Raw genomic sequence first — 57,497 nt, forward strand, 5'->3', positions numbered from 1 at the left:
GCAATCGGGCGCGGCCCTGCGGGATCGGGTCGATCAAGGGCAACCTCGGCCACACCGAGGGTGCCGCGGGCGTGGCCGGACTCATCAAAGCCGTCCTCAGCCTGCACCACGGTGTCGTCCCGCCGTCGAGGTTCGCCGACCAGGAGAATCCCCGCCTGCAGATGGAGCGGCACGGCCTACGCCTGCTCGACGACCTGATGCCGCTCGACCGACCCGCACACGGTGGGGTGAGCAGCTTCGGGCTCGGCGGTACGAATGTGCACATGGTGTTGGCGAGCGCCGCCGCAGCGCCCACGGCGTCGGCAACGTCCGAGGCATCCGGAGCGAGGGTGATCACCCTTTCGTCGGACAGCGAGGAGGGATTGCGACGCAACGCCATCCGCATGGCCGAGACGTTGACGTCGGTGACCGAGGACCACTTCGCCCCGTTCTGCTGGACGAGCAATCAGGTCAAGTCGTCGGGTCGGCACCGGCTCGCTGTCGTCGCCCATCACCGCGACGAGGCAATCGCGCAGTTGCACCCGAGTGACGACACAGGCGACGGCGTGACCCGGCGGCACGGACTCGCGCGGCCGGTGCGCGTCGGCTGGATGTTCACCGGCCAGGGGTCGCAATTCCCCGGGATGGGACGGACTCTGCACGAGACGAGCCCCGGGTTCCGGCGAGCACTCGAACTCGTCGACACCGCCATGGCCGCCCACCTCGGCCGATCGATCCGAGACCTCCTGCTCGACGAGCACGCCGATCTCGATCCCACCGCGCTCGCGCAACCGGCGATCTTCGCCATGGAGTACGCCATCGCCAAGACCCTCGCCGATCTCGGCATCCGACCGGCCTGGCTGATCGGGCACAGCATCGGCGAATTCGCGGCCGCGGCGGTGGCGGGTGTCTTCGATCTCGACGACGCCTGCAAGCTGGTCACCGCACGCGGACGCCTGATGCAACGGCTGCCGGCAGGTGGCGCGATGCTGGCCGTACGCGCCACCACCGAGCAGATCGCCGACCTGCTCGACGGCGAACCCGCCGTCGTGGTCGCCGCCGTCAACGGTCCGGGGGATCTCGTCCTCTCCGGCGACGCCGAGGCGCTGCACCGCATCGCCTCGGCGCTGCGCACCCGGTCGGTGGTCGCGAAGCCACTCACCGTGTCGCACGCGTTCCACAGTCCGCTGATGGCGCCGATGCTGGCCGAGTTCGACGCCATCGCCAGTACCTGCGCCTACCGCGCCGCCAGCCTGCCGATCTACTCGACCGTGCACGGCCGGCTTCTCGATCCCGAGGAGGTGATGGACGCCGAGTACTGGACCGAACACGTCCGCGCCACAGTCCGTTTCGGCGACGCCGTACACGCCGCGCTCGGCACCGACCCGACACACCTCATCGAAGTCGGCCCCCGCCGCGTCCTCGCCGCGGCGGTACGCAGGATCGATCCCGCGCTCGGCGCACGCTGTCTGTCGCCGAGTCCCGGCCCCGGCGCGACCGGTGACGACCTCGCCGCCACCGTCGCCGCGCTCTACCGCGACGGTCTCGACCCCGTGTGGAACGAACTCTACGAACCCGCACAGCGCGTCCGTCAGCGGCTGCCGGTGTACGAGTTCTCTGTCGCGCACCGGTTCTGGGTGGAGCCACCCGAAGTCGGCGAAATCCCCACATCGACACCCACACGACACTCCGCACCTACCGAGGGAACGACGATGGACTCACTGATCGCGCTCTTCCGTGAACAGAACGCGGTACTGGCAGGCCTGCTGGCGGCGCCCGGCGAAGCACGCGGCACACCCCTCGACACCGGCGCCGTGCGCCGCGATCACGACCCGGACGCCGCCGGGATCGTCCGCGCGGAAGTGGCCAGGGTGAGCGGATTTCCCGCCGACCGGCTGGAGGACAGCCGAACACTCGGCGACAGCCTGGGATTCGACTCGCTCATGCTCACCGACCTGTTCACCGGTCTGGCACGCAAGATCCCCGGCACGACCGTCGACCCGACCCTCGTCACGGGGACAACGACGCTGGGCGATGTCATCGCCCACTTCACCGGTCGACGCACCGATTCGCCTGCCGAGCCGACCACATCGGTGCCCGAAACCACCTCCGCCGCAGCCGAAGCCAGGCCGACCACCGTCGCCCCCGAATACCGGATCTCCGACTTCGCCGAGGTGCGCGCCATCACCGATCGGCTCGCGGGCGGCGAAGCGCTCGGCCTGGCCAACCCCTACTTCCTGATCAACGACGGCGTCACCCGAGACACCTCGTTCATCGGCGGCACACAGGTGGTCAACTTCTCCAGCTACAACTACCTGGGAATGTCGGGGCATCCCGCCGTCGTCGCCGCCGTTCAAGACGCCGTGGCCCGCTACGGCAGCTCGGTCTCGGCCAGCCGCCTGCTCTCCGGCGAGAAGCCGATCCATCGTGAACTCGAGGCCGAACTGTCCGCCCTGCTCGGTACCGAGGACGCGATCGCGCTGGTGGGCGGTCACTCGACGAACGTGACGATCATCGGCCATCTGGTCGGCCCCGAGGACCTGGTGATCCACGACAGCCTGGCGCACGACAGCATCCTGCAGGGCTGCCGGTTGTCCGGCGCGGCCCGCAGGCCGTTCCCGCACAACGATCACGCCGCTCTCGACGCGTTGCTGACCGAGATCCGGCACCAGTATCGCCGGGTCCTGATCCTCATCGAAGGCGTCTACAGCCAGGACGGTGACATCCCCGATCTGCCCGCGATCATCGAGATCAAGAAGAAGCACCGGGCCCTGCTGATGATCGACGAGGCGCACAGCATCGGGGTGCTCGGCGAGAACGGCGGTGGCATCGGCGAGTACTTCGATGTCGACCGCTGCGATGTCGAGCTGTGGTCCGGCACGATGTCGAAGGCGCTCGCGGGCTGCGGTGGCTATGTGGCAGGCAGCGCGGAGCTGGTCCAGTTCCTGAAATACACCACCCCGGGCTTCGTCTACAGCGTCGGCATGACACCGATGAACGCGGCCGCGTCCCTGGCCGCGATGCGGCTGATGCGGGCCGACCGAGCGCCGCTGGACCGCCTTCGGCACAACGCGGAACTGTTCCTGCGCCTTGCCCGCGAGGCGGGCATCGATACCGGCGACAGCCACAACACCCCGATCATCCCGTGCATCGTCGGTGACTCGATGAAGACGCTGAAACTGTCCACCGCGCTGTTGCATCGGGCGATCAACGTCAACCCGATCATCTACCCGGCCGTCCCGGAAGACCTGGCCCGGCTCCGCTTCTTCGTCACGGCCTGTCATACCGAAGACCAGATCCGCGAGACCGTCGCCGCCCTCGCCGAAGAACTCGCCCGGATTTCCGCCGACCACCTCGTCGACCACTAGCCCTGGCGGACCCGTCCGGTCACCCGCCCCAGTCGACTCGATCGGCCATGGCGAGGAGTTTGTCGCGGCGGTGCGGGCTGGTCTCGCCGATCCAGGAGATCAGGCCGTACACGTGGGCGCGGAAGTCGTTGTGCTCGTCGATGTTCTGCGCGCGGGCACCGGTGCGCGCGCAGTTGTGCAGCAGGGCGCGGACGGCGTCGTAGCGGTCACGGGGTGCGGCCGGGGAGTCGTTGACGACGAGCCCTGCCAGCACCTGTCGCTGATGGGCGCGGCGGACCAGCGTCTTGCCGGTGTGCACGGTGAAGCCCTCGTCCCGGGCGATTGCGGTGACCGTCCAGATCAGCCGGGCGGTGTCGAGGTCGGCGGTGCCCGAGAAGGCGAGGTCGTCGGCATAGCGGGTGTAGGTCAGACCGTGCCGCAGGGCGTAGCCGGTCAGGCGCCGGTCGAGACCGTGCGCGACGAGGTTGGCCAGGCGTGGCGAGGTCGGGGCGCCCTGCGGTAGATGCCGAGCGCTGAGCAAGGTGCGCTGGAAATAGTCGAGTCCACGCAGTTCGGCCACCGGTGACGCGGTGGTGCACAGTTCGGCGAGAACGCGGGCTACCGCCGTGGAATAACCGCAGGCCGTGAACACCGCGCGCACCCGCGCCACCGTGATCGTCGGGAAGAAATCGCGGAGATCCTGCCTGATCACGAGCGCGCAGCCGGCATGCGGAGCGGCGAAAGTTGCCGCGCTGCGCCCTTTCTCGAAACCGTGACACGCCGGATGAGCGGGGATACCCGCGAGAACCCGATGCAGGATCCGGCGCTGGATCTCGCGCAATCGCACCTTCGGCGCCTCGACGACCCGCACCCCGGTCGCCTTGGGCAATCGCCGATATCGGTAGTGCGACAACGGTTGTGACGTGTGGCGTAACCAACCGCCCCGATCGGCGAACCACTCGAGCTCGGTCGGGGTCACATTCAGCAGCAGGGCCAGTGCGGCGAGATCCGGGATCTCGGCCGCGCCGAATCGCATCGTCACGTCCACCGGATCGAGGGGGACAACGGTGGTCGGCAGCTTCGGCAGGTCGACCAGTACCCGGCGCAGCGTGTGCACCGGATCGACCGGTTCCACCGGCATGAGCTCGATCACGCGCCCCGCGATGTCCTGTGCCCGATCGGGCTCGACAACGTCGGCGAATGCCTCGGCCAGCGTCGACAGCTCCCAGTCGTCGTCGAGGAGCTCGAACGAGCGCGCCAGCCGTGCGGCCAGCTCGAGCCCGATCGCCCGGCTCATCGGGATGCGACGGTGACGGGACGACCAGAATCCTTCGTCCGCGGTGCTGCGAGGCACGCGAAGCGTGCGCCCGAGCTCTGGACGCTGAGCCCGACTGACACGACGTACCCAGGGGTTACCCCTGAGGTGGGTCCACCCGACCCGCTCTCGCCCCGCCACCGACGCACTGGGCCACTGTAGCGAGGGAGTCATCCTTTTCGGGTGAGCCGAGCCCGACGGTCGATATGTGACCATCGGCGGATGCCCGCCCGGACAGCCCGCCCACGCCGCCTGCGAGCCGGTCTGGCCCAGCTCGTCTTCATGCTCGCCGGGCTCTGCGCGGGCCTGGCTGCGCCGCGGATCTCCTGGGGACCCCGCGCGCCGAGCGCCCAGGTGACCGATACGCTGCTCTCGATCGGGATCGGCCTGCTCGGCGCGGTGGCCCTGATCTTCTCACTGCTCTTCCTGGTGGTGCAGTGGGTGATGACCACGTTCACACCGCGGTTGATGTTGTTCCGCGACGACCCCTTCGTCTGGCGGACCTTCGGGTTCGCCCTCGGGTTGGTCGTGTTCTGTGTGACCGCCGCCCTCGCCATCGGCAAGAGTCCCGAGGTATCGGCAGTCGTGCCGGTCCTCGCGATGCTGGCGCTGCTCGTGCTGATCGCACTGTTGCGCGCATTGCTGTTGCGGGCCTTCGCCGCCATTCAGTTGGTGCCGGCGCTCAGCACGATCGCCGATCACGGGCGGACGGTGCTCACCGCCCTCTACGTCGGACCCCGCCCCGACTCGCCACCGCTGCCGCCCGTGCGGACGACGGTTGTCTGGAAGCAGCCGCCCGCGGTGCTGCAACGGGTCGAGACGGCCGCACTGATCGATGCCGCGACGGCCGCGAATGTGACCATCGCCTTGCGCGCGAATCCCGGCGCCACACTGCATCACGGCAGTCACGTGGCAGATGTGCACGGCGGCGAATTGCCCGAGGATGCTGTGCTGGGCGGTCTCGTCGTCGGCACCGAGCGAACCTTCGAGCAGGATCCACTGCTCGCGTTCCGGCTGCTGGCCGATATCGCGCTGCGCGCGCTGTCCACCGCGGTGAACGATCCGGCGACAGCAGTACAGGCCATCGAGGAGTTGGAGGATCTTCTCGGATGGGTGGCCCAGGCACGTCTCGAACCGCTGCGGCTCACCGACGACGCCGGTGTCGACAGGCTCGTCGTTCATCTGCCGGGATGGGAGGAATTCCTCCGGACCGCTGTCGACGACATCGCCTTCGCCGCCCGCTCACCGATGGTCGTCACCGGTCTACGGGACTCCTTGCGTCGAGTGCGCGACCGGGCGACCCCCGAGCGCGTCGAATCGCTCGACAGCTGGCTGGTCCGGCTCGACGACCAGGTCGAGCTATGACCCGGGGCGAGCCCAGCGCGCCGTCTGCCACAGTCGCGCCCAGTCGAATGCCGCGGCGGGGGGACGAACTCCCGGTCTGGTTCTGGGTACTCGCACGCGCAGAGCCGCCGGTTGGATGGTGCACCGGACCGGTGTGTCGAGGAGCATGGATTCGCCGTCGATGCCGGCCGGGATCTGGGGAGCGTCGGCGTCGACGATCAACTCGATCGCCGTTTCCTGCGACAGACCGCGAAGCCGGGTGCGGCGCAGCAGCCCGACCGCTTCCCTCGTACTGGTGACGGACAGTGTGACCGCGCCGAGGACACCGCGATCGAGCCGGACGCGACGGCTCAGGCCCGCGAGATCATTGCTGCCGTAGGGATTGTTGCTCACCAGGACCGCCTGCGGTCCGTCCACCGCGAGTTCCCCGATCCGGGCGACCAGTTTCGGGCCGCGGTGTCCGTTGAGCAGATCGGGAAGCAGCGACAACACCGTCGCGGTTTTGTCGTCGCGGTATGCCGGGCTGCGCACGATCTCGGCGTAGACCCCGAACGAGGCGTTGTTGACGAAGGGCCGCCCGTTGACGGTACCGAGGTCGACGCGCAACTCCACACCGTCGCGAAGCGCGTCGAGTGAGCGGGTGGGATCGGCGCGATCGAGTCCGAGATCCATGGCGAAGTGATTGCGGGTGCCGGCGCTGATCACCAGGAACGGGAGATCGTGTTCGACCGCCACGGCCGCGACCAGGGCCTGGGTCCCGTCACCGCCCGCGACCCCGAGCAGATCGGCACCGTCCGCGACCGCCCGTTGGGCCAATGCGGTGACGTCGATTTCCTCTGGCCCTTCGAGTAGTGCGACCTGAGCGCCCTGTTCTTCGGCTTTGCGCACGAGGTCGAACTTCGACACCTTCCCGCCGCCGGAGCGCGGATTCATGATCAGGAACGGGCGCTGTGGTGCTGGGACGGAGTATTCGGGCATCGTCGCCTCCGTACCGCCGCGGCGCAGGGCGATGCGGGCGGCGCCGACGGTCACCAGCGCGAGCGCACCCGAAACCAGGACGACCCACAGCAGATTCGCCCGCACGAACGAGACCACCACGATGACCGGTGCGAGCAGCGCGACCCCCAGTGCCATCCACCGCAGGATTCCGAACCGGGTGATGAACGTGTACAGCGCCGCCACGGCGACCACGACGCCGCCGGTGCCGACGATCAGCAACGCCAGTGCGCCGAACAATCCGGCGGCGAGCACGGGGACCACCGCGGCCGCGGCGGCGGAGACGAACGCCAGCCGCGCCCACCAGCGTCGAGCGCGGCTACCGGTGGTGTCCGACGAGTTCATGGCGGCGGTTCACTTGGCGGTGGTCTTGCGCGCCCGGGGTCGGCGCGTGGCCTTGGCCGGCTTCGGTGCCGGTGCCGGTTTCGGTCTCGGTGCCGATTTCGGTGCCGGTTTCGCGTCGGAACCCGTCCCGGCGGCATCGTCGTGCCACTTGATCTCGATTTCGATTTCGGTCTCGTCGCCGTCGACTTCGATCTCGAATTCCCAGTGGACGCGGTCGGCGACGACGATCTCGATCGAGTCGTCACCGGTCTTCAGTTCCACTTCGGAGCCGTGGGCGATGGCCCGACCGATCATGATGAGCCGCTCGCCTACCTCTTTGCGGGAGAGCTCTGTTTTCCTCTTGATCTCCAACTTCGGCACGGCAACTCCTGACTGGATTCAGCGTGGACGTGCATCCACCGTAGCCGCGGCGGCGAGCCGGACGGATCACCCTTTTCGGATGAGCTGCGTCCGTCACGGCGCTTCCGAAAACGCAGCTCAGCCTGCCCGGTCGATCCGGGAGATGCAGTAGCCGTTCGCGGCGTGATCAAGGGTCAGGTCGACCGCTGACGTCGCACCGTCCGCACTGCTCACCGGCGCGTTGATGGTCACGACCGAGCCGGTCGAGCTGCGGACCGTGAGTGCCTTGTCCTCGAATCGCCGCACCCCGGACAGGGCGGTGCCCGGCTGGGCGCCGTTGCACAGCAATGGGTAGTCCGGTTCCACGTCGGCGGGGTTCACGGGGTCACCGACGACCCGGCTCAGATAGCGCTCGACGGTGTAGCGCGCTCGCTCTTCGGTGAGCCCGGTCGACGATCGGTCGCTGACGATCGGGCAGCCGTAGACGGACCGTAGCTCGCTGGGGCGCAGGCTGACCTGAAGCGCGTCGTTCTGCCAATACGGACCGAACTGGCCCAAGATGCCGGGCCGGCGCACAGCATCGATGATCCGCTCGACATCGCCGTACATCCCGGGAATCTCGGCAGGCGACTGGGTCCAGCACTTGCGGATCAGCGCACTCATATCACCGGCGAGGACATCGTCGAGCCAGGGACGCAGAACCGTGGCCGCCTTCGGACTGCCGGGGACCGCGCCGATCTGCGCGACCGGCGTGGTCATCGGCGCGTCCGACCCACTCCGATCCTTGGCGGTGAGCACAGCGAACGCGGTCACCCCGGCCACCACCGCCACGCCACCCACCCCGAGCAGGATTCTCCTCGTCAGCGATGTGCCGGGAACACTCGGCTGTGAGGGACGCGGTCGCTGCAGCACAGCGGTATCCCCGACCACCGGTATACCGGTGAGCGCGGCGATCGCCGCGTCGGCGAGCTCACCGCAGCTGGCGTACCGGTCGTCCGGGTTCTTCGCCATCGCCCGCGCGATCACCCCGTCCAGAGCAGGCGGCAGCCCCGGATGGCCTGCCGACGGACGCGGCGGCGGCTCGATCAGATGCGCGCTGATCAACGCGGCCGGACTCTCCCGCTGGAACGGCACGAACCCGGTGAGCAGCTCGTAGAGGGTGCCGCCGAGGGCGTACACGTCGGTGCGCACATCGAGCGGTTGCCCCTCGAGCTGTTCGGGCGCCGCGTACGCGAGCGTGCCGAGCACCGACCCCGCGGAGGTGAGACTCGTCGTCTCCCCCATGCTCCGAGCGATCCCGAAGTCGGTGACCATCACCTCGTCGGTGCCGTCGTCGGCACGCGCGATCAGCAGGTTCGCCGGTTTGATATCGCGATGCAGCAACCCCTGCCGATGCGCGTAGTCCAGTCCCTTCGCCGCCTCGGCGACGATGCGTACCGCCCGCTGGGGCGTGAGCACCGACAGCCCCTGGCGCAGCAGCTGCGCCGCGTCGAGCCCGTCCACGAACTCCATCGCGATCCACAACCGATCGCCGTCGACGCCCCGATCGAAGATCTGCACGACATTCGGGTGACGCAGCCGCGCGGCCAGATCGGCCTCACGCTCGAACCGGGCCCGAAACGTCGGCTCCACCGCGAGCCGGCCATCGAGCACCTTCACGGCGTCGCGGCGCGGCAGCCGAGGATGCTGGGCCAGATACACCGTCCCCATTCCCCCGCCACCGAGCCTGCGCTCGATGCGGTACCCCGCAAGGATCGCCTCCGGCCCGAACTCCATCACCACTCCTTCGCACGACCACCCACGTGACTGCGCTCAGGTTATCCGGCACGGGCCACCCCTGCCGCAACTCGGATTCGGCTGCACGGGTTCAGGTCTCCGCGCGCTCGCTCCATTTCGCCATCCAGCTCGCGTTCTCCAGCGAGATAGTGTTCTCGCAGTCCGCGACGAACTCCGCCCACCGAACCCGATCGGTGGGTGATCCGTCGGTGCGCCACCGATCGAGCCGCCGTCGCAGGCGATCCGCCGTGGCGAGGTAGGTCATCACCAGGAAGTCGTACCGCTTACCCGCGAGGTAGGCCAGCAACGATCCGCTCAGCGTGGTCATGACCGCGACCCACGGGGCGATCCGACCCGACGATTCCGCGCCGACGCCGGTGTTGATCGCGGCGACGATCGTGGCTGCGAGGCCGAGGCCGATGGCGGCGCGGCGCAGCCTGGTCGCCCGGGCGCCGTAGCAGCGGGCCGTCGGCAGGTAGTAGTCATCGATCTGGGCCCGTACCCGGTCGCGAACGTACTCGTCGGGCCGCATCGATCGCGGCGCCTGGACGGCGTCGTCGCCGGGCGCGAGCAGCGGCAGCAGGTCCTCGGCCGTCTGCTCGATGCGATCGATGTCGGCCTGCAACCGCTCGGCCTGATGCGCGTCGCCGATGGCGCGGAAGGTGAGAATTTTTTGCTTGATGCCTTCGGAGACCGCCCGCGCTCGGGTCCAGCGGCGGGTCGATTCCGCGGTGAGGTACTGGGCGGTGAGAAACGTCGCCACCGCCAGCGCCACCGCACCCGACAGCGCCACGATGCGCGTGAGGGTGCCTGCCGAGCGGAGGACGGTCGTGGTCGAGGCCGTGGCGATCGCACCCCAGCTGCCGAGGAACAGGACGGTGAGGCGCACGCGATCCAATCGGCGCTTCATCCGGGTGGCGGTCGTCGACCAGCGAGTTCGCCGCTGCCAGAGCGTGTTCAGGAAGTCGTCGTCGGTCATCGGCTACTCCTTCTCACCGTCGATCGGGAGTCCCGGGCACAGCTCGAGGTAGTCGATCTCCGAAGAGACCCAGGTCCGCCACATCTCCCGGCTCATGTTGTAGGTCATCTTGGCGCAGAGCTCCTCGGGCGAGGCGGTCGGCACGGGCCACATCCGGATGGTCTCGTCCACGCTCGCCGAAATGACCCCGGAACCGTCGGGCATGAAATCGACAGCGGTGACGAGAGCGCCGTGACCGACCAGGGCAGGGCCGATCTGGCGGTGTGTCCCCACATCCCACAGCCGCAGCACATTATCGGTGCCGACGGTGGCGAGCGTGCGGCCGTCCAGCGAGAATTGGACTCTGGTGGCGGGGCCGTCCTGCACCATGGGCGCGTCGATTTCCCGGCCGGTGTCGGTGTTCCAGATGCGAATCGTCTTGTCTTCGTATCCGACAGCGAGCAGGCGGCCGTCCGGGCTGAAGCTGGTGCTCTTGACCCACGCGTTCCCGACCATCGGCTCGCCGACCGGTCGGCCGGTGTCCGCGTCCCACAACCGCACCGCGTAGTCGGTGGCGCCGGTGGCGATGCGCCGTCCGGCGTTGTCGATCGAGACCATCTGCACGAAGCCGTCGTCGTGGCGCAGTTCCGGTCCGACCGGCCGCATACTCGCCATGTCGCGAATCTGGGCATTACCGTCGCTGGTGATGACCATCCTGTGCCGACCAGGATCGTGGGCGAACCCAGCCGTTTCGGGCGGCAGCGAGATCGGCGGGCCGACCGCGGCGCCCGACGCGGCATCCCAGAACTGAATATCGGTCCAGGTGAGGGATTCAGGGCTGAACCCCGCGGTCTCGAGCTGAGTGCCTTCCGCTGTGTACTCCGCGAGCTGGAAAAGGCCCTCTTCGCCGTGGATCAGAGGTCCGACCTGCGCACCGGTGCCGGTATCCCACTGCCGAACGGTGCCGTCCGCACCGCCGGAGACGATATGCCTGCCGTCCGGGCTCACGTCCGCGCCCAGCACCCTCGCGCCGTGGCGCATGGTTCGCCCGCCGTCCACATCCCACTCGCGGACGGTGGAATCCATACTGCCGGAGAGGATTCGACCCGAGTCGGGGTGCAGGGCGACACTGGACACGATCAGCTCGTGTCCCTCCAACGGCTCCCCGATGGGCCGACCCGTCGCGGCGTCCCACAGCCGGATCGTCTTGTCATCGCCCGCCGAAGCGATCTGAGTGCTGTCACCGCTGTAAACGACTTGTTCTACGGCCGCGGTGTGCCCGCGAAGCGGCTCCCCGATCGGCCGGCGAGTCCTGGTATCCCATTGCTGGAGATCGAATCCCGCGACCACCAGCCGATCACCGGTGCGGTCGAAAGCAAGGCTGTTCACCGCGCTGCCGGTGTGCGCAGTGAGCGGATCGCCTGCGGGCCGTCCGGACCGAGCGTCCCACAGCTGGACGGTGCCGCCGACGTCGCCCGAGGCGATCAGCCCACCCCCACCGAACGCCACCGAGGTCACTGGCATGGTGTGCCCGGTCATCTCGACGACCTGCTGGTGCGTATCGGCATCCCAGAGCCGGACGGACTTGTCCAAGCTCGCCGAGACGATGGTGCGGCCGTCCGGGCTGAACGCGACGCCGACGACCGATCCGGTGTGCCCGCGCATTTCGGCCCCGATCTGCTTCTGGGACTCCACATCCCAGAGCCGCACAGTTCGATCTCGACCCGCGGACACAAGGCGGGCACCGTCCGGACTGAACGCGATGCGAGTGACCTCGGACGCGTGACCTGACAGCGGAGCGCCGATCGGGGTCCAAGTAGCGGCGTCGAGAAGCTGGATCGCGTTCCCACGCGTGGCAGCGATCTGTTCGCCATTCGGGCTATAGGTGACACTGGAGACGTCGGCCTCGTCCATGGTGGCGATCTTGCGGATTTTGCCCTGCTGGTGGATTGCGTTGAGCAGGGCGAACTCCCGCCCTGCTCCCTCGGCGAGACGGTACGCGGCGACAGCCATCTGCATGCCCAGGATGTCGTCGCTCTTCCCCGGCCACCTGCCCGAGAGCATGAGCTGCGAATTCGCCGACAACGCCAATACTGTCGCGCGACGGCTCTCGGCGACGGCTCGTTCCTGCGCCCGATCCGCGCGTACCCACAGAAAACCCGCGACCAGCGCGGCCACCATCGTCACCGCCAGCGCCGCCCGCAGAATCCGCGACCGCCGATGCAGTGCTCTCGCGCTACGCTGCGCGTCCTCCTTCGCCCGGCTCTCCGTGGCCGCCAACGTTTCCGCCGCCTGCTGGCGCTCCCTGGCGGCCCGCAACTCGTCCTCCCGGTGCCGGCGTTCCTCGTCGATGCGCTCGTCCTCGGCCTGCCGTGAGGCCAGCAGTAGTCCCCGGACAGGATTGAGCCGCTCGCGGAATCCTGGTGCGGTGGATAGCGATTCGGCGTCGGTGAGCCGTGACCCCGACAGCAACCATTCCTCGCGCCGCCCGTTCTGCTCCCACGCCTGCGCGGCCCGCTCGAGGTTGTCGGCGGCCTCGAGCTCGGCAGCCTCCACCCGCAGCCAGTCGGCGAGCGTATCCCATTGGCGCAGCAGGCTTTCCAATGCGACCTCGACGACAACGGCGCCGTCTCGCTCGTCTTTGACCAGCAGCCTGCGTGCGACGAACTCCTCGAGCAGCGGATGACTCTCCGGCGGCAGATCGAACCAGCGGGCCGGGCGGCGCATCGGCTGGTCGTTGCCGGAGTTGATCGTCGCCAGCCATGGCACGAACGCCCGCCGCAGGATCGCCAGCTGCCCGGCCCTGACCTCGGGATCGGCGTCGAGGAGCTCGTCGACCTCCCGCTGTACCACCCGCCGCAATCCGCCGAGGGATTCGTAGTGCGCGAGGGTGATCTCCCCGTCCCCGTAGTCCCGATACAGCCGGGCAAGGGTGAGCGAGAGCAGCGGCAGGGTGTCGGCGCCGCGGGACCAGTCGTCGAGCAGACATTCCACCAGGTCCGGGGCGAAGGACAACTCCGCGCCGGCTTCCCTCGCTCGCCGCGCGGGCCCGACGATGACCTCCTTGAACTGAGCCTGCGGCATCGGTTTCAGATCATCGAACGGCCGCACCGCGACCGACGCCAGCATGGGTGCGGTCTGGAGCGGTTCGTAGCGGTCGGAGCGGATGGTGGCGACCGCGATCATCGCGATCCCACGCTCGCGGTCGAGCAGTCCACCGAGGAGCGTGAGCAGCACGCCCGCCTGCTCGCCCGACTCGGGGCCGAACAGCTCCTCGGCCTGGTCGATCGGCAGAATCAGCGTCGGCGCCGGGTCGTCGTCGGAGTCCAGGACGGCCTCCCGCGCGGCCTGTTGTGCTTCGATCAGCCAGGCCCGCACCTGTTCGATGTCGCGGACGCCGTCCTCGATCTCGGTGAGACAGGGTCGGCGCAGCCCGACGCCGACACGCAACGCGTGGATCGACCGCGCGAATCCGGCGTCGCCGGTGAGCGCCCTGCGGTGCGGCCGCACGATGTCCATGGTGCGGAAGTGACGATCGTCGCGGGCCAGGCGAGGCAGCAACCCGGCGCGCACGAACGACGACTTGCCGACGCCGGAGGGACCGAGGACGACGAACAGGTGGCCGCCACCGAGGCCACGCAGGCCACGTACGGTGTCCATCGCTCGCCCGATCTGCGCGTCGCGGCCGAAATATACGGCGGCATCGACAGATTCGAGCGGTTCCCATCCTCGGTAGGGTGCGCGTCCCGGGTCGCCGGGCGGAGGCCAGCCGAAGGTGTCGGCGCCGATACCGGCGGACCGCAGGCCGTGACGTAGTCGCTGCAACCCCTCGGTCAGGAACTCGACCGTTTCCCCGTCCACCGATATCGCGGTCTTCGGTCCGTCCCCGAACAGGTCGCAGCGCTGCCATTCGCTGGTCATGTCGCGCCCGGTCAGCGGTTCGAGGCGGACTGTGAAGATCGGCTTGTTCAGGGACTCGGCATGGCGGTATTCGACCTTGCACTCATGGGAACTGTCCCAGTTGTCCGACAGCAGGCAGATGACCGCCTCGCAGCGGTCCCCTGCCCGGCGCAACGCGTCCTTCCAGCGGACGCCTGCCGGAATCCCGGCGTCCGGGTCGAGATCGAGGAAAACCTCGCCTGCCAGACCGGGTTCGGCCTCGATCAGCCATACCCGCAGTGCGACCGCTTCGCGGCTGTCCCGACTCGAATGGCTGAGGAACAGCCTGGCGTGCATGGCAGCTACACCCGCGAACGGTCGATGCCCGCTTCGACCAGCGCCGACCTCGCCACGTCCTTCGCGCAGGCGGTGAGCGCGCCGAACGCGCTGATCCGGCCGAACGTCTGTCCGGTGTGGACGACGTTGTCGTTTTCGTCGTCGCCGTCCACGATCGGCACAGCCCCCGCCAGCAGCCATTTGCGAACATCGGCGACCGACGGCATCGTCCCGGCCACCCGCAGATGGAATTGCTGAATCAGCAACACGACTCCGGCGACCACGGGCGTGGCCTGACTGGTGCCGTGCTGGATCGACTCGCCGCTGTCGTTGCGGATTCCCGACGACGTCGTCGGGGCGCCGGGCGCGAAGATGTCGGTCGCGCAGGCGCCGCCCACACTCGAGTGCAGGCGCTGCGAGAACGGCGTGATCCGGTCCGGAGCCGTCGAGAGGGCGGTCGCTCCGGAGCCGTAGCTGAACGAGCCCTCGTCGGCGTCGTACACCGCGCCGACACTGATCGTCTGGCGGAAGATCGCCGGATAGCTCATGCCTTGACCACTGTTGTGGGCGAAGTAGTCGTTACCCGCCGCGACACAGCAGGCCACACCGGCGTCGGTGAGTTTCCGCATCACGTCGCCGATGCCGTCGCCCGCGAACTCCGCGTCCGAGGTGTTGTTGTCGGATGCGCCGAGCGACATACACACCGCGGAGATGCCCAACGATGCCCGATTGGCCAGCACCCAGTGCAGCGCGTCACGGATCGCCTCGAAGGTACCGCCGCCGGAGTTGCCGAGGACCTTGACGGGCACGATATTCGCGCGCGGCGCCATCCCGGTGTGCACCCCGCCGGCACAGATGATCCCCGCGACGTTGGTGCCGTGACCCTGTCCGTCGCTCGGATCGGTGGGCGAACCGAAGTTGTCGGACGTGAAGTTCCGGCCTGCCCGAACCCGGCCCGCGAAATCGACATGCGTGGTGCGGAGCCCGGTATCGAGGACGGCGACCGTCATGCCGGATCCGTCGACGTTGAACTTGGTGCGCGCCTCCGCCGCGCGCACCAGCAGATCGACCTCGAGCAGTTCGGGCATCACCGTCAGGTCGGTCTGCAACGGCTTCTCCACGGGGACAACGAATTCGTAGGCGACGTCGGCGGCCGATTCGGCAGAGATGGTGTCGGACATGATGATTCCTTTCCTACAGAGCCGAGTACGCGACGATGAAGTCGTAGACGTCGCGGGTCATCCGCCGTCCGAAGTTGGGCTTGCTGTTGTCGCCGATCGCGCCCGCGGCACCGCGCAGCACACCTACCACGTAGGGCCATCCGTCGGTGCCGTACACGTAGAGACCCGAACCGCTGTCGCCGTACCACGCGTCCATGAAGAAGTTGATGTACTGACCGTTGAGAACGCCGTTGCCCTCGTTGCCCCAGATCTGGGGTTGGAACTTGTCGCTCGGATGGCCGTAGAGGTGCATCCGGTTGCCGGTCACGACGTTGTCGGGCGCGACCCACAGGCCCTTCCACCCCGACGCGCGCCCAGGGAAGTCGCCGTATCCGGAGAATTCGATGACGGCGTAGTCGAACCGCGCGTCGCCGCCGGCGTTGTTGATCCAGCCGCCGGGGACGGTGACGTTGTAGCCGCCGTGGCTGCCGAAGGGCATCGGCGTCGGGTCTTCGCGGTCGGTGCCGGGTGCGACGGAGGGGAGTCGGAGCCAGCTCGTCCCGTTGTGCACGACGTGCGCGGCGGTGAGGGCGGTGGACGGTCCGATCATCGTCCCCGACCCGGAATATCCCCCGCTCGCGAGGGCGAGGTAGGCGACCGTGCTCATCGGATACACCGTGTTGTCGCGACGCACGACCCGGTTGTCCGAGCCGATGATTCCCGAAAACGCATGAAGCGACGAGGAATCGACCTGTTCGGACTGGGATCGCGGCAGCGCGGTGTAGGACGACGTGCGGCGTTCACCGTCCGCCCGGAGCAGCTCGACGAACGAGGTGTTCGGCGCGTCGACCGTGTATTCCTTGCCGTCGTTGAAGATCACCGGCCGCAGCGCTTCGGCGAGTTCGTAGTCCGACATCTCGAGGACAGGCCCGAGTTCGTCACCGCCCGGCGGTTCGACGCGGGGGTACACCGAGTTCGGTGAGACCTTGGCGTCGCCGATCAGAGTCAGCGGTTGACCCTTGGGCGATGTCAGCGTGGTGATTGCGGTAGACATCCGTGCTCCTAGACACTCGAGCGGCTCAGATGTCCCAAACGCCGACGTCAGCCGCAGATTTTCAGGCTGATCTGAACGTACGAGGATGTGTCCGAACCCACACGAGTACCCGGCTACCCCAATTTCCGCAGAGGTACTACGTGCCCCGATCCGTCGAGGAGCTTTCTCGCCGTCGACCAACGCAAGCGGCGAGGCCGGGCACTGCTAGCTCTGGTCCGGGTCTTCGACGGCGGCCAGGAAGGTCGGCAGATGGTTGCCGGGGACCGGCTCGGCGGACTCCGCACTGGTGTCGCCGTGATTCTGGGCGCTGAACAACGACACCGGTGCGGCGCCGGCAGCGTTCAGGTGCTGATCGGTCATGAAGGTCCCCCGTATATCGGTGTGACTGAGATGGAGTTTCGCCGAGCCTGCGCGTCAGGATGATTCGACGGTTGGACGCTCGTCCGCGCGCGCCGACAGAACGAGCGGACCCTACACCGCGAGTGAACTCAGCTCAGCGACGCAGCTGGTTGTGCGGAATCAGCACCGTGGTGCGCTCGTCGATCGGCTCCATCGGCTCGAGCTTCGGCTGCGTGCTCAACTTGTCCGACAGCTTCTGCCGGCTCACCGACACCAGCTTCCTCGTCACCGGACTACCCGCGACCGCTCGCGAGGCCGCAGTGATCTGTTCGTAGCGTGCCCGACCGGCCTTGGTGCCCAGCACATAACCGGCCGCCACGCCGATGATCAACCGCAGCATCTCCTGGAGCTCCTCCCACGTCTGTGTGCGGGTCCATCCTGCCCCAGCCGCCCCACCCCTGTCGATCCGGCCACCGTTCGACAGCACATCGTTATACGCCGCATGTCCGCAGGTAGCGCCCCGATTTGGGTTCCCGCGACACGATGCGCTAAAGTTTCATCTCGGTCAGCCCGCCAAGGCAGACCGCCTGAGTCTAACCACCCAGGGCAATCCCCTATAGCTCAATTGGCAGAGCAGCCGACTGTTAATCGGCAGGTTTCTGGTTCGAGTCCAGATGGGGGAGCATCTACCAGGGCAAACGTCATCGTTTGACCCTGGTTTTCTGCTTTCGGGGTCATCAAGACACGGAAACGTCACACTTTCAGCGTTTCAGCTACTCCAAGTTGGTGAGCCCTGGCAATGGCTCAGTGTGCGCGTACCCGACCAAGGCTGTGGTCTCTCGCATTTGGTCGTCTACTGTCCCTCGCGTTTGGGCGCCCCGGACACAGGCAGACAGAAAACTCCACTTTGACATGCCGGTTCTGGGCTGTCGAAGGGCGGTGTCAGCGGTACGCCGCCACATGAGAGCAGCGTGCATCCGGCCGGGGCATATGGTCCTACGCCGAACGATGCCAGCAGGACATTGGGATCGAAGACACCGAGCGGGTCGAGTTCGAGGTTCATACTGGGGACGTAGGGGCCCGGGTCGGGCAGGTCGACGTCGGTGATCGCGCGGGCAAAGAGCCGAAGGAACTCCCGGTAGAGTTCACTGTTGGTGTTGACGGAAAGCAGCGTGCCCGGGTCGGGTGATATATCGCCGAGGACACCGTTCCAGGTGATCAGCAAGTTCAGACTCGGCACAACGAAATTTGTTTGGTGCAAGAAACCCACGGTTGCATAGGTATCGGGCGGCATCGGGTCGAACGCCGCAACATCGATCGTCTTTCGCGACGGCAATGTGACGCCCGTACAAGGAGTTTGATTGAGCCAGACAAGGAAGCCGTAGCAGGCGTTGGACTTCGACGGCTGCCGGTATTGGTCCATGTAGGCCGCGTCGATAACTCGCTTCCCGTTCCACTCACCGTTGTTGAGTAGAAGCAACCCGATCCGGGAGAAGTCGTTCGGCGGCAGGAACAGATACGCGAACCCGTAGGTATTGCCCGCACGGTCGCGCTTCCAGTAGTAGTCCTCGGCATCGATGCCCAGCGGGTCGAACAGGTACTGCTGTGCGAACCCCTGAAAATCTCGTCCGATCGCGTGCTGCACAACGTAGACAAGGAGGTCGGGTCCGCGCTGGGAGTACTCGAAAAATGTGCCCGGAGGGTGCTCAACCGGCAAGGCTAAAGCTTGTTGGGCGGTGTTCAGATCGGGAACCAGTCCGGTGAAAGCCTCGGCGAAAAGTGACTGCTTCAAACCCGATGATTGCGTCAACAAGTCGCGGATGGTGATCGCGCGATGCGCGGCGTCTCCTTCGCCTTCTGGTAGGTAGTCACCGATCGGTGCGTCCAGGCGTAGCAGGCCCTGTGTGACGGCGACACCGACGACCAAGGCTGTCACCGCTTTGGTCGAACTCCACAGGTGCCATGCGACATTGCCGGTAGCAGAGTTCAGCGGTCCGGTACCTACGAGACAGTTGTTGCGGAAGATCTGGATGTTGGTCCGCATTCGCGACGACGCGAACGCGATCGCCTCGTCCATTGCTCGCTGGTCGATATCGACATCCGCGGGTGCGGTGGACTCGGCGGCGGCATCCCCTTCCGGCAGGGCGCATATTCGAGGCTCAGCGCTAGCTGGTGGGGTGCTGATCATTCCGAATCCCGCGAACAGCGTGACAATGCTCAGCAAGGTGATCGCGACCTGGCGAAACCTCGATCGGCACCGTAAATCCATCTCGCACCACCTCGTTGTACTGCGATTTATTTACGTATCGATATAGGCCTACCACGATCGGTGTGGGTGATGGGGGAATTCGGGACGCATAATCGCTGACCGGGACATCCCCCGGTCAGCGGTCAGCTCAGCTTCTTCGTGCCGATGGAAATCAGGCGGAAGAGGCGACCTCGTGGGCCGAGGTGTGTGCGTTGCGGATTGCGACACGAGGTGTCGCGTCGAGCGTCGCGGTGAGATCGGTGCGCATCGTGGTCAGCCAGTCGAGGATGTAGTTCTGTCGGACTTTCCACGGCCGCCGGTCGCCCTGGCGGGGGAACTCGTTGATCGAGCGTTGGACGTAGCCTGCCGCCAAATCGAGCAGTGGGCGCTCATGAAGGCCAGGATCTGCCTTGGGTGCGATGGCGGCCAGTTCGTGCCGGTCCATGTGGTTGAGGACCTTGCAGACCAAGCGCGAGGTGAGGTCGCCGCGCAGGGTCCACGAGGCGTTGGTGTAGCCGATGCACATGGCGAAGTTCGGCACTGCGCTGATCATCGCACCCTGCCATACAAATTGTGACTGGAGGTCAACAGCTCGGCCGTCTACTTTCAGCTTGACTCCGCCGAATGCCTTGAGCTGCAGACCTGTTGCGGTGATCACGATATCGGCTTCGAGCACACGGCCGGATCGAAGGCGGATACCTTCGGGAACGAAAGCATCGATGTGGTCGGTGACGACCTCGGCCGCTCCGCTCTTGATAGTTTTGAACAGGTCTGCGCTCGGGATGGCGCAAAGCCGTTGGTCCCACGGGTTATAGCTGGGAGTGAAGTGGTCCTCGACCAGCTGCGCATCGCCGAGAATGCGGGTGTTCATCTTGATGAGCAGTTCGCGTGCGCCCTCGGGCCGCCGACGGCAGTACTGATAGAAGGCGGTGCTGAAAAGGATGTTCTTGGTACGGATGATGCGATGCGCCATACCGGCGGGCAACATGGCGCGCAGTCGATCAGCGATTTTGTCCCGGCTGGGGACGGCGCTGATCCAGGTCGGTGAGCGCTGCAGCATCGTCACATGGGCGGCGTCTGTCGCCATGGATGGCACGAGGGTCACGGCGGTCGCGCCGCTGCCGATTACGACTACCCGCTTGCCGGTGTAGTCGAGGTGCTCGGGCCAGAACTGGGGGTGCACGATCGTGCCGGTGAAGGAATCGCTATCCGGAAATTGCGGGGCGTGGCCTCGGTCGTAGTCGTAGTAGCCCGCACACGAGTACAGGAAGGTACAGGTCAGCGCAGAGGTGGTTGTTGTTCCGTCCTCGCTGCGCCGTTCGACGGTCAATGTCCATAGGGCATCGGCGGTGGAGTAGTCCGCGGCGACGACCTTTGTGTTGTAGCGGACGTGTCGGTCGATGCCGAACTCGGTCGCGGTTTGCTCGATGTAGCGCAGGATATCGGGGCCGTCAGCGATGGACTTGGCCTCGCGCCAGGGCCGGAACGGGTATCCGAGGGTGAACATGTCCGAATCGGAGCGAATCCCGGGGTATCGAAACAGATCCCACGTTCCGCCCAGCGCGCTACGGGCCTCGAGCACGGCATAGGACTTGGTCGGGCACTCGGTTTGCAGCCGGTATGCGGCACCCACACCGGACAAGCCTGCGCCGACGATCACCACATCGACATGCTCGGAGCTGGTGGCGGAACGCGGGTCGTCTGTCATAGCAACCAGTATTTGCCGTTCACTGCTCGCAGTTCTTGATCTGAGACGACAAAAATTTGATACTGGGCGACATGCCGATGATTCGTTCCGCAGCGCTGCGCGGGTTCCGTGCCACCGTAGCCGAGCTCGGCGGCAACGCCGACGAGCTGGCCGAGCGGGCAGGGCTACCGCCGGTCGCACTCGACAGCGACGACATTCTCATCTCCGATCTCGTGGCCGCCCGGATACTCGAGTCGGCAGCACGCCTGCTGGACTGTCCAGATCTGGGATTGCGGGTTGCCGGCCGCCAGGACCTGGGAATGCTGGGACCGCTGTCTTTGGCGATCCGCAACGCCCCCACCGTCGCTGATGCGCTCGAATGCGCTTCTCGATACCTGTTTCTGCATGCCCAGGGAATGAGCATCGCGATGGAGGACGACCCGGACGGGGCGCGCGGTGTACTCGCCCTGAGATACGGGGTCTCGGCCGGCGGACGGGTCATCTCCGTGCAAGGCGTGGATCTTGGACTCGGCTTCCTCCACCGAACCATCGAGCTGCTGGTCGGCGGCCGGTACGGTCTGCGGTCGGTGGATCTGCCGTATCGACCCGTCGCCCCGATAGCCCTTTACGAGCGGTTCTTCGGAGCGCCGGTGCGCGTTGCGCGTCCGGCCGCGAATTTGCGGGTACCGCGCAGCATCACAACCCTTCCCCTCTCTGGTGCGGACGAGAGTCTGATGCGGTTGGCAATGACCTTCCTGGCGGAACAGGCGCCGTCGCACCCCGCGCTGCCGACCGGGACTCAGGTGCACGCGGCATTGCAACAGTCGCTGGGCACCGCACCTGCGGAGATCGGTGTCGTCGCCAGGCTTCTCGCCGTGCATCCCCGCACGCTGCAACGCCGCCTCGCGGCTGAGGGCACGTCGTTTGCCGCCATTCTCGACGAGGTTCGTCGCAACCAAACCCACCGCTACCTGACCACCACCGACATGCCGATGAGTCAGATCGCGGCGCTGGTCGGGTTGAGCGAACAATCCACCCTGACCCGATGCTGCAGACGCTGGTGGGGTGCCACGCCGCGCGCAATCCGCCGCGGCGGTGCTGCGGCACCGTAACCGGGTGAAACTATCGGGCTGCTGATCAGAACCCAGCCCGGTGTCGCGCAAAGTGAAATTGTTGTCGTCTCACATCAAGTTCGCACGGATGTTGCCCAACAGACTGGCGGTCGAGCCAATTGTCGCGCCACTGTTGAAGGAGATCCGATGTCACTGTCCTCTTACAGGTTTACGGGGGCCACTGCGTTACTCACCGGTGCTGCGAGCGGTATGGGCGAGCAGATGGCATATGGGCTGGCTGCACGCGGCTGCAACCTGGTGCTGGTCGATAGGGACGCCGACCGCCTGGCTACAGTCGCCGAAGTGGTGCGGTTGGCCCGCCCCGACCTAGCGGTGGATACCTATGTCGTGGACCTCGCCGACCTCGACAGCCTGGAGGCAAAGACCTCGGCGATCCTCGCCCGGCATCCGAGCATCACACTGTTGATCAACAATGCCGGTGTCGCCCTGGGCGGAAATTTCCGAGACCTCACGGCTGAGGAATTCCAGTGGGTTCAAGACATCAACTTCCACGCCCCGGTCGCCTTGACACGCTTGCTGCTCCCGACCTTGCTCGCCACACAGGGAAGCCACATCGTCAATGTTTCGAGCCTGTTCGGCCTCATCGCACCGCCCGGCCAAACCGCTTACGCCGCCAGCAAATTCGCGCTGCGTGGCTTCAGTGAAGCACTGCGCCACGAACTCGCCGACCAAGGAGTCGGAGTCACCACTGTGCATCCCGGCGGGATCCGCACCAGGATCGCGGAGAGCGTCCGGATCGCCGACTCGGCTTCCGAAGAACAGACACGAGCGGGCAAAGCGGCATTCGCCAAACTCCTCACCTATCCCGCAGACAAGGCTGCTGAGCAGATCCTCGACGGCATCGCCCGCCGGAAACCACGCGTATTGATTGCATCGTCCGCCGTCACGGCCGATCTGATAGCCCGCCTATTTCCGACCTCATACCTGACGGTGATGCAGCGACTGAGTCCCCGTGGTACGCGCAAACGCCGAGCGGCGGCTCTGCGATGAGGTGGCTCGCCGAACTTTACCGGAACGGGGAATCCACAAGGACGGACACGGAATGAAGATTCGGGGCGCGGTACTCGAACACAGTGGGCAGACTCGACCATACGCACGGTCCCGGCCACTCGGCATCGACGAACTCGACCTCGACCCACCCGGGCAGGGCGAGGTCCTTGTTCGTATCGAGGCCGCCGGTATCTGCCACTCCGACCTGTCAGTCGTCGACGGCAATCGTCGCCGCCCCCTTCCGATGCTGCTCGGGCACGAAGCCGCCGGGCGAGTCGAGCTCCTCGGATCCGACGTCGACGACATCGCGATCGGACAGCGGGTGGTCATGACCTTTCTCCCGCGATGTGGATATTGTCTCGCCTGTGGCACCAACGGGCGATTGCCCTGCTCCGCGGGTAGCGCAGCCAACAACGACGCCATCCTCCTCGGAGGTGGAGTACGCCTGCGTCGCGGCGGGAAGGCGATCAACCATCATCTCGGGATATCCGGATTCGCCACCCACACAGTGGTCGACCGGCGCTCAGTAGTTCCCATCGGCGACGACATACCGCCCGACATCGCTGCGGTACTCGGTTGCGCGGTGCTGACCGGCGGCGGCGCGGTGATCAATGCAGGCCGCCCGCAGCCGGGCGATGCGGTCATGGTCGTCGGGTTGGGTGGAGTGGGAATGGCGGCCCTGCTCACCGCAGTCGCGTTGGGCCACGGCGAGGTCATGGGTGTGGATCCGCTGCCCGACAAGCTCAGCCATGCACGCGCAGCCGGTGCCGCCGCTTGCACACCGCAAGAGGTGATCGAATCCGGGATCACCGCCGCCGTCGTCGTGGAGGCAGCAGGCAGTGCCCGCGCATTCGAGACCGCCGTGGCGGCGACCGCTCCAGGCGGGACGACCGTGACAGTCGGGCTGCCTGGACCCGAGATCCGCGCCACCATCGCGCCGTTGGGTCTGGTCTCGGGAACACGCACGATCACCGGAAGCTATCTCGGTTCGGCGGTGCCCGAACGTGACATCCCAATCTTCGCGCAGATGTGGCGCGACGGTGTACTCCCGGTCGAGCAGCTGATCACCTCACGTATTCGACTGTCCGAAATCAATTCAGCCATGGACGAGTTGGCCGACGGCAAAGCCGTTCGACAAATCATTGTCTTCGATCAAGATTGAGGCCCAGCAATTGAGCATCACAGCATCCACCATTCGTGACGTCGAGGCGCAGATGTACTACGGCGGGCAGTGGCGAGACGCACAGGGCGCCAGAACCTTTCAGGTCTTCGATCCTGCCACTGAGCTGCCCCTGGCCTCTGTGGCCGACGCAACGCCCGCCGACGCGCGCGCCGCTCTGAACTCCGCCGTCGTCGCCCAACGACACTGGGCTCGCACCGCACCTCGCACGCGTTCAGAGATTCTGCGAAGAGCTTTCGAAGCCGTCACCGCCCGCGCGGAGGAATTCGCCGCACTCATCACTCTCGAGATGGGCAAACCGTTGGCCGAGGCGCGAGCCGAGGTCACCTACAGCGCAGAATTCCTGCGCTGGTTTGCCGAAGAAGCCGTGCGGGCCAATGGACGATTCGGCACCGCACCTGATGGCAAGACCCGACTGCTCGTCCACAAACACCCTGTCGGGCCAACGCTGTTGATCACCCCATGGAACTTCCCACTGGCGATGGCCACCCGCAAGATCGCACCCGCCGTCGCGGCCGGCTGCACCATGGTACTCAAACCCGCCGCGCTCACACCGCTGACTTCACTCCTGCTGACCAGAGTCCTCGCCGACGCCGGCCTTCCTCCAGGCGTGCTCAACGTGATTCCGACATCATCGGCGGCAGAAGCTGTTTCGGCGATCATTGCCGATCCTCGGCTGCGGAAACTGTCCTTCACGGGTTCCACTCAGGTCGGTCGCCGTCTTCTCGCCGAGTCGGCGACACAAGTACTGCGGACCTCGATGGAGCTCGGCGGCAACGCACCGTTTCTTGTGTTCGACGACGCCGACATCGATGCCGCTGTCGAGGGCGCGATCGTCGCGAAACTGCGCAACATGGGGCAAGCGTGTACCGCAGCCAACCGCTTTCTGGTGCACGAATCGGTGGCCACGGAGTTCTCCGACAAACTCACCGAACGGATGGCTTCCCTTGTCGTCGGGTCGGGCTCCGACCCCACCACCCAGATCGGACCACTGATCGATGAGGGTTCTCGCCGCAAGGTGCACGACCTCGTGCTCGACGCTGTCGAGCGTGGTGCCGTCGTCCGCGTCGGCGGTGCGCCACTTCCTGGCCCCGGGCATTTCTATCCGCCGACCGTCCTAACCGACGTGGATCCCGGTTCCCGCCTGCTGCGCGAAGAAATTTTCGGACCCGTCGCACCGATCATCCGATTCGGTACCGAAGACGAGGCCATAGCATCAGCGAACAGCACCGAGTACGGACTGGCCGCCTACGCCTACACTCGCGACACTGCCCGCGGTCTTCGTCTGATGGAAGAGCTCGAGACCGGAATGCTGGGGCTCAACGTCGGTGTGGTGTCCAATCCCGCGGCACCGTTCGGAGGGGTTAAACAATCTGGTTTGGGCCGCGAGGGCGGATTCGAAGGCATCGAGGAATATCTGGAAATCAGGTACACCGCAGTGAGTGACCCTTACGCCTGAGAAAGATCCTTGACCGCGTGTACTTTCACGCGGTCAAGGATCTGGCGTGCTGATGCGAGCCTGGCTTCTGCAGGGGTATCGCATCGTCACGTGACTGTAGGTGATCGCATGCGTGGTCCGTTGCACATGGACTCGGCGCATCCCTGGCCGCGCCTATTCCTGTGCAGATGCCCGGCCGCGCGATGACGCGACTGTCCGGCCATGCCGGGCCGCTGGACTGCGCATTTCTGATCGTCAGATGTCGGTGACAGCCGTGTGGATGTCTTCGACTACCCGGATGATGTCTACGACCGCGATGATCTGTCCGAGTGTCGAGGAGGGCAGACCATCGACGGTTAGGACGAGACGGCGCAGTGAGCGATTGCTGAATTGCGCGACGATCTCAGCATCGCCGCGGTATCGAACCGTGTCGCCATGAGGACCACGGCGTGCAGGTGGCATCTGAACTCCAATTCGCGCGCAGGGTTTCGAGCAGCCGGTCGATCACCGCTGATGTCGAACATCACGGTTGCAGGCGAGCTGTTTCGGCCAGAAAGCGCATCCTCGGGAGCCGAGCCGAGCTCGGCTGCCGAGGATGTTGGAGGGCTGGTTGGAGATATGAGTCAGGGCAGCGAGGTGACGGTCAGGTCGCCGTCGGCGTACTGGGCGCGCAGCCGTTTCTTGTCGAACTTGCCGACGCTGGTCTTGGGCACCTCGGTGATGAAGGTCCAGCGTTCGGGCAGTTGCCATTTGGCGACTTTGTCGGCCAGGAAGTCGCGCAGTTCGGCGGCCTCGGCGGCGCCGACCTCGGTCAGCACGATGGCGACCAGCGGCCGCTCGTCCCACTTCTCGTCCGGCACTCCGATGACCGCGGCCTCGGCGACGGCCGGGTGGCCCATCACCGCGTTCTCCAAATCCACCGAGGAGATCCACTCGCCACCGGACTTGATGACGTCCTTGGAACGGTCGACCAGGGTGAGATAGCCGTTGGGGCTGATCTTGCCGATGTCACCGGTGCGCAGCCAGCCGTCGTCGAACTTGTCGGAGTCGATTGCGGCGCCATCGGGGGAATAGTAAGAGGCGGTGATCCACGGACCGCGAACTTCCAGCTCTCCTAGTGAATCGCCGTCGTTGGGCACGACGCTGCCATCGTCGCCGACCAGCCGTGCCTGCACACCGGCGGGGAATCGTCCTTGTGTATAACGAAATTCCCACTCTTGCTCGCCGGTGACACCCGCAGGCGGGTGCGCGACGCTGCCCAGCGGTGAGGTCTCGGTCATGCCCCAAGCCTGCACTATTCGCAAGCCGTGCTTCTCGTGGAATGCGCGCATCATCGACGGCGGAACCGCCGACCCGCCCACCACCGCGGCGCGCAAGTGCGAGATGTCCTGTGGCCTGGCAGCCAGCCCGGCAAGTACCCCGCCCCAGATGGTTGGCACGGCCGCGGCGAAGGTCGGCTTCTGATCTGCCATCATCTCCAGCAGCGGTCCCGGCTGCAGGAAGCGGTCGGGCATGAGCAGGTTCGTGCCCGCCATCAGCGCGGCATAGGGCAGGCCCCAGGCGTTCGCATGGAACAGGGGCACAATCGCCAGCACGTTGTCGGACCCGGTGCAGCCCATACCCATCGGCGAGGCGACCTGCATCGCGTGCAGCCAGTTGGAGCGGTGCGAGTACACCACGCCTTTCGGATCGCCGGTAGTGCCGGAGGTGTAACACATTGCGGCGGCAGACCGCTCATCGATCAGCGGGTAGTCGAAGGTGTCGGGCTGGGTTGCGAGCAGTTCGGCGTAGGAGTGCACCTGCACGCCGGCAGGTGCCTGCAACGCCTCGGCGTCGCCGTTGGCAACGATGACGTGACGGACCGTCTTCAGGTTCGGCAGATACTGGGCGAACATCGGCACCAACGAGCCGTCAACGATGACGACCTGGTCTTGGGCATGATTGGCCACGTAAACCAGCTGCTCAGGAAACAATCGGATGTTGAGAGCGTGGAGCACCGCGCCCATGGCGGGCACGGCGATGTAGCTGACCATGTGCTCGTTGTTGTTCCACATGAAGGTCGCGACCCGGTCGCCGATTCCGATACCGAACCCGCGCAGCGCGTTCGCCAGTCTCGCTGCCTCAGAACCCATTTCGCGGTATGTCATGGTCCGCACGCCGCTGCCGGTCCAAGTGGACACTGTGCTGTCGCCTTGGAAGGTCGAGGCGTACTTCAGTAGCGTCGCGAGCGAAAGCGGCTCGTCCTGCATGGTGCTCAACATCGGTGCGGTGTCTCCTCTAGCTATTTGTCGCATTACGTTGTCCTCGGTGCGGTGGGGTTGATCAGCCGAATACCTGCGGTAATTGATGGCTGGTTCGACTCGTGAACTGTGGTCGCCTCTTGCCGAGGAACGCCTCGACGCCTTCTTTGCCGTCGGCGATGCTGGTGTAGAACATGGCCAGCGAGTCGACCCGGTGGGCATCGAGCGGGTGCGGTTGTGCGCTGTTGCGGTACATCATGTGCCGGGCCAGTGCGGTAGCGACTGGTGAGCGGTCGGTGGTGAACGTCTTCGCCAGCGCATACGCGGTATCCAGCAGATCGGCCGCCGCCACGACCGTGCGAACCAGTCCGCTTTCGAAAGCGGCATCGGCGGTGAGGATTTCGGCCGCATAGGTCCATTCCAAGGCGCGGCTGATTCCGACGATGCGCGGCAAGAACCACGTGCTGCACGCTTCGGGAACGATGCCGAGCTTGCCGAAGACGAACCCGATGCGGGCATCATCGCTGGCTATTCGAATGTCCATGGGCAGGGTCATCGTCGCTCCGACTCCTATTGCGGCGCCGTTGATGGCGGCGATCACCGGTTTGGTGCACGCGAAGATGGCTAGCGCCACGCGCCCGCCCGCATCACGCACACCCTGATGGATCGGCGGATCGGTCAGTCGGTGGTGCATGTCTGTTGGTGTGGGCCGGGCTGTTTCGTCCAGACCGAACACGTTGCCGCCGACCGACAGGTCCATGCCCGCGCAGAAGGCACGCCCGGCGCCGGTCACCACGATCGCAGCGACTGCGTCATCACGGCTGGCTTGCTCGAACGCGTGCACCAGCTCGTCGGCCATGCTCACGGTGAACGCGTTGAGTTGCTCGGGGCGGTCCAGCGTGATGGTCAAGATCGCGTCGTGTACCTCGTAGCGCAGGGTCTGGAAGGTCACCGGGTTGCTCCTGACTGGGGTGTGATCGGCCGACGTGGATATCGCGCGACCGGACCAGATCGTGTTCGCTATGCCATCCCCGTCCCACGAGACGGCGTCGATGAAGGAAATCGGTCCTGCTGGGCGTCTTTGCCAGCAGCACTCGACAAGCTGTAAGTCTGTGCAGCCTCGGCGGCAAGAACTTGCCTTTGCGCGACAACAATTTGACTTCATCCGACAGATTCGCTTCGTCCGCGCCGAGCCCGTCACCTGGGGTGCAGGCGAATTTGCAACATCTACTTGATTCGTTGCTACATTTGTGAGTATGTTGCATTCATGAGTGGTCCGGGTCACAGCAAAGTGTCAGCTGAGCAGGCGGTCGCCGTCGCCAGGCGCAAGTTCCTCGAGGGCGACCGTTTGGATATGCAGAAACTCGCTGCTGAACTCGGGGTCGACCGAACAACACTGTTCCGTTGGGTCGGCAATCGCGACCATCTGCTCGCGACCGTGCTGTGGTCGCTCGCGGAGCCGACTCACCGCGCGGCGGTGGCAGCGACCACGCGCACCGGTGCGGCCCGGATCGCGGACGCGACGGGCACGTTCGGTCAGGCACTTATCGACGCACCGTATTTCCGCAGGTTTCTCCGCAGCGAACCCGAACGCGCACTGCGCCTGCTCACGACCAAGGAAAGCCCGGTGTTGAACGAAATCGTCGACGCCGTGGAGCGCGTGGTGCAACAGGAGTTGGACCGTGGCCATCTCATTCACCCGATGTCGGCGCACGATCTGGCCTATCTCATCGCGCGGATCACCGAATCCTTCATCTACGCAGATCTCATCACCGGAGAAGACCCCGACGCAACGAAGGCAGCCATCGCGGTAGCAGCGTTGCTAGGCGACCCCACATATATCCCGAAGGGAACGTAGTCATGACCGTAAGCGGGCAATGTAGCCCCGAATTCGACGATCTCCGAACGGAGTTCGAGAAGAACATCGCCTCAGGTGAGGAGCTGGGCGCTTCAGTAGTCGTCGACATCGACGGCGAGGTCGTTGTCGACCTATGGGGAGGGTTCAGCGACAGCGAGCGGACCCGGCCGTGGGAAGCCGACACCATCACGAACGTGTGGTCGTCGACGAAGACAGTTACGAGCCTGGCCGTACTGATGCTGGTCGACCGGCACCAGCTCGATGTCCGCGCCCCGGTCGCGGAGTACTGGCCCGAATTCGGCGCCAACGGCAAAGACCGTATCGAGCTTCGTCACCTGCTGTCCCATACTTCCGGTGTCGCCGGCTGGGAACCACCGTTCACCATGGACAATCTTTACGATTGGGATTCGGCGAGTTCGCACTTGGCAGCACAGAAGCCGTGGTGGGAGCCGGGGAGGTCCTCGGGCTACCACGCCCAGAACTACGGCCAACTGCTCGGCGAAGTTGTTCGCCGGGTCTCTGGGAAGTCCCTGGCACAGTTCGTCGCCGACGAAATCGCCGGGCCGCTGGACGCCGACTTCCAGATCGGTGCACACGAACTGGATTGGCCGCGCATCGCCGATGTGGTTCCGCCGCCACCACTTCCGTTCGACCTCACCGCGCTTCCCGAGGGCAACCTCATGCGCAAGGCACTCGGGTCCCCGCCACTCGATGCTGCCGCGGCGAACACCGCGTCCTGGCGGCGCGCAGATCTCGGCGCCTACAACGGCCACGGCAATGCTCGCTCGCTCGCTCGCATCATGTCCGTGATCCCGTGCGGTGGGAGCGTTGACGGTGTCAAGTTGCTGTCTCCGGCCACGATCGAGCTGATCTTCGAGGAACAGAGCAACGGCAGAGACCGCGTGCTCGGCGTCCCGCTGCGCTTCGGCATCGGCTACGGCCTCCCCGAACCTCAAACCGTTCCCGCGATTCCTGACGGGCGAATCTGCTTCTGGGGTGGGTGGGGCGGATCCATGGTCGTCATGGACTTGGACCGCCGAATGACCATCACCTACATGATGAACAAGATGGGTCTCGGTCTCCTCGGTTCGCCGCGGAGCGAGGCGTACCTGCGCGCGGTCTATCAAGTAATCGACGCCTGATCGGCGCGCATACAACGCCCGGTTCAAAATCCGGGCGCGCCTTGCCATGGCTTGGCACGGCAACCGAACCGGCTGACGCCCAGCGGTTCCGCGAGTTGCTCGTTGTTTCGTAGACGGCTCTGCAACTTTGATTCGATTCGACAGTGGGAGAGAACAATGCGAGATCTGGTCCAGGGACCGTTACGCTCCCTCGGCGAGTTCTTCTATCTGTCGCTCGACACTTTCCGTGGCATGGTGACATGGCCCTTTCAAGGCCGGGAATTCCTCGAACAGTGCTGGTTCATCGTGCGAGTGTCGTTGTTGCCGACGCTGTTCGTCGCGCTTCCCTTCACCGCATTGATCAGTTTCACCTTCAATATCCTTGCCGCGGAATTCGGGTCATCGGATATCGCAGGTGCCGGCGCCACGCTAGGGGCGGTGACCCAGGTGGGACCGGTCGTCACAGTCCTGGTCGTAGCCGGGGCAGGTGCGACCGCAATCTGTGCCGACCTCGGGTCGCGGACGATTCGCGAGGAAATCGACGCGCTCGAGGTGCTCGGCATCGACCCGGTCGTGCGGCTCGTTGCGCCGCGTGTGCTCGCCTCGACTGTGGTTGCGCTGCTGCTGAATGCGCTCGTGTGCGCGATCGGGATCGCGGGAAGCTTCTTCTTCTCGGTGTACTTCCAGAACGTCACACCCGGAGCGTTCGTCGATGGCATACCGCTGTTGACCGGACTACCGGAACTTGTGATCTCCGAAATCAAAGCCGGGATGTTCGGACTCATCGCCGCGCTCGTCGCGTGCTCACGCGGTCTCACCGTGAGGGGTGGCCCAAAGGGCGTCGGCCAGGCCGTGAACGAGACGGTTGTCTACGCATTCATGGCCTTGTTCTTCGTAAATATCGCCCTCACGGCGATCGGTATCAAGATGACGGCGGGTAGCTGAATGACGTTGACAGTACCTAGGTTCACGTCGCGACCGGCTCGCTTCGTGTTTCTCCGCGCGAAGTGGCTGAAACGGGCAGTCGACGAGATCGGCAGGCAAGCGGTCTTCTATCGGAAAGCGATAGTCGAAATCCCACTCGCGCTGGTCCACTATCGCCGGGAAACACTACGGTTGGTCGCCGAAGTCGCACTCGGTTCCGGCGCCTTGGCGGTGATCGGCGGCACCATCGTCATCGTCGGATTCTTGACGATGTCAGCCGGGGCTGTCGTTGCGCTGCAGGGCTATACAACACTGGGCGACATCGGCGTCGAGGCCTTGACCGGCTTCATTGCGGCATATGTAAATGTGCGCGTCGCGGCACCGGTGATCGCCGGTGTCGGCCTAGCGGCGACCATCGGTGCCGGCGCTACAGCGCAGATCGGCGCTATGCGCATTTCGGAGGAAATCGACGCGCTGGAGGTGATCGGCGTGCGATCGGTTCCGTACCTGGCGTCCTCGCGGATTCTCGCCGGCATGGTGGCGATCGTCCCGGTGTACGGAGTGGCGCTCATCGCCTCGTTCCTGGCGAGCCGAACGGCGACGGTCGTCGTATACGGCCAATCGGGCGGGGTATACGACCACTACTTCTACACGTTCCTCGTACCCACGGACCTGCTGTGGTCCTTCTTGCAGGCGATTTTGATGGGACTCGTCGTGATGCTCATTCACACCTATTTCGGCTACACCGCCAGCGGTGGGCCCGCGGGCGTGGGCGAGGCCGTCGGCCGAGCGGTTCGTTCGTCACTCGCTGCAGTGGTGTTCGTGACGCTGGCGGTGTCGCTGGCCGTGTACGGCACCTCCGGCAAGTTCAACTTCGCCGGATGATCAGGCGACTGCGGACGGGGCCGCGCGACCCCCACGTCACCACGGCAGGAATCCTCTTCACCGGCTGCGTCATTGTCATCGCCGCGCTCGTCGTAGCCCAATTCCGCGGTGAGTTCATCGACAGCGTGAAGGTCGAGCTGCTTGCGCAACGATCCGGGTTGAACCTCGACACGGGAGCCAGGGTGAAGCTCCTCGATGTACAGGTAGGCCGCGTCGGCAAGATCAGAGAAGAAGCGGGATACGTATCGATCGAGCTCGATCTCCTCCCCGAGCACGCACATTCGATTCCGGTCAACGTCGGTGCCTCGATCGAAAGCACGACTGTCTTCGGCGCAAAGTACGTTGCACTGGTTCTACCGAAATGGCCAGCAGCACAAGCGATTACGAGTGGCGCGACGATCGACAACCGAGGTGTCACCCCCGAGATCAACACCCTGTTCGAACGGCTGACCACAGTATTGAAGGCCGTCGCGCCGGAAAACCTCAACGCGACGCTCACGGCGATCTCCGACGCCCTGCGCGGCCGAGGCAAGCAATTCGGTCACACCATCGATCAGGCCGACGCCTATCTCACCCAGTTGCGTCCGAGCTTGGACAATCTGCAGCGCGATCTGGCGGCAACGGCCGACGTAGCCACCGTCTACGCGGACGCGGCACCGGACATCCTCGAGACTCTGCGGTCGTTGTCGACAACGGGAGACACTGTGGTGGACAACGTAGCTGGGCTCGACAGATTCTTCCTGGCAGCCATCGGAGTGGGACGGGCCGGCGGCGAGTTGCTCGAGGCGAACGGACAAGCCACCGAAGCGCTGTTGCGGTCGATCCGACCGACTACCGAACTGCTCGACGAGTACTCGCCAGGGCTGCCCTGCTTCTTCCAGGGGCTGGACAAAGCACGCGCCGACATCGAGTCCTTCGTCGGTGGCGCGGTGCCGGGAGTCAACATCAGTGCCACGCTGCTAGCCGGCGAGATGCCGTACCGCTACCCCCAGGACCTACCGAAGGTCGCTGCCAGCGGCGGTCCGCGGTGTGGCGAACTGCCCGTTCTCGACATCGCGAACGGACCGGCGAAATACCTCGCGACCGACACCGGAGTGAATCCGTACCTCCCCACGGATCGGCCGGCGCAGCTCAACGTCCTGGACTTCATGCTCTACGGCATCCCAGGGGGTAGACGATGAAGAACGCTGTGAAATTCGGCAGCTTCACGCTCGTCATGGTCATGGTTCTCGGGCTTCTCGTGTTGGTGCTCGGGCGAATTCGTCTCGACAGCAGGATCGACTATCGCGCCGAGTTCGCCGACGTGTCCGGGCTCGCCGAGGGCGATGTCGTCCGGGTAGCCGGTGTCGACGTAGGACGAGTGGGTGCCGTCGACTTGCGCGGCAGGGACGTGAACGTCGTGTTCGACATCGCTCGCGATATCCGAGTCACCCGTGATGCGCGCCTGACCGTGCGCTACTCGAACCTGCTCGGAGACCGCTACCTCGAGCTCGTCAACGGCGACCACCTCGACGAGCCGATGCAGGAGGGCGGCACCTTTCCGTTCGCCCAGACAAACCCTGCCCTCGATATCGATTCCCTGCTCGGTGGGCTGGCACCACTGACGCGTTCGCTGGAACCCGAACAGATCGATCGCTTGACCGGTGAATTGATCCGTGCCCTGCAGGGACAAGGCGGGACGATCACCGGCATTCTGCAGGAGATCGCGATTCTCACCAGCACCCTCGCCGATCGTGACGCGCTGATCGGATCCGTTATCACCAACCTGGGTGCGGTACTCGGCACCGTCGGGAACGACAGCGGCGCGCTGTCCCGGGTGATCGACCATATGCAGCAACTGGTGTCGGTCCTGGCCGAACGGGGCACCCCGATCGCGGATGCGCTCGTGCACGTCGAGTCGGCTTCCACAACACTGGCCGATCTACTCATTGCCGACCGCCAGCCCATCCGAGATGACATTGCCCAGGCGAACCGCGCGGCAACACTTCTCGATGACGGCAGCGCACAGATCGAGGCCGTACTGACCGCCTTGCCGGAGGCATACCAGCGGCTGACTCGGCTCGGCGCCTATGGCAGCTTTTTCAATTTCTATCTCTGCGCGGTGACGTTGAAGATCGACGGTCCTGCCGGCGCACCGATCGTCACGAAACTCGTGCAACAGAAACAAGGCAGGTGTGTGACACCGCAATGAGGCGATACGAGAACCGAAACGCAGCGCGGACAGGCGTCGTCGGCGGAATACTGATTCTGGCGACTGTCGCGACTGTCTCGAACTACGACCGACTACCTGTGCTCAACTCCGACAGCGAGATCCGGGCAATATTCGCCGATGCCGGCGGCCTGAAAACAGGCGATCGCGTCGAATTCTCCGGCGTGAACGTGGGCACCGTGCGCGACATCACGCTGCGCGGCACCGATGTCGAAGTGACGATGAGTGTCCGTCACGATCTCGCACTCGGCGCCACCCCCAGCGCGCAGGCAAGGACTCGGACTGCGCTCGGCAGCAAAGCCGTTGTGCTCACCCCCAGCTCTGACGATCGGCGATTCGACTACGCCTCAGCGATCCCGCTCGAGCGAACCCGGTCACCCTACGACCTGCCCACCGAACTCGGTAAGCTCGCCGACAACGTCGCCGGGATCGACACCGAGCAACTATCGGACGCTCTGCACACGACATCGGGTGTGCTCGAGCAATCCTCGCCAGAACTCGAGGCCGCACTCGACGGCGTCGCGCGTCTGTCGGAAAGCCTGGGCTCTCGGGATCAGGCACTGCGACACTTGTTCGCCGACGGGTCGAAAGTGACCGGCGTGCTGGCGGAGCGCAGCCGACAGATCAACACCCTCGTCGTCGACGGCAACCGCATCCTCGCCGAGCTCGATGCGCGGCGCACTGCGATCGGGAAGCTGTCGAACGCTCTGTCGGCGGTCGCACAGCAGATCAGTGGCCTCATCGCCGAGAACCGCGAACAACTCGCACCGACACTCACGCGGTTGAACAGCGTGCTCGACCTGCTCGAGCGGAACAAGAGTTCCATCGACGCCGCACTGCCCGGTCTCGTCAAATATATGGGGACACTCGGCGAATCTGTCGGCAGTGGACCGTTTTTCAGCGCCTATGTCGGAAATCTGATACCCGGCCAGTTCATTCAGCCGTTCGTCGATGCCGCTCTGGGCGACGGTCGTGTGCCGCAACCGGAGGGGCCGCGATGAAGCAGAAGCGAAAGATGTTGGTGAGCAGTGCCATCGCGGGAATTCTCGTAGCGCTGGCGGTTGTGAGCTATGTGATCGTTCCGCGGATCACTGACAAGGCGATCGTCGCGTACTTTCCCGCGGCCGTCGGACTGTACCCGGGTGATGACGTACGCATACTCGGCGTGACGGTGGGTGTCGTGGACAGCATCGAGCCTGAAGGTACCCGTGTCGCAGTGCGTTTGATCCTGGACAAACGGTGGAAGCTGCCAGCTGACGCGCAAGCCGTCGTCGTATCGCCGACACTTGTAACCGCCCGATTCGTGCAGCTCACACCGGCCTACGCCGGTGGACCCGAGCTGCCCGACAGCGGTTCGATTCCCGAAGAACGAACAGCCGTGCCGGTCGAGTGGGACAAGATCAAAGACCAGCTCACCCGCCTCGCGAAGCGATTGGGTCCACAGCCCGGTGAGCCGGGAAGTCTCGGTGAATTCGTCACCGACGCCGCGGGCACCATGCGCGGAAACGGTGCCACGTTCAATTCGACCCTGGCCAACCTCGCCCAGGCAACCACAACATTGTCCGACGGACGGACCGATCTCTTCGCCGCCGTAAGGAATCTGTCCGTGCTGGTGGACGCGCTCTCACAGAGTCACGCGCAAATCGTCGCATTCGGAGATCGGCTTGCGTCAGTATCAGAGCTCGTCGCGACAAGCGAAACGTCGTTGGGAGATACCCTCGCCGACCTCGACCTCGCGGTCGCCGACCTGCGTGCCTTCGTGGGGGAGAACAGAGCGGGAATCAGCGACACCGTCGACAAACTGGGCGGCGCCACGCAAGTCCTGGTGGACCGGCGACGCGACCTCGAACAGGTCCTGCACGCGTCGCCGACCGTGCTCGCGAACCTCGAGAACATTTATCAACCCGCTCAGAACTCTCTGACAGGAGCGTTGGCGATGACGAACTTCGCCAACCCGGTCCAGTTCATCTGCTCGGCTATCGCTGCCGCCGGTGAGCAAGGCGCCGAGGAATCGACGAAGCTGTGCATCCACTACCTCGGACCATTGCTGAAGTCGCTCGCGTTCAACTATGCCCCGATCGGCGCCGTTGTCGGGAACTCGGTCGGCGCGCTTCCCGACCAGATCGAATACAGCGATCCGGCTCTCGAACAGGCTCCGCATTCACCGGGCCCCTCCCCCGCGCCTGTCCCGGTTTCCGCACTGCCACCGTCGCTTCCCGGTTTGCCCGGTCTCATGCTGCCCACACTTCCACTGCCAGGAGGACCACGATGAGCGCAGTTGCCCGCCTGGTGTGCGTCCTTTGTTCGGCTTCGGTTCTCGCAGGGTGCGGGTGGACCGGGATCAACCAGTTTCCTCTACCTGGCTCTGTCGGCACCGGGGATGGTTCGTGGTCGATCGATATCGAGATGCCTGACGTTGCCACCCTCACCGAAAACGCGCGGGTACGCGTGAGCGATGTGACGGTGGGGACCGTCCGATCGATCAGGGTCGAAAACACGCACGCTCTCGTGACGATCTCCCTCGAGCCCGATGTCGAATTACCCAATGGCACAACAGCCAAGATCGGTGCCACGAGTCTGCTCGGCTCGGCGCACCTGGAACTGCTGCCGCCCAAATCGAGTCCAGTCGCAGCGCTGTTGCATGACGGGGATCGCATCTCGCTCGATAACGCCGACGCATATCCCACGACCGAGCAAACACTGTCGACGCTGTCGTTCCTGCTCACCGGTGGCGGGGTCGGCAAACTCGCCGAGATCAACCGCGAAGTAGGCGAAGCCTTGTCCGGTCGCGAGGACACCGTGCGCAGCCTGCTCGACAATCTGCGCGATTTCACCGGTCGGCTCAACCAGCAGCGCGACGATATCGTGGCGGTGCTCGACGGACTCGACCGCTTCTCGACCATCGTCGCCAGCGATCGCGAAACCCTCGATCAGGCACTGCTGACGCTGGATCCCGCGTTGACCACGCTGGACGCGCAGCGTGAGGATCTCATCGGCGCAGTCGATGCCATCGGCCGATTCGCGCGTTCGGCCGACGCGCTCATTACCGCGAGCCGCGCGGACCTCGATGCCGACCTCCGGGCACTGGAACCGGCATTACGTGCGCTGGCAGACTCCGGACCGTCCTTGACGTCCTCGCTCTCATTGCTCGCGACCCTGCCGTTCCCGATGAACTCCTATCGCAACGCCGTGCAAGGCGACTTCGCGAATCTGTTCTTGAATCTGGATTTGACGACCGCCCGGCTCGACCGGGCGTTGCTGACCGGGACACCCGCGATGGGGCAGCTCGCCTCGCTCGGCGGCATCATCGGCCAGCTTCCGCCCCTCCCGCCGATCCAGGGCAATCCGCTCATCACGCCGCTGAACCTGGGGCAAACCCGTCCCACCGAACAAGGCGGTAACTGATGCTGCTCTCGCGACTCGTCAGATACCAGTTGATCGCGTTCGCTGTGATCACTGTTGTAGCCGTCGCCTGGATCGGAATGAAATACCTTCGTGTCCCAGCCATGCTCGGAATCGGCCGCCACACAGTAGAACTCGTGCTCCCTTCGGGCGGCGGACTATACGAGAAATCGAACGTCACCTACCGTGGCATCCAGGTCGGCGTCGTGGACAACCTCCGTGTCGACGACGGTTCCGTCGTCGTCACGATGTTCCTCGACGGTGCTGTCGACATCCCGAACAACGACATCGTCGCCGAAGTGCACAGTCGATCGGCCATCGGCGAGCAGTACATCGAACTGCTGCCGCAAACCGACTCCGGCCCCTATCTACAGGACGGCGACACGATCGCCGGCGGCCGGTTGCCCACCCCTACAGCGGAACTGATCGAAGCGCTGGATCTCGCGTTGGCCGATGTTCCGCGTGATGATCTGCGTGCTCTCATCGACGAGAGCGGTACGGCGTTCCGCAACAAGGGCAACGATCTGCAGCAGATCATCGATGGGACAGGCGCATTCATCGATGAAGGATTGGCGAACATCGGCCCGACGCGGGCGCTGATCGACGGAGCGGGACCACTACTCGACACCCAAGTAGCGAGCTCAGAGTCTATTCGCGCGTGGTCTGGCTACCTCGGTTCCATCACCCGAACGGTTGCCGACCGAGATGGCTCGTTACGCAGCCTGATCGACAACGGTGGCCCGGCGGGAGAGGCGGGCGCTGCCCTGTTCACCGAGATCGCGCCGACGCTTCCCCCGGCCCTCGCCAACCTCCATTCCATCGCCGACGTCCTGCGGATCTACAACCTCAGTGTCGAACAGATCCTCGTCATCTACCCAGCGGTCGCAGCAGCGATCCAGAGTGTGGCCGCCGGCTCGGAGCCGTCGATGGGCAACCTCGACTTCAACCTCAACCTCAACGTGCCGCCACCATGCACCACGGGTTTCCTTCCCCCCGATCAACGGCGTTCACCTGTGGACTCCGCCCCTATTCCGCTGCAAACACCCGCGTTCTGCGCTGTCCCGCAAGATGATCCAACGGTCGCACGCGGCGCACGGAATCTGCCCTGCACCGAGAACCCAGGGCGGCGTGCACCGACAGTCGAGCAATGCAAAGACCCCGCCGGCTACGTCCCGCTCGGCGAGAACACCCCACTCGAGACGGGAGAGAAATGAGATGGCTGACCGTTTGACCGCCTTGCTGCATGCCTTGCGCCGCACCGACCGGCTGATTGCCGCGACCATCGGATTCGCGATCCTCGCGGCGGTATTCACCGGCCTCGCGGCGACGTCGCTGCGAGACCACCGCGCCATAGAGCGGGAGCGTATCGAGAACGCCGAGATTCTCGATGCCGCCAGGTCGGGAATACTCGCGATGATCTCGATCCGTGACACCTCGGCGCCAGACGATGTCAAGAAGGTCCTCGACCAATCCACCGGCGCATTCAAAACGGACTTCGAGGCACGGTCGGCAGCATTCGTGTCGGTTGTGCAGCAAGCGAAAGTGGTCACTACCGGTGACGTAGTCGCTCAGGGCATCGAATCCAGGAACGACGAAACAGCGACCGTGCTGGTGTACGCGACCTCGTCGGTCACCAACGCCGCCGGCGCCGAGAACGAGACCAGAAGCTGGCGTCTCCGCGTGACGATGACCGACGATCACAACCGCTACAAGATGTCGAAAGTGGAGTTCGTGGCATGAAAATACCTACGCTGAAACATCTTCGAACACGGCCGCGAGCGTTACTCGGGCTGTGTGCGAGCGCTGCCCTAGTCGCGGTATCCGGCTGGGCCTATCTGGCATTCGTGATTACTCCGCGTGACGTGGCTACGGGATCGACGCAGCAGCAGTCCGCCGTCGACGCAGCCACCCATGCCGCGGTGGCGATTCTCAGCTACGGATCGGACACCGTCGACTCCGACCTCGAACACGCCAACGACCTGCTGACCGGAGCGTTCGCCGGGTACTACGGCACCTTCACACGCGACGTCGTTATCCCCGCGGCAAAGGAGAAAAAGATCGACACCTCGGCGACCGTGGTGGGGAAGGCGATCACCGAGTTCACCGAAGGCCGCGCCGACGTCATGGTCTTCCTGAACCAGTCCACAACAACAGCCGACTCCACAGCGCCGATCACTACGAGTACGACGGTCCGCATGGAGGTGGAACGCCACGGCAACGCGTGGCTGGTCTCGAAATTCGACCCGGCCTAAGTGGGAGTAGACGATGAATATCGATGTGGTAGATCCGATTCAACAGCTCGTGAAAGCGATCGCTTACCTGCTGATTCGAGGTCATCTGCCTGGCTGACCCTTGGCATTCGACCTCTTCCGACCTTCCTTATCCCCTAATCCGAACAGGAGTGAACTGTTGACTACAACTCGCACCGCCATTGTCACGGGCGCGGCGCGCGGCATCGGAGCGGCAGTAGCCGTCAGGCTGGCCGGCGACGGCCACGCGGTTGCCATCGTCGATCTCGATGAGACAGCCTGCAAGCCCATCGTCGAAACGATCGAGCGAGCCGGAGGCACGGCAATCGCTGTCGGCGTCGACGTTTCCGATGAGACCGGCGTCCAATCGGCTGTCGAGAAGGTTGCCGACGAACTGGGCCAGCCGACCATCTTGGTGAACAACGCCGGTGTCCTCCGAGACAACCTGCTGTACAAGATGACCACTGACGATTGGGACGTCGTGCTGAGCGTGCATCTGCGCGGCTCATTCCTCATGACCCGTGCGGTACAGGCCTACATGACCACAGCACGCTGGGGTCGGATCGTGAACTTGTCCAGCACTTCTGCGCTCGGCAATCGCGGACAAGCGAACTACGCCGCAGCGAAGGCAGGCCTGCAGGGTTTCACCAAGACGCTTGCGCTGGAGCTAGGCAAGTTCGGTGTCACCGCGAACGCGATCGCACCGGGTTTCATCGAGACCGAGATGACCGCAGCGACCGCGGCGCGCATCGGGATGTCGTTCGATGAGTTCAAAAGCGCTGCTGCCGCGGAGATCCCAGTAGGCCGCACCGGCACACCCGACGATATCGCGCACGCCGTTTCGTTCCTCACGAGCGAAGGCGCGGGATTCGTCTCGGGACAGGTGCTGTACGTGGCAGGAGGCCCACGGGGATGAGGTTTCTCGATGGCCTCAATGGGCTGCAGCAGGCCGAGGGTACCCATCTGGGGTATTCCGATTGGCATACCGTCACCCAGGAACAGATCGACAGTTTCGCTGACGCGACCGGCGACCACCAGTGGATTCACGTTGACGCTGAGCGCGCGAAGGCCGGTCCGTTCGGCGGCACGATCGCACACGGCTACTTGACCCTGTCGCTTGTTCCGATGCTGACCTGGCAGGTCTACACCGTCGAGGGCATGCAGATGGGTGTCAACTACGGTGCCAACAAGATTCGGTTCCCGTCTCCGGTGCCGGTCGGTTCGGCAGTACGGGCAGGCATCGAGTTGGTCTCCGTATCTCAGGTAGATTCCGGATACCAGGTGGTCACACGGGTCACCGTCGAGCGTGAGGGCAGCAGCAAGCCTGCCTGTGTAGTCGAAGCTGTCACCATGTTCGTGCCATAAGGGGCGGTGCGAAGAACGACGCGCTGGCGCCGAGGACACCGCCTCGGCGGCGGCGACCCCCTCCATCCGGGGACCCACGTTGGCGCCATCCGTGAACACGCCCGGTAACTACTCCCATTGGCCACACCATGTTCGAGCATTTCACACCACAATTCGCGGAGCCGGATGTCATCGTCCAGATCCACTGGTCAGATGTCGGCGGCGACTGCTTGGATCTGTTCTACGAGGCCTGCGTGAGCGCCGCGAGCCGGTTTGTGGCCGCTTTCAACGCCTCTCATGCCAATGCCATCGCCACGATGTGCGCCGATACCGCCGCGCTGTTGCTGCCACGCCTTCCATGCGAACGAAACTGGGTGATTCCCTGACGACCGTGTCCGGTCCTGTCGATATCGACGGCATGATCCGCGAGGGTCACGGCAGCCCGCCTACTCGCTGCTCACGGCGAGGGTATTCCAGACGAGCATCGATAGTTTCGATCCGAGAAAGGTGGTGGTCAATCGCCTGTCGGAACGGCGACCTCCCCCGACATCTGCGCCAGCCGATCTACGCCGGTCGGCTCGCTTCGGAAACCACACAGAAAAGGCGAGCCGCGTGAGTTTGAGCCACCCCGCAACGGGAACGATCAGAAGTCGACCATTTCGCATCGGGGCCGAAGAGCAATTACGATTGCTAACAGGCATTCCCGAACACAAACGAATAGGACCCATGATCATGGCGCGCAAGGTTGTTGTCACCCTTATCGACGATTTCGACGGCACCTCGGTCGCCGAAGAAACCGTCAACTTTGAAATCGACGGCGCTGCTTACGAAATCGACCTGTCCGATACCAACGCGGCCAAGCTGCGCGATTCCTTCGACCAGTGGCTGCCCTACGCCCGCCGGGTCGGTCGCGCCAAGACCTCTAGCCGTCGATCGTCCGCGACGCCGACCACGGGCACGTCGGTTCGTCGCGACGATCTCACCGCCATCCGGGCGTGGGCAGGCGAAAACGGCCACACCGTGTCCAGCCGCGGCAGGATCTCCGCCGAAGTCATCGCGGCCTACGACGCAGCATCTGCGTAAGCCAGACGAGCGATGGCCGGATACCCGGCCATCGCAATCGAGTCGGCGTCCGTCTGATTTGCAATGGAAGCGTCGGTCCCCGTGAGGGTTTCGTGTTCGCCATCCCGCGCTGACGGGCAGTCTTCACCTGCGACCGATCTCGCTATCGTCGGTACCCGCCCGCACTCGGCTTGTGTCCAGTCCATGCGGGCGGGTGAATACGGCCATCCAACGCGGACCCTTGATGCACCAAACGAGTACAGCCATGCAGGGCGCAACAGGCAGGGCCAGCTCCCACATCAGCGCCTCACCGAGCCCGGAATCGGCACCTCGTACCGCGTCAACGTCCCGCCACCCGAAGGGATTTCGCGGCGCACTCCGACTCCTGCGGCACAGATTCGCCGTAGCGCGGAGTCCAAGGGCGCGTCTCCGTACTCACGAGTCTCGGCCACTTCGACAACCAACACGCGCGACTCCGCTGGTCGTATCAACCGCACCACCAACTGCTCACCAAGCATGTCGACATTGCCACTCCACCGTCGCTCGGCCGGGCCGACGATCGCCAGCATCAGCTCGTCGATCGTGTCTGCCAGAACCGCGAGCCCAGATCGGGTCAAGCACTCCTCGCAGTAGAAGCGCGCCATTTTCACGGCAGCACAGAACGGGCTGACCCGGAATTCCCCGAGCACTCCAGTCGGTGAACCACCAGGACCAGGCCGACTCCCTACGCGGGTCTGCCGCGCAGTCCCAACCGCAGGATCAATCCAGACCACCCGCGCATTCAGGTTCGCCGAAAAATGTTGCAGGATCACAGTTTCCGGTATCTCAAGGTCGGCGAGGTGATGCAGTGACGGGACCAACACGATTCCACCACCGGCTGCTTCAAGCGCTCCGATCAGTTGCCACAGCGCGGGCGCGGGGGTCGGGTAGGTAAGCATTCGGTCGTACTCGTAGCCGTGCTCTCGCGCCAGGTCACGCACCTGTTCAGCAACATTCGCGTCGATCCGCTGGTCCAGCAACTCGCCCAGCGACCACAGCAGGCGAATCGGTGACTCGAACTCGACGAACGTCCGACCGGCGAGGTCATCGCACCCATACCGCGACGCGATCTCGGCGATCCAGGATTCGACAACCCGAATCCTGTTCCGCACCAATGGGCGTCGGTAATAGGCAAATACGGGTGCGTTCATCGTTTGGCTCCGAGGATCGCCCCGAGCACTGTCAACATCGAGGGCAGGGCCCCGCTGCGGGGTGGCGATTCCCATCGCCGGTAGCCGGACTGCTCGTCGCTCGGCGAGGGCAAGACCGCCCAGGTCGTATCGACGGCAATGTTGTTGAGCAGCAGCGTTCGACCGAGAGGTTCGATGTCGCAGTGACAGCCGGGCTTGGTCAGGAAAGTCATTCTCGACGACCGAGGATGGGCGATGACCAGACCGTCGCCCAGCTGTGCGGTTGCGGACCTGCACATCGGCGCCGGGGCGATGACCGCCCCGATTCGACCGTCGAGGCAGTGCACGATGATCCGTTCGGTTCCGGGCGCGATCACCGCCGGGAGCCCTAGATCCTGCCGGTAGCGCAAGCAGCGGTCCACTGTTGTTTCGATTGTCAGGACCCGCAGTTGCGGCCCTCGACGTGATGCGAGCTGCATGCCCATCACCCCTGGTGTCGTCTACTGGACGTTTCGTCGAGCCACCCGTCCGACAGCCGGTTCGCGTCAGGCATGCGCGTTGCTACCTGACTCCTCTTCTCTCCCACCGGCGTACGGAAAGACTGCCCAACTGGACTATGCCACTAAATTACCTAGTGGCATAGTCCAGTTGAGCAAACGTGGAACATTTCCGGTAGACCGGCCGAGAGTTAGACGGTGATCGAGTAGTCCTGACGGAACGCCCAACGGTCTTGCGGATAGACGGCCTCGTCGAACTCCACCGGAGTGCCGTCGGAGTCGAAGACGACGAGCCAATAGACCAGCACAGCAGACGGATTCGGCAGACCAAGCGCCAGCCGCTCTTCGTCGTCAGCCAATCGTGCAGACACCTGGTCACGAGCAAAGGCGCCGCGCAGGCCGAGCACCTCCACAAGATGGGGGACGGTGCCCCCGCGAAGCCGCTCGGCCACCAGCAGTTTCGGCGCAACCTCAGCCGTGGCAGCTGGGAACCAACTCGTCGAAAGCTCAGTTGGGCCGGTAGCTTCGTTGCTGATCACGCGTTGACGCTTCACAACGAGCTCACCCTCGCCGACGCCCAATTGGGTGGCAACGTAGGCAGATGACTCAACTACGCCGACGAACGGGAACGCGACGCTCTCGGCATCGGAGTACATCGTCCCCATCGCCGCAGCCCGCTCATACCGCTCGCGCGCCCGCGGAGCCGCAGGATTCACATCTCGAACGAATGTACCAGCACCCCGACGAGCCTCAACAAAACCCTGCTGCCGCAATGCCTGCAACGCTTTCGTCGCCGTCGGGCGAGCCACCCGCCACGTCGCAGCCAACTCGCGCTCGGAAGGAACCTCGGTCCCCGGCGGGAGGTCGCCACGTACGATCTGATCGCGCAGATACCCAGCGATCTGCAGGTACTTAGGCAAGACCTCTTCGATTTCCGGCAACCCGCATCCTTCGTTGAGTACCATATGCCACTAGCCAGTGTACGGCTTACAGATAGGTCGACCACGCAACAATGACGGCAATCGCGATCGCCGCAGGCGGAGGCGGCGACGCGGTCACCGCGGCCGTGCTCGCCCAGAAGATGCCGCACCTGCACATCGCGGCAATCATGAGCTACTCCTGGGACCGGCTGATCATCGATCCGACACCGGGCCCTCGAAGCTCCGCAGACTTCGACGGACTGGTCGATCACGGCGGAGTCTACGAAGTCACTCACACCGCAGGTCTACTCACGGGTGGGCAGTCCACGCTCCCCCGAATCACCCAACATATCGACCTGCCGATTCTCCTCATGGACATCAGCGCAGGCACGACAGGACTCGCCCTCCAAATCAGGAACGCTGCCGACGCGTTCGACGCCACGGACCTGATCGTCGTCGATGTCGGCGGCGATATCGTGGCGGTCGGCCACGAGCGGGGCCTACGGAGTCCGTTGGCAGACTCGGTTGCCCTAGCCGCAGCGGTGATGTCCGGCCTCCCTTCCCAGGTTCTGGTCACAGGAGTCGGACTTGACAGTGAGCTTTCCATCAGCGAGGCCAGCACCCGACTCACCCGCCTCGGCGCCCAAGACGTCGCGGTCCTGACGCCCCCGGACGTCATTGGGTTCGAACCCATCTGGTCCTGGCACCCGTCAGAAGCGAACGGACTGCTCACCGCGGCCGCCCACGGCTGCCGCGGCACAGTAGAAACCCAACGGAACAGCGTCGTTCAACTCGTAGACGCTGTCACACACGTCTATCAGGTCAGCGCCGAAACTCTCGCGGAAAACTCGCTGGCAGCACTCGTCATGTCCTCTACCACACTGGTGGAAGTCGAGGAGTTGCTACGAAACCACCGCGGCTACAGCGACATAGACATCGAACGCAACCGTCTGACGAACCGCTTCGCGGCGCGGACACCCCGCCCAGAAGTACTTGCCGAAATCGACCGATATGCAATAGATGCGGCACATCGCGGCATCGATGCTCTAACCGTCCGCAGGGTAATCGAGCTCGCTGAGGCGACCGACTTACCCGCGTCCGAGTCGCTGCGCGAACTACTTTCGCGTGAGCGGCCTGACAGATTTCACCCGCCGATCTACGAGGTCCGCCTCGATGGCGATTGAGCAATTTTGTCGATGTCGCCCCGGCGACCCCTCGCACGGTCAAATGCCAGAACAGCTATGGCATCGAACTACGCACGCCAATCATCCGACCAGCTGACGAAGGCCGTCGGCGAACTGCTGATCACCACACGGATCGACGTAGATGTCATCGTCGCGGCGGGAGTAGAGATACCTGCCGTCGTCACGGACATCGAACCAGCTCACGAACCTCGGCGGTGATGGCCGCGAAGCCTGACAACCGTAGCTGATCTTGACATGCCCACTGCTGGTTCGGGCCGCGGCCAACAACTCGCGCATACGGATCGACTCCCGACTCCGGCCCGAGGTCCACGAATCATTCGGATCCCGACCATGCAGGCGCACCAGGCTTTCCACCATTCGACCAGCAGTGCCGGCCCCACAACTACCCGCCAACGAGGCCACCATCCGAGCAACGATGTTGACCGAACCGACGTGAATCGACACATCCCCTCCCCGCTCGGCAGTCGCGCCGGGATGCTGCACGACCGCAACCCCGATGTCGGACACGATCGCACCGTAAGCGCGGATCGGGGAACGACGGAGACCGATCACCTCAACTTTGGTGTCCGGTTCGAAGATCGTGCGCAGCACTGGGAAAAGGTCCGCATCACCACGCACTGGTATCCGCGTCCGAAACGATGCCTCCAGCGCCTCCCACTCTGACTGATACTGGGTCGAGCTCAACAAGCGCAGCGGCGCCGGGTACCTGTCAGCCCCGAATTCCTTTGCCACATAGATGAACTCGTCTGCCGTGAAACGCCACTTCATCGAGGCTGCTCGCCCCGTTCTCTTGGTGTGGCACTCCAGTCGTCTTGCGCGGGTCGATCGGTAGCGAATGCTGCTGGACCAGACGACTCCGCTCCCTCGTCGCGACGCACGGTTTCCCATTCGCCTTCCCGGGTCGGACCCGCATCGATGCCGAATACCGCTGGCGTTGCTGGCTCCCGCGGACCCAACAACTCGTCGGTGTTGCGCTGGTTGATCATCCACTCCGGGACACCCTTGTGCTCACCGTCCTGATCGCCCTGCCGTCGACCGGCGCCTGCACCCCCCGGCACACCGCCCATGCCCGGAGTTGCCCGCGCGCCCGCACCACCGGCAGACCCGCCGCCGACACCAACTGAACCGGGCACCGCTGGGCTGCCCGCAACGGCGCGGCCTGCAATCGGCACGCCGGCTCCCGATGGACCACCTGGTACTCCGGACCCCGACTGGCTGCCTGGAGCTCCAGAGACGCCCCACGAGCCAGGATTGCCCGAACCTGGCACTCCCCCAGCACTGTTCGGCGAACCCGCACTGGGCGTGCCAGCCACGGCGCCGGTGTCAGCACCTGCCGCGGTCGTGCTGCCGTCGTCGGTGCTCGACGCGGATTCCTCCGTCCCACCGGTACCGCCGCCGTTTGCGTCACCGTTTGCGTCGCCGCTTGAAGAGCCTTCGTCGGCATTGCCCCCCGCGTTCTCACCGCTCGGTTCATCAGCCCGATCCGCTCGTTCAGGCGCACCCACAGGCGACTGGTCTCCGGCGCTTTGCGGTGAACCCGAAGAAGGTCCCGAATTTCCCAGGGTTGCTGGCACATTCGCGCTGTCGCCGGGTTCGGTCGGCGCGCCGAAGGTCGGGACGCCCTGCCCTGCTGGTTGGTAGTTCGGAACATAGTGATTGGTCATCGCCCAAACAGCTTCTTGGTGACTGTCACTGGCGGCCTGCTCCGATCCGACGAGGACCGCGGGATTTTCCAAACCGGGAATAGTCGGCGAGGACGAGCTGGTACCGGACGGCGGCGCGGGCACCGATGCTTTCACCGCCTGCGCCGCGAGAGCGGCCGACTCTAGCCGCCACCCGACACCGTTCGCGATCTCCTGCATCCCCGTCATCTCCGCGACGTAGCGGTCGAGGGCCGTCAACATCGCATCAGCCGACGCACCCTCCCACCCACTCGCCGCGGACTTTCGGACCTTGCTGCTCAGGGCTATCGTTGCGAACTGCATCCCGGACCCGATCAGCTTCCACGTCTCTGCCGAAGCGTGTATCACGCCGGGCTGCATCTGCTGGGCGTGGTCGTAGATCTCTTGATGCGGACGGTTCTTGAAGTCCTCCATGTTGTGGATGTACTCGGGATCATGCGCGGCGTTCGCTGCTGATTGTGCGAGTTCCCCGGCCCGTTGCCTTGTGGTCGCTGCGCCCTGGTTCGCCGCGAGAACCTCCGGGGTCTGGCCTGTCAGGCCCGCGATAATGCCGTCAGTGGTCAGCCCCTCGCCCGTCACGTCAGTTCTCCTTGCCTATGGATGGCTCCAGTTCGGCAGCGACATCAAGGATTCCGTCACACGGTCCTATACCCTGTGTGCGCCCGGACGTGTTTACACGCACGGTTATACCGAAGTATCCGACCGCCGTCTGGATATCAATCGAGCAGCCGTCTGGGTCGCCCTTCGTGGACTTGACCGCAGGGCGACCGTTGACGATCAAGTCCTCGGTGCCACCGACGTACTTGGTGCGGACCTCATCCAGGGAGACATTGCTGGACTCCAACACCAGTGTGGCGTCAGTTCCCTTCTTGAAGTTGCAAGCAAGGAAGGAGTATTCCGCAATCATGTCTTTTCCGCGCCGTCGCGATTGCGAATCGAATCCTGTTTTTTGAATTGCCGCATCGTCGACCCAGGTACACGGATCGACCACAACCTTTGGCCGGTTGCTTGAACGAGTGTAGCTATTGTCTTGCGATGGTGGCTGCAAGTTTGCCGCTGTCAGAGTTGGTCGCGGCGGGGCCGTGATCGTGGTTATCGGCGCAGATGCCGATGCCGACTTATCGACATCGGGCTCATTTTCACCAGTACATCCACTCAACGTTGCTGCGATCAGGGCAATCGAGACCGGAGCGAATCGCCGGATATCGGACATTCTCACTGTTCACCAACCTGTCGTGTGGACACGCGCAGCGCAGCCGCGTTTGCGGCATCCACATCCTCCAGCAGACCCGCAGCGCGATATACCGCCGCAGACATCTGGTGTGCGACTTGCTCCGCTCGGACAAGCGCTTCGTACCCCTGTAGCGCCTTGTTTTCGAAGCCTGACTGCAACTCCTTCGCCGATTCGAATCCCCCGAATCCCGATTGTCGCGCCTGATCCATTATTTGGGTTTGAAAGTCAGTGAGCCGGCTTGCGTACCAGGCGAAGTGAGCAGCACATTCGCGCGCAGCTTCTTCGGTCAGGACGAATGTTCCCGATTCTGCGGCGGCGAAGAGTTGGTTGGCGTAAGCCGGGTCAGCGCCCATCTCAATGTCCAATCGCTGGGCTGGTCATGAGGTCGGTCGAACTGGCGAAGCGACCTGCATGGCAGGCAGATGACACCCGAGGCTCGCCGAAATAGTAGTCACTGCAGCCTTTTCCGCCGTAGACTCCGAATTGAATACCGAAATCTTTGTGCCGTCATCCGGGTCAATCAGAGTTATTGCCGGAACGTTCGGGTTGCGGTCCGATTGGGATGTCCGATCTGCAAAATTCGATTCGAGGTGAAGCGGTTCCAATGCGGAACGGACTCGATCGTAGAACTCGGGCCATGCCTTCTCGGGCATAGGTGGCTGGCTGGTCGAATACGTCAACCCGCCTAGAACCCCGTAGGTCCGATCAAACGGAGCCTCGCACTGCGAGGATGCGTGATAAACCGTGCGTGTTGTCCACACCGTCGACGGCGCCACGGTGGAGGCCACATCCTGGATTGTCTTCGAAATCGCGATTACTTGCGCAGACCTCTCCTCGACTGTCGCGCGTTGCTGCAGAACGGTGGCCGCGGCAGCCGCATCGTGTTGGCTGGTTTGATCTGCACGATAGGTGTCTTCGCCCCATGTTGCCCAGATCCACACACCGGATATCAGCGCGACGAAGAGTGCACAGGATCCTAGAACAACCACTACCCCCGACGGAGTCTGTCGACCCATTCGGCTGTTTCGTTCCGGGCTCACCGTCCGCCTCCATTCGGACTGATCGCATTCTGAGGCAGCCCCGCTACCACAGCGGCCAAGTTGTAGCCGCTACGATGCAATTGCTTCGTGTCGCCGTCAACTCTGCCGTATTCCGAGTGGCCTTCGGCGCCGGTGTATGTAGTGCCATTGATATTGATCTCTTCGGTGCTGAGATGAGTTACCCATGGCATCTGATTAGGGCTTCGCCCAAAGGTGTTGAGGTTCCCCACCTTCTCGCCTCTTTCCGTCATCTCATACACGTGACCCGGCTTCACCCCAAGATCCTGCGCGGACTCCACCGCATCGTTCAACCCAGTCACGTTGGCGAGGCTGGGACCGTTGGCCAGCTGCCAGTCACCTCCGAGGCCAGGTGAGCCGTAGAACACTACGTCATCGACAACACCAGCCTTTTCTTGCAAGGCAAGGCTCGTGGCCAATGATCCGTATGAATGGCCAAGCGCGGTGATGTGTGGGTCAGTGTTCTGGTTGGCTTCGTTCAGGCCATCATAGAAGTTCGACAACGGCACCGCCGCCTCTTGCGCTCGATTCTGGAGCGCAACTTCCGGATAAGTTGAGTCCTGCTGCGGCGGGTCGTATCCCACCCAAGCGATCGTCGAGACCTTGGAACCGGGTTCACCCGCTCCGATGAGTTGCGACTGCGCTTGGTCCTGAAGTGCGCCCGCTTCGCTAACCATCGACCCCAGGGATTCACGCACATTGGAAGTCAGACCTGGAGTAGTCACCGAGATGTGGTCAGCTGTGTCCGGATCGCCGACGGCAACCGCCGCGCGAACCTGATCTCCGCTCGTGGTGTCGAGCATCAGGAGCTTGCGTGGTTGCTGTTCCGTGCCGCCGTCGAGCGTCTTCGTGACAGCCTTGACGTCGGCCAGCCTGTTTCTCGCTTCCTCGAGTTTCTGTCCGGTTGTGAACGATTCGGGTTTCGCGGCGGCCTGTGCGACCAGGCTTTGATACTCCCGCTCGAGGCGAACGGTTTCGGTAGCAAGGTAGTTCCGGTTGGCGGTATCGCGCGCGGCGGCTGGCAGTCCGTCCAGGCTGCCGATCGCCGAGGGTATGGTCTTGACCGCCTCCGTTTGTTGCTCGGGCGTCAGCGAGTCCCAGTATTTCCGATTCTCTTCGGCCGTACCACCTTTCGGCGGTTGCGGAACGGAGACAGTAGCCTTCGGCGTGCTGCTGTTCTCGAACTTGGCGTCGTCGGGCAGACCGGTGAACGCCGCCTTGATGGCGTTAGTCGCCACTGTGTCCACATCCGCGGCGTTCGCCAATGCCCGCTTCAACACCCCAGTACACGCATCCGCATCCGTCGTGAGCGCTGCGATAGCAGTGCTGTACCGGTCTGCGTCACCACCAACAGCGGAGTAGACCGCACGCTTGGTGATCTCGGTGATCTCGCAGGTGCCGTCAGGCTTAACCTCGAAATTTTTGGGCGCCGCCTCGGCATTGGTCTTCGCATTCGCTACCAGCGTCTTGGCGACCTGATAGTTCGAAGCGCTGAACGTGGCAGTCGTCTTACCCTTGTCCAGCGCGGTCAGCACGACCATCGACTGGGTGCGCACGGTCTCGAATCGGGTGCGCATCGCCTCGCCAGCGGCGCCCTTCCAGGACTCGCGCGAACTGTCGACCGCTCGCCACTGTTCGTCCATCTCTGTGCGGAGCTCGGTGGCTTGCCGGTTCCACTCGTTCGCAAGCGCGGTCAGCGACTCAGGTCGCCAGCTCAACACCTGCGCAACGGTCAAAGCCTTGGTCATTTGATCCCGCCGCCCACCTTGGTTATGCCGTCGGCGTTAGCTTGATCGCGTTGTTGGAAGGCGACTATCGCGGCAACCGTCAAACCACCCAACTCGGCCAACGCGGTGCCTGCGGACTGCATGGACTTATCGGCGGCACGCGCCGCGTTCTTGCACGCCTCAGCGATCTCGCCGCCAGGAAACGCATCCAGCACCCCGTCCGGCAGTGCACCGCCTTTGCCGATCACCTGACTGTCCTGGCCCGCGGTCCCCAACCCATCAGCCAGCACCCGCGCGGCAGCCGGGTCTAGGTCAAGATCATCGTAAGCGCCCACAGCAGTCCCCACCTCCTCGGCAAAACCCCTGGAAAGCGCCCCCCAGGTGCCGTCACTCAACCGTGATCATTCCGCCGCCACCTTATACTCTGGGTCAACGCGACGTCGAGGGGAGACACATCGTGAGCGACATCGATCCGCTGGCAGGAAACGTCAACCACCTGCACAATTCGCTGGCCACGCCATCGACGTCAAGCCCCGACAGCCACCTCGTCCGACTTGAGGTGGGCCAGGACGGAACTATCCGCGACGTCCAACTGTCTGCCGCCGCCAAGGCCCTAGCGCCCGATGCACTCGTTACCGAGATCATCCGAGTTCACACAGCGGCCATCGAAGCGTCCCAGAAGGCGATCTCGGCCGCCATCGCCGCACTGGAGGCTGACCCGCGCCTCGCCGCGCTCACCGAACGCAAGGCCGACGCGCTCAACCAACCCGTCCCCGAAGTCCGGTCAGTACCGTCCACACCGACTCACACCCCCGCACCGGCCGCTCCCCCAGCCCCGCCACGGCCCACCCCGGCACCATCTCGACCAGTCGTGCCACCGGCACCATCGCCTTACGCCCGCCCCGTCGCCCCAAGGGCTTCCGCACCAACTGCCCGATTCGATAGCGCTCCACCATCCCCTCCACGTGCCGCCGAACAGCCTCGGACCCAAAGTCGTCAGCCGACGCAGGAGGAAGAAGAAGAGATGGACCGGTACTACAACCGGAAGAGCTGGTTAGAGCACTGAACCTCGATCACGTGTTGTTGTGTTGAGCGGCAACGGGTCTGAGGACTCCGCCCTGCAGTTTACTGTTCGGGTCGGAGGTGCTCGGGTATCGTCTCGAGTTCGAAGGGGTGGTGCTGGTGGTGGGATCTGGACGTGCAGTAATGGGGCGGCGTGATGGCTTACCGATGAACGCACAGCAGGAACAGTTCAGCGTGGCGTTCGTGCGGATGGTCGCGGCTGCGGCCGGCTGCTCGATCAAACCTCATGAGACGGACTACGACGGAGTCGACATAACGATCGCTTCATCGGTGGAGTACCAGACGATGTACTGCCCACAGGTCGAGATGCAGCTCAAATGCACCACTCAGCACAACAGGCTGGGCGCGCACCATATGTCCTGGACTCTCAAGCGAGGCCCTTTCCTGAAACTGGTGAACCCCAAGCGATACACGCCCGCCATGCTGGGTGTGCTGCTGATTCCAGCGGATCCAGATCAATTGCTCAACTTGTCGGAGGAGAGGTTGATCTCCGAGAGTCGGATGTACTGGCAGTTCGCCACGGAACTGGGAACCATCGCGGAGGGGAAGGCGCGCAAGACAGTACATCTACCGCGCACGAATCTGTTCGATGTCGAGGGTCTGCTTAAGATCATGAGGACGATTGGTGATCGAAATCCATGAGGAACGATTCTCAGGGAAATGCATTCGACAACCTCGCCGCGATGCTCACCCCGGCGGAGGTGTCGCAGTATCTGGTCACACACAACTGGGAACTCGAAACCCAGCATCCAGGCATCAGCGAAGTGTGGTTTTTACCAGGGGACTCGGGGCCAAAAGGTCGAGTCATGGTGCCGTTGGCCACCGACTACATCGATTTTACCCGGCGCTTCCGGGACTCGATTCGTGCAGTCGCGTCGGTATACGGCCTACACCCTTCTCTGTTAGCAGAACAGTTCGCCGCACTGCGTTCCGACGTGTTGTTCGTGCGTTTGGATCAAGAGACCGCACACGGCGAGATCCCTTTAGGGCAAGCAGAATCGACGTTGAAGGCACTGGTCAAGATGATCAGAGTGGCGAGCGGCGGCAGCGGGCGAGGCCGTCCTTCGGCGTCGGAAAGAAGGCTCGTCGAGCAACACTTTCGCTTCGGCCACACCAAACCAGGCAGTTTCGTGTTCAGCATCGTCTCGCCCGTCGCTCAAGCCGGGAGCTCGGATTCCGGATCGAATGTTCTCGGTCGCCGGGTGATGTCCAGATTGGCCGGAAGCGTAGCCCTGACGAGTCGCTTGGCCGAAGACTGGGACGAAACCGCTCGCTACACCGCGATCGAACGGGGGCTCAGCTCCGCCTTCCTGGGTTCTATTCATGACCTGATCGAGCCGCGCCAGGTGCGCGCGCTGGCGTTCTCCTTCGATTGGGCGGTTACAGTGGCCCGCCCGCCGGAAGCGGTCTCCCACGTGACATTCGATGGCGACCTGAAGCAGACCGTCGAGCACATGCGGGCTGACATGCGTCAATCTGAGCAGTTGCCTGCGGACTCCTCACCTGGCGCGCGTGACGTCTCCGCGGACTTCTCGCCCGACGCGCATGAAGTCACAGCGCCGGGTCATAGTGATGTTGCTCCCGGAAGAGGGCTGCCGCGAGGCCCCGTGGTCTTGGTCGGGCACGTCCTAGCACTCGATCGCACAACGCCCGCTGGGAACAGAAGCGCCGCAGGAAGTATCGAGCTGGAGACAGAGGTGGGAGGAGAGCGAAATTTCGTGCGCGTCCCCCTGGAGCGCGCCGACTACCTGCTGGCTATCGATGCGCATCGATACGAATTCCCGATCACGGTGACCGGCATCCTCGAATACAGGGCCGGCGCCCTCTGGCTGACCGGAGAGGTCACTCTGGTGCGAAGTCTGCCCGGTACAGACCCAATGGACTGAACCACTCCTCAAGAAGAGACGTTGGCCAGCACGGATGCTCGTCCGCCTCTCCACGGAAGGCGCCTGCGTCAGGATGCGGGCTGGCTTGTGCTGCCTCCTCCGGGATGGGCGGCGCCTATCAGACCGCGAGAATCGTCAAACCTGTTGCCCGCCAAACCCCCAAGCAGCTGTGTGAAATCAGTTGCAGCAGAGCCACAGTCACCCTCGCACTCACCGAATCCTCTGTATCCTCGACGCAGACTGTCGTCGATATCTCTACTGCATTTGCTCGTGACCGTAGCCAAGGCTGGCCGCTGATACAGGGTTCGCGGTGACTACCCTGCGAGGTGACTTCCACCATCTGCAGCTGACAGACGCGGGACTCAAGCCCGTTGCGACTAATCGACCCCATGGTCGCGCGGATCGCCTGCAAGACCGTGTCCGGCTCCAGCCGGTCGACGATCACATCCAGTGAATGTCCTTACAGCTCTTCGGATGTCAGTCAGTGAGCTACGGCGACAACGCCGAATCCCGCGTGGCGAGCGGTCGCGATGTCGTTCGGCGCGTCGCCGATGATGACTGTTCGTGCCGGGTCGAGCGAGTATCGAACCTTGCTCGGAATCTATCGGCAACGAAGGCGGGCAGGTCCAACCGATCTCGCGCATCCGAGCCGAAAGCGCCGATGTCCAGACCGATATGTAAGTCCAGGCCCGCAACCGCCAGTTTGAATTCGGCTGAGACCCGCAGGTTTCCGGCAAGTGCGGTCTAAACGTAGCCGTGTTCTGCCAAAGCTGTGGTAGGCGACGGGCGCGACGGCGAGCGGTGACCTACGCTTGCGGCGTTGACTTCCGAGCACAACCGATCATCTTGTTGGGGCTGTCAGTGGTTCGGCGTACTGTGCCTAGCATCTGCGAAACTCAGCAGTGACCACGAGTTCCCGCATGGGCAGCACATGAAACCGCTGCGGATGAACCGCTCGCATGAAGGGACGCACGGTTTGGCTCAGGATAGTGAGGCGCTCGACCGGTTGAAAGCGTTGCCAGTCCAACAGGACCTGAGACCGTACCAGGCTCAGCTGATTGCCCAAGTCGAGCATGCGATAGCCTCGGGAACTCGCACCTTGACGGTGTATATGCCGCCGGGTACTGGAAAGACCATAACAGCATTTCGGCTGATCGACCGACTCGGGGAATCCGGAGTAGCCAAGCAAGTCTTGTATCTCGCTCGGACCAGAGCAATGGCACTCCAAGCCGTTGATGTGGCACGGCAACTCGCTGAGCGAGCGAGTGGCAACTACATGAGTAGGTGTCAAATATTCTCCGGAGTTGAGGGACTTTCCTCGACAGTTTCAATTCAGGATAGAATTTCTGAATTGCTCTGCGTCTCGTCACTTTTCGAATTGAAGCGATCTATCGCAGGCGACCAATCGGGCGAGAGCCACGATCTCGAATCAAGGACACCGAATTCCACTACCAAGTTTGATCTCGTCATTGTTGATGAGTGGAGCGGTGACGATTTCGCCGGATTCGATCGAGTTGCCAACTTCTTGAATAACATGGCCGACGCAATCATAGTGCGATTCACTACATCGCCCGTTGCCTCGACTAAGAACCTAGAATTCGAATACACATTCGATCAAGCACTGGCAGATGGCGTCGTCGTTGATCACCGATCGATCCCGTCCCTGCCATCGTTCCGCTGGGGTTGGAAAACCCCAGCCAACGGCGGAAGAACCTTCATTGTCTGCGCAGACGAGGACCAGCCCGAGGCCTCCCGACTCCACACTGAATTGCTCAATTCAGGCTTCAATGCTCGAACCTACTTTGCCGATACGGTCAGCGCAGATGACCCACTAGCCGAGGTTCAGTTCGAGATGAGGAAGGGCGATATTGTCATATATTGCTTGTCACCGAATAGTGT

52 protein-coding genes and 1 tRNA gene (2 of these 53 only partly in view) are annotated in these 57,497 nt (G+C 64.2%); 27 read left to right on the top strand and 26 right to left on the bottom strand.

Annotated features, from left to right (window positions below):
• Positions 1-3,347, top strand: the 3' portion of a protein-coding gene (locus tag ACFVJ5_RS28635; RefSeq protein WP_379224770.1) for a type I polyketide synthase. It extends 979 nt beyond the left edge of the window; the window shows 3,347 of its 4,326 coding nt (coding positions 980-4,326); its start codon lies beyond the left edge, outside the window; it ends in the stop codon at positions 3,345-3,347.
• A gap of 19 nt (positions 3,348-3,366) precedes the next feature.
• Here the strand turns inward: ACFVJ5_RS28635 and ACFVJ5_RS28640 are convergent, their stop codons facing one another.
• A complete protein-coding gene (locus ACFVJ5_RS28640) occupies positions 3,367-4,623 on the bottom strand; it encodes a reverse transcriptase family protein (RefSeq protein ID WP_379224772.1) in 1,257 nt (418 codons plus the stop codon).
• Between the two features lie 240 nt (positions 4,624-4,863).
• Here ACFVJ5_RS28640 and ACFVJ5_RS28645 point away from each other — a divergent pair, with 240 nt between their 5' ends.
• Entirely contained in the window at positions 4,864-6,006 is a 1,143-nt protein-coding gene (locus ACFVJ5_RS28645; RefSeq protein WP_379224774.1) for a DUF2254 family protein, read from the top strand.
• Here ACFVJ5_RS28645 and ACFVJ5_RS28650 read toward each other — a convergent pair.
• The 9 genes from ACFVJ5_RS28650 to ACFVJ5_RS28690 all read right to left on the bottom strand — a co-directional run bounded on the left by ACFVJ5_RS28650 (position 6,001) and on the right by ACFVJ5_RS28690 (position 17,567).
• Positions 6,001-7,326, bottom strand: coding sequence for a diacylglycerol/lipid kinase family protein (locus ACFVJ5_RS28650; protein WP_379224776.1), 1,326 nt, complete (start codon positions 7,324-7,326; stop codon positions 6,001-6,003). The genes ACFVJ5_RS28645 and ACFVJ5_RS28650 overlap by 6 nt on opposite strands.
• Positions 7,327-7,335: 9 nt before the next feature.
• Complete coding sequence (locus tag ACFVJ5_RS28655) at positions 7,336-7,686, bottom strand: amphi-Trp domain-containing protein (protein WP_379224778.1); 351 nt, start codon at positions 7,684-7,686, stop codon at positions 7,336-7,338.
• A gap of 117 nt (positions 7,687-7,803) precedes the next feature.
• On the bottom strand, positions 7,804-9,441 hold the full coding sequence (locus ACFVJ5_RS28660; protein ID WP_379224780.1) for a serine/threonine-protein kinase: 1,638 nt from the start codon (positions 9,439-9,441) through the stop codon (positions 7,804-7,806).
• Positions 9,442-9,532: 91 nt separating this feature from the next.
• Positions 9,533-10,420, bottom strand: coding sequence for a DUF4231 domain-containing protein (locus ACFVJ5_RS28665; protein WP_379224782.1), 888 nt, complete (start codon positions 10,418-10,420; stop codon positions 9,533-9,535).
• Positions 10,421-10,423: 3 nt separating this feature from the next.
• Positions 10,424-14,635, bottom strand: a complete 4,212-nt coding sequence (locus tag ACFVJ5_RS28670) for a TIR domain-containing protein (protein ID WP_379224784.1) — start codon at positions 14,633-14,635, stop codon at positions 10,424-10,426.
• Positions 14,636-14,640: 5 nt separating this feature from the next.
• The gene (locus tag ACFVJ5_RS28675) at positions 14,641-15,795 is read right to left on the bottom strand and encodes a S8 family serine peptidase (RefSeq protein ID WP_379224786.1); all 1,155 of its coding nucleotides are present in this window, start codon (positions 15,793-15,795) and stop codon (positions 14,641-14,643) included.
• Positions 15,796-15,808: 13 nt separating this feature from the next.
• Positions 15,809-16,828: a trypsin-like serine peptidase gene (locus ACFVJ5_RS28680; RefSeq protein ID WP_379224788.1), complete on the bottom strand. Its 1,020-nt coding sequence runs from the start codon at positions 16,826-16,828 to the stop codon at positions 15,809-15,811.
• Between the two features lie 204 nt (positions 16,829-17,032).
• Positions 17,033-17,188, bottom strand: a complete 156-nt coding sequence (locus ACFVJ5_RS28685; protein WP_379224790.1) for a hypothetical protein — start codon at positions 17,186-17,188, stop codon at positions 17,033-17,035.
• Positions 17,189-17,321: 133 nt separating this feature from the next.
• On the bottom strand, positions 17,322-17,567 hold the full coding sequence (locus ACFVJ5_RS28690; protein ID WP_056821808.1) for a hypothetical protein: 246 nt from the start codon (positions 17,565-17,567) through the stop codon (positions 17,322-17,324).
• Between the two features lie 210 nt (positions 17,568-17,777).
• On the opposite strand from ACFVJ5_RS28690, the gene ACFVJ5_RS28695 reads away from it, so the two are divergent.
• Positions 17,778-17,850, top strand: a tRNA-Asn gene (locus ACFVJ5_RS28695).
• Positions 17,851-18,020: 170 nt separating this feature from the next.
• On the opposite strand, the gene ACFVJ5_RS28700 is transcribed toward ACFVJ5_RS28695, so the two are convergent.
• Entirely contained in the window at positions 18,021-19,436 is a 1,416-nt protein-coding gene (locus ACFVJ5_RS28700; protein ID WP_379224792.1) for a serine hydrolase domain-containing protein, read from the bottom strand.
• 151 nt (positions 19,437-19,587) lie between these two features.
• Positions 19,588-21,123: a flavin-containing monooxygenase gene (locus tag ACFVJ5_RS28705; RefSeq protein WP_379224794.1), complete on the bottom strand. Its 1,536-nt coding sequence runs from the start codon at positions 21,121-21,123 to the stop codon at positions 19,588-19,590.
• A 71-nt stretch (positions 21,124-21,194) separates the two neighbouring features.
• Here ACFVJ5_RS28705 and ACFVJ5_RS28710 point away from each other — a divergent pair, with 71 nt between their 5' ends.
• The 4 genes from ACFVJ5_RS28710 (at position 21,195) to ACFVJ5_RS28725 (ending at position 25,864) form a co-directional block, all read left to right on the top strand.
• Positions 21,195-22,214 (top strand): AraC family transcriptional regulator, encoded by a 1,020-nt coding sequence (locus ACFVJ5_RS28710; protein WP_379224796.1) that lies wholly within the window; start codon positions 21,195-21,197, stop codon positions 22,212-22,214.
• 147 nt (positions 22,215-22,361) lie between these two features.
• Positions 22,362-23,225 carry an SDR family NAD(P)-dependent oxidoreductase gene (locus ACFVJ5_RS28715; RefSeq protein ID WP_379224798.1) on the top strand — a complete coding sequence of 288 codons (864 nt, stop codon included), beginning with the start codon at positions 22,362-22,364 and terminating at the stop codon, positions 23,223-23,225.
• Positions 23,226-23,277: 52 nt separating this feature from the next.
• A complete protein-coding gene (locus tag ACFVJ5_RS28720) occupies positions 23,278-24,387 on the top strand; it encodes an alcohol dehydrogenase catalytic domain-containing protein (RefSeq protein ID WP_379224800.1) in 1,110 nt (369 codons plus the stop codon).
• A 52-nt stretch (positions 24,388-24,439) separates the two neighbouring features.
• On the top strand, positions 24,440-25,864 hold the full coding sequence (locus ACFVJ5_RS28725) for an NAD-dependent succinate-semialdehyde dehydrogenase (RefSeq protein ID WP_379225103.1): 1,425 nt from the start codon (positions 24,440-24,442) through the stop codon (positions 25,862-25,864).
• Between the two features lie 234 nt (positions 25,865-26,098).
• Here ACFVJ5_RS28725 and ACFVJ5_RS28730 read toward each other — a convergent pair whose 3' ends face one another.
• The 3 genes from ACFVJ5_RS28730 to ACFVJ5_RS28740 all read right to left on the bottom strand — a co-directional run bounded on the left by ACFVJ5_RS28730 (position 26,099) and on the right by ACFVJ5_RS28740 (position 29,035).
• Positions 26,099-26,305, bottom strand: a complete 207-nt coding sequence (locus ACFVJ5_RS28730; protein WP_379224802.1) for a hypothetical protein — start codon at positions 26,303-26,305, stop codon at positions 26,099-26,101.
• Between the two features lie 161 nt (positions 26,306-26,466).
• Positions 26,467-28,104: a long-chain fatty acid--CoA ligase gene (locus ACFVJ5_RS28735; protein WP_379224804.1), complete on the bottom strand. Its 1,638-nt coding sequence runs from the start codon at positions 28,102-28,104 to the stop codon at positions 26,467-26,469.
• A gap of 61 nt (positions 28,105-28,165) precedes the next feature.
• Positions 28,166-29,035: a crotonase/enoyl-CoA hydratase family protein gene (locus ACFVJ5_RS28740; protein ID WP_379224806.1), complete on the bottom strand. Its 870-nt coding sequence runs from the start codon at positions 29,033-29,035 to the stop codon at positions 28,166-28,168.
• Between the two features lie 315 nt (positions 29,036-29,350).
• On the opposite strand from ACFVJ5_RS28740, the gene ACFVJ5_RS28745 reads away from it, so the two are divergent.
• The 16 genes from ACFVJ5_RS28745 (at position 29,351) to ACFVJ5_RS28820 (ending at position 43,158) form a co-directional block, all read left to right on the top strand.
• Positions 29,351-29,941, top strand: coding sequence for a QsdR family transcriptional regulator (locus ACFVJ5_RS28745; protein WP_379224808.1), 591 nt, complete (start codon positions 29,351-29,353; stop codon positions 29,939-29,941).
• A gap of 2 nt (positions 29,942-29,943) precedes the next feature.
• Positions 29,944-31,083, top strand: coding sequence for a serine hydrolase domain-containing protein (locus ACFVJ5_RS28750; protein ID WP_379224810.1), 1,140 nt, complete (start codon positions 29,944-29,946; stop codon positions 31,081-31,083).
• 156 nt (positions 31,084-31,239) lie between these two features.
• On the top strand, positions 31,240-32,007 hold the full coding sequence (locus tag ACFVJ5_RS28755; RefSeq protein ID WP_379225105.1) for an MlaE family ABC transporter permease: 768 nt from the start codon (positions 31,240-31,242) through the stop codon (positions 32,005-32,007).
• Positions 32,008-32,871, top strand: coding sequence for an ABC transporter permease (locus ACFVJ5_RS28760; RefSeq protein WP_379224812.1), 864 nt, complete (start codon positions 32,008-32,010; stop codon positions 32,869-32,871).
• Positions 32,868-34,052: an MCE family protein gene (locus tag ACFVJ5_RS28765; RefSeq protein WP_379224814.1), complete on the top strand. Its 1,185-nt coding sequence runs from the start codon at positions 32,868-32,870 to the stop codon at positions 34,050-34,052. The genes ACFVJ5_RS28760 and ACFVJ5_RS28765 overlap by 4 nt, the downstream gene beginning before the upstream one ends.
• Positions 34,049-35,062: an MCE family protein gene (locus ACFVJ5_RS28770; protein WP_379224816.1), complete on the top strand. Its 1,014-nt coding sequence runs from the start codon at positions 34,049-34,051 to the stop codon at positions 35,060-35,062. Before ACFVJ5_RS28765 ends, ACFVJ5_RS28770 begins: the two co-directional genes overlap by 4 nt.
• On the top strand, positions 35,059-36,081 hold the full coding sequence (locus tag ACFVJ5_RS28775) for an MCE family protein (RefSeq protein WP_379224818.1): 1,023 nt from the start codon (positions 35,059-35,061) through the stop codon (positions 36,079-36,081). The genes ACFVJ5_RS28770 and ACFVJ5_RS28775 overlap by 4 nt, the downstream gene beginning before the upstream one ends.
• Entirely contained in the window at positions 36,078-37,352 is a 1,275-nt protein-coding gene (locus tag ACFVJ5_RS28780) for an MCE family protein (RefSeq protein WP_379224820.1), read from the top strand. Before ACFVJ5_RS28775 ends, ACFVJ5_RS28780 begins: the two co-directional genes overlap by 4 nt.
• Positions 37,349-38,485 carry an MCE family protein gene (locus ACFVJ5_RS28785; protein WP_379224822.1) on the top strand — a complete coding sequence of 379 codons (1,137 nt, stop codon included), beginning with the start codon at positions 37,349-37,351 and terminating at the stop codon, positions 38,483-38,485. Before ACFVJ5_RS28780 ends, ACFVJ5_RS28785 begins: the two co-directional genes overlap by 4 nt.
• Positions 38,485-39,696, top strand: a complete 1,212-nt coding sequence (locus ACFVJ5_RS28790) for an MCE family protein (RefSeq protein WP_379224824.1) — start codon at positions 38,485-38,487, stop codon at positions 39,694-39,696. Before ACFVJ5_RS28785 ends, ACFVJ5_RS28790 begins: the two co-directional genes overlap by 1 nt.
• A gap of 1 nt (position 39,697) precedes the next feature.
• Entirely contained in the window at positions 39,698-40,222 is a 525-nt protein-coding gene (locus ACFVJ5_RS28795; protein WP_379224826.1) for a hypothetical protein, read from the top strand.
• A 122-nt stretch (positions 40,223-40,344) separates the two neighbouring features.
• Positions 40,345-40,734, top strand: a complete 390-nt coding sequence (locus ACFVJ5_RS28800) for a hypothetical protein (protein ID WP_379224827.1) — start codon at positions 40,345-40,347, stop codon at positions 40,732-40,734.
• A 154-nt stretch (positions 40,735-40,888) separates the two neighbouring features.
• Entirely contained in the window at positions 40,889-41,647 is a 759-nt protein-coding gene (gene fabG / locus ACFVJ5_RS28805) for a 3-oxoacyl-ACP reductase FabG (protein WP_379225107.1), read from the top strand.
• Complete coding sequence (locus ACFVJ5_RS28810; RefSeq protein ID WP_379224829.1) at positions 41,644-42,096, top strand: MaoC family dehydratase; 453 nt, start codon at positions 41,644-41,646, stop codon at positions 42,094-42,096. The genes fabG and ACFVJ5_RS28810 overlap by 4 nt, the downstream gene beginning before the upstream one ends.
• Before the next feature lie 128 nt (positions 42,097-42,224).
• The gene (locus ACFVJ5_RS28815) at positions 42,225-42,461 is read left to right on the top strand and encodes a hypothetical protein (protein ID WP_379224831.1); all 237 of its coding nucleotides are present in this window, start codon (positions 42,225-42,227) and stop codon (positions 42,459-42,461) included.
• Positions 42,462-42,807: 346 nt separating this feature from the next.
• Positions 42,808-43,158, top strand: a complete 351-nt coding sequence (locus ACFVJ5_RS28820) for an Lsr2 family protein (protein ID WP_379224833.1) — start codon at positions 42,808-42,810, stop codon at positions 43,156-43,158.
• Between the two features lie 278 nt (positions 43,159-43,436).
• On the opposite strand, the gene ACFVJ5_RS28825 is transcribed toward ACFVJ5_RS28820, so the two are convergent.
• From ACFVJ5_RS28825 to ACFVJ5_RS28835, 3 genes are all read right to left on the bottom strand, one after another.
• Positions 43,437-44,327 carry a hypothetical protein gene (locus tag ACFVJ5_RS28825; protein ID WP_379224835.1) on the bottom strand — a complete coding sequence of 297 codons (891 nt, stop codon included), beginning with the start codon at positions 44,325-44,327 and terminating at the stop codon, positions 43,437-43,439.
• Positions 44,324-44,785, bottom strand: coding sequence for a hypothetical protein (locus ACFVJ5_RS28830; RefSeq protein ID WP_379224837.1), 462 nt, complete (start codon positions 44,783-44,785; stop codon positions 44,324-44,326). Before ACFVJ5_RS28830 ends, ACFVJ5_RS28825 begins: the two co-directional genes overlap by 4 nt.
• A gap of 209 nt (positions 44,786-44,994) precedes the next feature.
• Positions 44,995-45,744, bottom strand: a complete 750-nt coding sequence (locus ACFVJ5_RS28835; protein ID WP_379224838.1) for a GntR family transcriptional regulator — start codon at positions 45,742-45,744, stop codon at positions 44,995-44,997.
• 71 nt (positions 45,745-45,815) lie between these two features.
• Between ACFVJ5_RS28835 and ACFVJ5_RS28840 the strand changes: the two genes are divergently transcribed.
• Entirely contained in the window at positions 45,816-46,907 is a 1,092-nt protein-coding gene (locus ACFVJ5_RS28840; RefSeq protein WP_379224839.1) for a DUF1152 domain-containing protein, read from the top strand.
• A gap of 81 nt (positions 46,908-46,988) precedes the next feature.
• Here the strand turns inward: ACFVJ5_RS28840 and ACFVJ5_RS28845 are convergent, their stop codons facing one another.
• Genes ACFVJ5_RS28845 through ACFVJ5_RS28875 form a run of 7 tightly spaced genes read right to left on the bottom strand, consistent with a single transcriptional unit; the run spans position 46,989 to position 53,024 of the window.
• Entirely contained in the window at positions 46,989-47,696 is a 708-nt protein-coding gene (locus ACFVJ5_RS28845; protein ID WP_379224840.1) for an ESX secretion-associated protein EspG, read from the bottom strand.
• Positions 47,693-49,189: a hypothetical protein gene (locus ACFVJ5_RS28850; RefSeq protein ID WP_379224842.1), complete on the bottom strand. Its 1,497-nt coding sequence runs from the start codon at positions 49,187-49,189 to the stop codon at positions 47,693-47,695. The genes ACFVJ5_RS28845 and ACFVJ5_RS28850 overlap by 4 nt, the downstream gene beginning before the upstream one ends.
• Position 49,190: 1 nt before the next feature.
• Positions 49,191-49,823 carry a DUF3558 domain-containing protein gene (locus tag ACFVJ5_RS28855; protein ID WP_379224844.1) on the bottom strand — a complete coding sequence of 211 codons (633 nt, stop codon included), beginning with the start codon at positions 49,821-49,823 and terminating at the stop codon, positions 49,191-49,193.
• Between the two features lie 2 nt (positions 49,824-49,825).
• Positions 49,826-50,197, bottom strand: a complete 372-nt coding sequence (locus ACFVJ5_RS28860; RefSeq protein ID WP_379224846.1) for a hypothetical protein — start codon at positions 50,195-50,197, stop codon at positions 49,826-49,828.
• A gap of 24 nt (positions 50,198-50,221) precedes the next feature.
• The gene (locus ACFVJ5_RS28865) at positions 50,222-50,860 is read right to left on the bottom strand and encodes an LppA family lipoprotein (RefSeq protein ID WP_379225109.1); all 639 of its coding nucleotides are present in this window, start codon (positions 50,858-50,860) and stop codon (positions 50,222-50,224) included.
• Between the two features lie 20 nt (positions 50,861-50,880).
• Positions 50,881-52,650, bottom strand: a complete 1,770-nt coding sequence (locus ACFVJ5_RS28870; protein WP_379224848.1) for an alpha/beta hydrolase — start codon at positions 52,648-52,650, stop codon at positions 50,881-50,883.
• Positions 52,647-53,024, bottom strand: coding sequence for a hypothetical protein (locus ACFVJ5_RS28875; RefSeq protein ID WP_379224850.1), 378 nt, complete (start codon positions 53,022-53,024; stop codon positions 52,647-52,649). The genes ACFVJ5_RS28870 and ACFVJ5_RS28875 overlap by 4 nt, the downstream gene beginning before the upstream one ends.
• 835 nt (positions 53,025-53,859) lie before the next feature.
• Here ACFVJ5_RS28875 and ACFVJ5_RS28880 point away from each other — a divergent pair.
• The gene (locus tag ACFVJ5_RS28880) at positions 53,860-54,354 is read left to right on the top strand and encodes a DUF4365 domain-containing protein (RefSeq protein WP_379224852.1); all 495 of its coding nucleotides are present in this window, start codon (positions 53,860-53,862) and stop codon (positions 54,352-54,354) included.
• Positions 54,351-55,598, top strand: a complete 1,248-nt coding sequence (locus ACFVJ5_RS28885) for a hypothetical protein (RefSeq protein WP_379224854.1) — start codon at positions 54,351-54,353, stop codon at positions 55,596-55,598. Before ACFVJ5_RS28880 ends, ACFVJ5_RS28885 begins: the two co-directional genes overlap by 4 nt.
• 481 nt (positions 55,599-56,079) lie before the next feature.
• Here ACFVJ5_RS28885 and ACFVJ5_RS28890 read toward each other — a convergent pair whose 3' ends face one another.
• Positions 56,080-56,199, bottom strand: a complete 120-nt coding sequence (locus ACFVJ5_RS28890; protein WP_379225111.1) for an HAD hydrolase-like protein — start codon at positions 56,197-56,199, stop codon at positions 56,080-56,082.
• A 219-nt stretch (positions 56,200-56,418) separates the two neighbouring features.
• Between ACFVJ5_RS28890 and ACFVJ5_RS28895 the strand changes: the two genes are divergently transcribed.
• A protein-coding gene (locus tag ACFVJ5_RS28895) for a DEAD/DEAH box helicase family protein (protein WP_379224856.1) crosses the window boundary here: on the top strand, positions 56,419-57,497 show its 5' portion. The gene runs 601 nt beyond the window's last position; only the first 1,079 of its 1,680 coding nucleotides appear in the window; the start codon lies at positions 56,419-56,421; the stop codon falls past the right edge of the window.

Source organism: Nocardia sp. NPDC127606, assembly GCF_042671725.1.
Taxonomy (GTDB): Bacteria; Actinomycetota; Actinomycetes; order Mycobacteriales; family Mycobacteriaceae; genus Nocardia.

Bases quoted from the DNA above. Each gene is read 5' to 3' on its own strand.
- ACFVJ5_RS28640 (WP_379224772.1), bottom strand. From the start codon at position 4,623: ATGAGCCGGGCGATCGGGCTCGAGCTGGCCGCACGGCTGGCGCGCTCG.
- ACFVJ5_RS28645 (WP_379224774.1), top strand. From the start codon at position 4,864: ATGCCCGCCCGGACAGCCCGCCCACGCCGCCTGCGAGCCGGTCTGGCC.
- ACFVJ5_RS28650 (WP_379224776.1), bottom strand. From the start codon at position 7,326: ATGAACTCGTCGGACACCACCGGTAGCCGCGCTCGACGCTGGTGGGCG.
- ACFVJ5_RS28660 (WP_379224780.1), bottom strand. From the start codon at position 9,441: ATGGAGTTCGGGCCGGAGGCGATCCTTGCGGGGTACCGCATCGAGCGC.
- ACFVJ5_RS28665 (WP_379224782.1), bottom strand. From the start codon at position 10,420: ATGACCGACGACGACTTCCTGAACACGCTCTGGCAGCGGCGAACTCGC.
- ACFVJ5_RS28670 (WP_379224784.1), bottom strand. From the start codon at position 14,635: ATGCACGCCAGGCTGTTCCTCAGCCATTCGAGTCGGGACAGCCGCGAA.
- ACFVJ5_RS28675 (WP_379224786.1), bottom strand. From the start codon at position 15,795: ATGTCCGACACCATCTCTGCCGAATCGGCCGCCGACGTCGCCTACGAA.
- ACFVJ5_RS28680 (WP_379224788.1), bottom strand. From the start codon at position 16,828: ATGTCTACCGCAATCACCACGCTGACATCGCCCAAGGGTCAACCGCTG.
- ACFVJ5_RS28685 (WP_379224790.1), bottom strand. From the start codon at position 17,188: ATGACCGATCAGCACCTGAACGCTGCCGGCGCCGCACCGGTGTCGTTG.
- ACFVJ5_RS28690 (WP_056821808.1), bottom strand. From the start codon at position 17,567: ATGCTGCGGTTGATCATCGGCGTGGCGGCCGGTTATGTGCTGGGCACC.
- ACFVJ5_RS28700 (WP_379224792.1), bottom strand. From the start codon at position 19,436: ATGGATTTACGGTGCCGATCGAGGTTTCGCCAGGTCGCGATCACCTTG.
- ACFVJ5_RS28705 (WP_379224794.1), bottom strand. From the start codon at position 21,123: ATGACAGACGACCCGCGTTCCGCCACCAGCTCCGAGCATGTCGATGTG.
- ACFVJ5_RS28710 (WP_379224796.1), top strand. From the start codon at position 21,195: ATGCCGATGATTCGTTCCGCAGCGCTGCGCGGGTTCCGTGCCACCGTA.
- ACFVJ5_RS28715 (WP_379224798.1), top strand. From the start codon at position 22,362: ATGTCACTGTCCTCTTACAGGTTTACGGGGGCCACTGCGTTACTCACC.
- ACFVJ5_RS28720 (WP_379224800.1), top strand. From the start codon at position 23,278: ATGAAGATTCGGGGCGCGGTACTCGAACACAGTGGGCAGACTCGACCA.
- ACFVJ5_RS28725 (WP_379225103.1), top strand. From the start codon at position 24,440: ATGTACTACGGCGGGCAGTGGCGAGACGCACAGGGCGCCAGAACCTTT.
- ACFVJ5_RS28730 (WP_379224802.1), bottom strand. From the start codon at position 26,305: ATGCCACCTGCACGCCGTGGTCCTCATGGCGACACGGTTCGATACCGC.
- ACFVJ5_RS28735 (WP_379224804.1), bottom strand. From the start codon at position 28,104: ATGTTGAGCACCATGCAGGACGAGCCGCTTTCGCTCGCGACGCTACTG.
- ACFVJ5_RS28745 (WP_379224808.1), top strand. From the start codon at position 29,351: ATGAGTGGTCCGGGTCACAGCAAAGTGTCAGCTGAGCAGGCGGTCGCC.
- ACFVJ5_RS28750 (WP_379224810.1), top strand. From the start codon at position 29,944: ATGACCGTAAGCGGGCAATGTAGCCCCGAATTCGACGATCTCCGAACG.
- ACFVJ5_RS28755 (WP_379225105.1), top strand. From the start codon at position 31,240: ATGCGAGATCTGGTCCAGGGACCGTTACGCTCCCTCGGCGAGTTCTTC.
- ACFVJ5_RS28760 (WP_379224812.1), top strand. From the start codon at position 32,008: ATGACGTTGACAGTACCTAGGTTCACGTCGCGACCGGCTCGCTTCGTG.
- ACFVJ5_RS28765 (WP_379224814.1), top strand. From the start codon at position 32,868: ATGATCAGGCGACTGCGGACGGGGCCGCGCGACCCCCACGTCACCACG.
- ACFVJ5_RS28770 (WP_379224816.1), top strand. From the start codon at position 34,049: ATGAAGAACGCTGTGAAATTCGGCAGCTTCACGCTCGTCATGGTCATG.
- ACFVJ5_RS28775 (WP_379224818.1), top strand. From the start codon at position 35,059: ATGAGGCGATACGAGAACCGAAACGCAGCGCGGACAGGCGTCGTCGGC.
- ACFVJ5_RS28780 (WP_379224820.1), top strand. From the start codon at position 36,078: ATGAAGCAGAAGCGAAAGATGTTGGTGAGCAGTGCCATCGCGGGAATT.
- ACFVJ5_RS28785 (WP_379224822.1), top strand. From the start codon at position 37,349: ATGAGCGCAGTTGCCCGCCTGGTGTGCGTCCTTTGTTCGGCTTCGGTT.
- ACFVJ5_RS28790 (WP_379224824.1), top strand. From the start codon at position 38,485: ATGCTGCTCTCGCGACTCGTCAGATACCAGTTGATCGCGTTCGCTGTG.
- ACFVJ5_RS28795 (WP_379224826.1), top strand. From the start codon at position 39,698: ATGGCTGACCGTTTGACCGCCTTGCTGCATGCCTTGCGCCGCACCGAC.
- ACFVJ5_RS28810 (WP_379224829.1), top strand. From the start codon at position 41,644: ATGAGGTTTCTCGATGGCCTCAATGGGCTGCAGCAGGCCGAGGGTACC.
- ACFVJ5_RS28815 (WP_379224831.1), top strand. From the start codon at position 42,225: ATGTTCGAGCATTTCACACCACAATTCGCGGAGCCGGATGTCATCGTC.
- ACFVJ5_RS28820 (WP_379224833.1), top strand. From the start codon at position 42,808: ATGGCGCGCAAGGTTGTTGTCACCCTTATCGACGATTTCGACGGCACC.
- ACFVJ5_RS28825 (WP_379224835.1), bottom strand. From the start codon at position 44,327: ATGAACGCACCCGTATTTGCCTATTACCGACGCCCATTGGTGCGGAAC.
- ACFVJ5_RS28830 (WP_379224837.1), bottom strand. From the start codon at position 44,785: ATGCAGCTCGCATCACGTCGAGGGCCGCAACTGCGGGTCCTGACAATC.
- ACFVJ5_RS28840 (WP_379224839.1), top strand. From the start codon at position 45,816: ATGACGGCAATCGCGATCGCCGCAGGCGGAGGCGGCGACGCGGTCACC.
- ACFVJ5_RS28845 (WP_379224840.1), bottom strand. From the start codon at position 47,696: ATGAAGTGGCGTTTCACGGCAGACGAGTTCATCTATGTGGCAAAGGAA.
- ACFVJ5_RS28855 (WP_379224844.1), bottom strand. From the start codon at position 49,823: ATGTCCGATATCCGGCGATTCGCTCCGGTCTCGATTGCCCTGATCGCA.
- ACFVJ5_RS28860 (WP_379224846.1), bottom strand. From the start codon at position 50,197: ATGGGCGCTGACCCGGCTTACGCCAACCAACTCTTCGCCGCCGCAGAA.
- ACFVJ5_RS28865 (WP_379225109.1), bottom strand. From the start codon at position 50,860: ATGGGTCGACAGACTCCGTCGGGGGTAGTGGTTGTTCTAGGATCCTGT.
- ACFVJ5_RS28870 (WP_379224848.1), bottom strand. From the start codon at position 52,650: ATGACCAAGGCTTTGACCGTTGCGCAGGTGTTGAGCTGGCGACCTGAG.
- ACFVJ5_RS28880 (WP_379224852.1), top strand. From the start codon at position 53,860: ATGAACGCACAGCAGGAACAGTTCAGCGTGGCGTTCGTGCGGATGGTC.
- ACFVJ5_RS28885 (WP_379224854.1), top strand. From the start codon at position 54,351: ATGAGGAACGATTCTCAGGGAAATGCATTCGACAACCTCGCCGCGATG.